This is a genomic window from Marisediminicola sp. LYQ85, assembly GCF_046600695.1.
Classification (GTDB): domain Bacteria; phylum Actinomycetota; class Actinomycetes; order Actinomycetales; family Microbacteriaceae; genus Marisediminicola.
The window spans coordinates 618,101-673,811 of record NZ_JBKIWO010000002.1 but is presented as its reverse complement, the minus strand read 5'-3'; the positions used below and the strand labels follow the sequence as shown (position 1 = coordinate 673,811).

Sequence of the window (55,711 nt, the reverse complement as noted above, 5' to 3'; positions counted from 1 at the left end):
CGCGCACGCCCTCGCGAGCGTTGGCGGGGTCGAGCTGGTAGCTCTTGCGGTCACCGACAAGCGACGACTGCACGGCCTCCCGGAACGGGCCGTAGAAGGCCGACGCGTACTTGCCCGAGTAGGCCAGCACGGCGGTGTCGATGAACCCGGCGTCGTCGAGTTCGGCGCGGACCGCGGCGACCTGGCCGTCCATCATCCCGCTGAGCCCGAGAAGCTGGGAACCGGACGCCGCTTGCACGAGAGCCATCTCGCGATAGCGCTCGAGTGTCGCGTCGTTGTCGACGCGTCCACTCGCGTCGAGCACACCGCAGTGGCCGTGATCGGTGAACTCGTCGAGGCACAGGTCCGTCTGCACGACGAGGGCGTCGCCGATCTCGGCAGCGGCCACGCGCGTCGCGCTGTTGAGGATGCCGTCGGGGTCGGTCGCCCCCGAGCCCACGGCGTCTTTGTGCTCGGGAACGCCGAAGAGCATGACGCCGCCGATTCCCGCCGCCGCGGCATCCGCGAGGGCACGGCGGAACGAATCGAGGGTGTGCTGCTCGACACCGGGCATCGACGAGATCGCGACGGGTTCGCCCCCGCCCTCGCGCACGAACATCGGCAGGATGAGCTCGGCGGGCTGCACGCGGGTCTCGGCCACGAGGCGCCTCATCGCGGGTGTCGAACGCAATCGGCGCGGGCGCACGGTCGGCGCATCGGCACGCAGCAAGCGCGGGGCGTCGGTCGACGACGGGTCGAGCGGGGTGGTGTCGGTCATGATCGGGCGACCTTCGGGATGGGGCCGGTCGTGTCGCGCAGTTCGACCGCGTATTCGACGAGACCGTCGATGAGGGAGTCCGCCGACCGCGACTCCGCGATGATGTGCACCGCGAGCCCCGCCGCGCGCGCGTCGAAGGCGGTCCGGGGGCCGATGCATCCGATGATCGTCTCGTCGGGAACCGGGGAGAGTTGAGCGGCGACCTGGCGGGCGATGCTGCCCGAGGTCACGAGGATCGCGCGGATGCGACCCGACGCCACGTCGGCGGCGATCGACTCGGCCACGGGCACTCCGACGGTGCGGTAGGCGGCGACGAATTCGGCGTCGTAGCCGAGGCGCGAGAGACCGGCCACGAGGGTCGGCTCGGCGATCTCCGACTGCGGAACGAGCACGCGACCGCGGGCCTCCGTGCGCGGCCACTCGCGCACGAGCCCCCGCGCCGAGTTGTCGCCCTCGGGGATGAAGTCGACGCGGTAGCCCGCGAGGCTCAGCGCGGCGGCGGTCGTCTCGCCGACGGCGGCGATCTTGGTGTCGTCCGGCACGCTCGTGCGGTGGCTCATGAGCACGTCGACGGTCGTCGCGCTCGTGACGACGAGCCACTCGAACTGACCGCGCTCGAGTTCGTCGAGCGAAGTCGCGAGGGCGGAGGGGTCTTCGGTGCTTGCGAAGTTGATGAGGGGGGCGACGACGGGAACGGCGCCGTGGCTGCGCAGCGTCGCGGCGACCTGGTCGCCCCACTTGCCGCCGCGCGGCACGAGCACGCGCCAGCCGTCGAGGGCCCGATCGCTGCGGGGCGTCATGAGATCGCCCCATGCGGCACGAGATCGGCCGCGCCCGAGTCGAGCAGTTCGCGCGAGACGTTGGCCGCGACCGTGCCAGCAGGGTCGTCGTGGTCGGAGACGTGGAGGGCGTGAGCACTCGTGAGGTGGTCGGATCCGTCGGGGCGATACACGCGCGCCGAGAGGAAGATGAGGCCGTCGTCGATGATCGCGTGGGCTCCGATGGGAGCCGCGCACCCCGCCTCGAGGATGCGGAGCACCTCGCGCTCCGCCGTGACGGTGAGGCGCGTGGGTCGGTGGTCGATCGAGGCGACGGCTCGGCGGATCGCGGGGTCGCTCTCGACCCGGGTCTCGATCGCGAGGGAACCCTGCCCGGGCGCCGTCGGCCACCCGTCGAGGGAGCAGTACTCGGTCACCGCGTCGAGCCTCCCGAGTCGCGAGAGCCCCGCCGCCGCGAGGACGACCGCGTCGACGTCGCCGTTCTGCACCATCTTCAGCCGGGTGTCGACGTTGCCGCGGATGTCGACGACCTCGATGTCCGGCCGACGACGACGCACTTGCGCGGCCCGGCGGGGTGACCCCGTGCCGACCTTCGCGCCCTCGGGCAGCGTCTCGAGCGTCAGGCCGTCGCGCGCGCACACGGCGTCGCGCGGATCTTCGCGCCGCGGGGTCGCCGCGATGACGAGACCGTCGGCCGGCTCGGTCGGGAGGTCTTTGAGCGAGTGCACGACGACATCGCACCGGCCGTCACGCAGGGCCTCACGGAGTCCGATCGCGAACACCCCCGTGCCACCGAGGCTCGAGAGCGGTTTCGTCGAACGATCGCCCTCCGTCGTCACGGGAACGAGCTCGACGGGGAGTCCGGATGCCTTCGCGAGCGCGTCGGCCACCGTCCGGGTCTGCGCCATCGCGAGCGAGCTCGCGCGAGTGCCGACCCTGATCACCTCGAGGGTCACGGCTGCAACCCGGCGACGGTCGGTTTGAATCCGAGTCGCACGTTCTCACAGCACCCGGGGCGACACACGTCGTACCAGGGCCCGAGGGGCGTGAGCGACGGCCGCTCGTCTTTCGGGGTGGCGTCGCGGCGCTCGATCACGAGGTCGATGAGTCCCGACACGTAGGCCGCGTGCACTCCCGGAGTCGGCACTCGCACCGCGAGGATGCCGTGCTTCTGCGAGGTCTCCATGGCTTCGGTGTCGAGGTCCCACTTGACCTCCATGTGGTCGCTCACGAACCCGATCGGCACGATCACGACGGCGCGGATTCCCGCGACCGCGAGGTCGTCGATCGCATCGTTGATGTCGGGTTCGAGCCAGGGCTGCGTCGGCGGACCCGACCGCGACTGGTAGACGAGGCTCCACGCGATCGTGCCCGCGGTCGCTGCGAGAACGTCCTCGGCCGCGTCGGGCACCGAGGTGGCGCCGGGCAGTTGCGCGTTCGCGAGCGCGGTCGCTGCACCCTCTACGGGCTCGGATGCCGCGGCATCCGGTGTCTGGGCGGCGACGACGACCTCGGCCACCGCGAGGTGCTGTGCGGCGTATGCCCCACCCTCACCGAATCCCCGCGACTGGGGCCCGCTCTTGGCGGCATCCGTCGACGGGATCGAGTGGGTCGTGAAGAGCACGTGCGTCTGGTCGAGGGGGATGCCCGCGGCCGAGGTCTGGGCGAGGCCGTCACGCAGACCGTCGATGAACGGCTGCACGAAACCGGGGTGGTCGAAGAACTGGCGCACCTTGTCGATCTCGATGACACCCTCGAGCCCCGTGTCGGCGAGCGCCGCGGCGTAGTCCTCGCGGTACTGCCGGCAGCTCGAGTAGGAGCTGTAGGCACTCGTGCCCACCGCGATGAGCTTGCGGTAGCCGCGCTCGTTCGCCTCGACGAGAGCGTCTTTCAGATAGGGATCCCAGTTGCGGTTGCCCCACAAAACGGGGAGGTCGATTCCGCGGCGCTCGAGTTCGGCCTCGAGCGCGGCCTTGAGCTCGCGGTTCTGGTCGTTGATCGGGCTGACGCCGCCGAAGTGCCGATAGTGGTGCGCGACCTCCTCGAGTCTCTCGTCGGGGATGCCGCGACCGCGCGTGACGTTGCGGAGGAACGGGATGACGTCATCCTGACCCTCGGGCCCTCCGAAGCTCGCGAGGAGGATGGCGTCGTACGCCGTCGGCTCCGTGACGTGTTCGGGGCCCGCGGCGGCCGCGGGGGTCGCGGCGCGGACGAATTGCTCGGAGGGGGCGTGGTCGGGTGCGATGGTCATGACAGTACCTCGGGTATCTCGGTGGTCTCGATGCGGCGCCCGGTGTAGAAGGGCACCTCTTCTCTCACGTGCATGCGGGCGTCGGTCTGGCGGAGTCGCCTCATGAGGTCGACGAGGTCGACGAGTTCGGGGGCCTCGAGCGCGAGGATCCACTCGTAGTCTCCGAGCGCGAACGCGGCGACGGTGTTCGCGAGCACTTGGCGGTATTCGGAGCCTTTGCGGCCGTGATCGCCGAGCATCGCCCGGCGCTCCTCCTCGGGCAGCAAGTACCACTCGTACGACCTCACGAACGGGTAGACCGTGAGCCAGCGCTCCGCCTCCTTGCCGCGCATGAACGCCGGCAGGTGGTTGGACGAGAACTCGGCGTCGCGATGCACACCCATGGCGTTCCACACGGGGGCGAGGTGACGGAGCAGAGCGGCACGGCGCAATTCGCGCAAAGCCTTCTGCAACCCCTCGGGGCTCTCACCGTGCATCCAGATCATGAGGTCGGCGTCGGCGCGCATCGACGAGACGTCGTAGAACCCGCGCACCGTCACGCCTCGGTCGGCGAGCTCGGCGATCTGCGTGTCGAGCTTGTCGATGAGCGCACTCGCATCGCTTCCCACGAGAGGCGGAACGTCGCGTTCGCGGCGCAGGACAGCCCACAGGGTGTAGCCGAGGGGAGGGTCGGATGGCTGCGCTGGAGCGCTCATAGTCATAGCTTCCATTGTTCCCCGAGAACGGGGAACCGCCGAATCCGGCTGTGTGAATGCTGTGCTGGAATGCGCCTAGCTGCGGCGGACGAGGCTCCACACGACGAGGCCGCCGATCGCCGTGGCGACCCCGACCGCTGCCGCGATGAACGGCGTCGGGTCGTCTTCGTACTTGGCCTGCAGTTTGCGACCCGTGATGCCGATCTGCTTCGGCACGTTGAGCTTGTCCTCGATCTCGTCGAGGGTGCTCTCGAGCTGGGCGCGCGTCTGCGCGACCTTGCTGTGGATGTCTGACGTGTTCGTCGGTTCGCTCACTTCGCCATTCCCTTGATCGTGTCGATGTCGCGCTTGACGCTGTCGATGGTGTTGGTCGGCACCGGGGGGATTCCGCCCTTGAGCTTGCGGTAGCCGATGAGACCGATGATCGCCGCGATGACGAGGAGCACGAACGCGACGATGAGAGCCGCGAGCCACGCGGGCATCACGACGGCGAGCCCGAGGATCGCGGCCGTGAGGAGCACTCCGACCATATAGAGGAGCACGACTCCCGCGGCGGCGAGGAGCCCCCCGCCTATTCCGAGCGCCTTGAGCTTGCCGATCATCTCGGCCTTGAGCTGATCGATCTCACCCTTGACGAGGTCGGTGACGAGGGTCGGTATGTCGGCGATCAGCTGAAACAGCGACCGCTTCTCCCTGACGGGCTTAGGGGTGATCGGGTTGCTCATGACGTGCTCCTTCGGCGCCGCAGAGTCAGTTCGAGGTCGACGCGGTGGTCGACGACGACGAGCGCGACTTGGGCGACTTCGACTTGGAGACGACCTTCTTCACGTTGTCGCTCACGAAGTCGACGACCTCGGGAGCTTTGTCTTTGGCGAAGTCGCCCGCCGAGTGCACCTTGTTCTGCACGGGACCACTGCGCCAGAAGTTGCCGGCGGCCTTCTTGATCTGCTCGTAGCGTGCGCGGCCCGCGCGGCTTCCGAGTACGTATCCGACTGCCAAGCCCGATGCGAGCATGAGTTTTCCGCGCATGTCGATTCCCCTGCTGTTATGCCGTTGTGGCGTGAAGTTCTAGCGTTCGGACCAGCGTAACCCGGCATCTCCGGCGATAATCTTCAGCAAACTTTCAGACTGGCTCGTCGCGTGCCGGATTACCGCGGCGAGTCCGGTTCCCGCGACCCTCTCCCCGGTGTGGATGATGCGTTGCGGGGTTGACGCGACAGGTGGCGAGTCGACAGCATCCGCGGGACCGGCCCAGGCGACGCGGGCGAAGCCGACGACCGACGTCAGCGGAATGCTCACGCCGAGCAGGCGCTCGGCGTCGGTGCGCGCGAGCTCGCGCAGCTCCTCATCGTCGCGCGGTGCCCCGTCGTACGATAAGCGAACCACATGGCGACCCGAGGCGCTGTCGGCGAGCCACTGCCACTTCGCGGTCGCGTGAGTGAGCGCTTTCGCGGTGACACCCGGAGCACCGGCCGCGACGAGCACACCCGTTCCGCGCGGCGCCGCGTCGAGGGCGGGCTCGTCGACCACGAGAGTCGCGAGAGTGATGCTCGTCGCCTCGGGCGCGACGCGGGGTGCGCTGCCCGGGACGACCGAGTCGGGCAATCGGGTCGCGGCGACGACGTACTCGGCGCTGAGCGAAGTTTTGTCGTCGAGCTCGACGCGCACGGCGCCGGAAGACGGCGTGCCGCCCGCGGCGTCGGCCGTCGTTTCGGCCGACGTATCGAGGATCGCCGCGACGCGAGAGCGGAGGCGCACCTCGGCTCGGTCGCGCACCTCCGCGGCGAGGGCGTCGGCGATGCGGTGGATGCCCCCCGCGATCCCGAGCGCTGCGGAGCCCGCGGGCGCCGCCTCGCGCTGGGCCAGCACTGCGTGGGCGAGCGAGGACCGCTCGCGCACGCCGTCGCGGAGAGTCGGGGCGACGCGGTCGACGTCGAGGTCGTCGGGGTGCCGCGCGTGGATCGCGGTCGCGACCGGCGTGACGAGCAGGTCGAGCACGGCCGACCCCATGCGCTTGCGCACGAGAGCCCCGAGCGAGCGCTCCTTGGCGCCGATCTGACCGGGCAGCAGAGCGTCGAGCTGGGCGCGGATGGCGCCGGCGACGCCGACGACGGCGATCACGTCGCGCGCGAGCGGAACCGAGGGGATGCCGAGCAGACCCGCCTTCGGGAGGGGCACCGCTCGCCCTCTCGCCGGTTGCAACCACGCCCCCGCCGCCGAGGGCGTGACGATGTCGTCGGCGAGGCCGAGCTCCGTCGCGAGAGCCGCCACGGTGCCGCCGCGCGTCGCGAAACTCTCGGCGCCGGCATCCATCGTGATGCCCGCGACCGTGAGGGGGCGCAGTTTTCCCCCGAGCTCGTCGCCCGACTCGAGGAGCACCACGTCGACTCCGCCGCGCACGAGAGTGCGCGCGCTCACGAGCCCCGCGACACCGCCGCCGACGACGACGACGCGCGCGCGACGCCGCGGAGCGTGCGCTTCCGACTGCGCGTGATCGACGCCGCCGCCAACGCCGACGCCGTTCATGAGCTCGCGGCGGCGCTCTGCGCGTGGATCAGTTCGACCACGCGCGTGAGCACGGTGGGGTCGGTGTCGGGCGGAACCCCGTGGCCGAGGTTGACGACGTGGGCGGGCGCCGAACGCCCCCGCTCGATGACGTCGAGCACGTGCGCCTCGAGCGTCGGCCACGGCGCTCCGAGGAGCGCGGGGTTGATGTTGCCCTGCACGGGCACGCGGCCGCCGAGCCTCCGGATGCCCTCGTCGAGCGGGATGCGGTCGTCGATGCCGACGACATCGGCCCCGATGTCGCGCATCGCCGCGAGGAGCTCCCCCGTGCCGACCCCGAAGTGCACGATTGGAACGCTGAGGTCGGTGACGTGCGAGATCGCTCGGGCGGAGTACGGCGCGACGTAGGCCGAGTAGTCGGCGAGCGAGAGCGACCCGGCCCACGAGTCGAAGAGCTGTGCCGCGCTCGTTCCGGCGAGCACTTGCGCCCGCAGGAACGCGCCCGTGACGTCGGCGGCCCAGGTCATGAGGGCGTCCCACGTGGCCGGGTCGGAGTGCATGAGCGCGCGAGCGCGGAGGTGATCCTTCGACGGACCGCCCTCGACCATGTAGGCCGCGAGAGTGAAGGGAGCACCCGCGAAACCGATGAGCGGTGTCGACCCGAGCTCGGCGACAGTGCGGGCCACCCCCGCGGTGATGGGGGCGAGAGCGTCGGGTTCGAGTGCGGCGAGCGCCGCGACATCCGCTGCCGTGCGGATGGGGGCGCCGAGCACGGGGCCGCGCCCCGCGACGATGTCGACGTCGACACCCGCGAGCTTGAGGGGAACCACGATGTCGCTGAAGAAGATGCCCGCGTCGACACCGTGGCGGCGCACCGGTTGCAGGGTGATCTCGCTCGCGAGCTCGGGGTCGAGGCACGCGTCGAGCATCGCGGTGCCGACGCGCAACTGGCGGTACTCCGGAAGGGAGCGGCCCGCTTGCCTCATGAACCACACCGGGAGCGTCTCGGAGCGCTGCCCGCGGTAGGCCCTCACGAGGGTCGAGTCGGCCGTGCGGCCGTCGGAAAGCGGATGATCGGCTGGCAGAGTCACGCCACAAGTCTGCCATCGGCGCCTGGGCAGCCGTCTCGCCCTCACCTGTGCCCGGCTCACAGAGTGGGCGTTTAGTATTGGTCAGTGCTTCTTTGTCTGACCGCCAACCACCGGAATGCGAGCTTCGACCTACTCGAGAAGCTCTCGTTCGGTGCACACGCGGCAGCGGGCACCCTCGTCGAGTCGACCGAGTTCGTTTCGGGCGCCGTCGTTCTCGCGACCTGCAACCGGTTCGAGGCCTACCTCGAGATCGACGAGCCCCTCACCGCCGCGAGCGCGGTCGCCGTCGAAGCGACCGTCGTCGCGATGAGCGAGGCGAGCGGAGTCACCCCCGAGTCCGTGCGCGACTCGGTGTCGGTGCTCCACGGCGACGACGTCGTGCAGCACCTCTTCGCGGTGTCGTCGGGACTCGAATCCGTCGTCATCGGCGAAGACGAGATCTCGGGCCAGGTGCGCCGGGCCCTCGAGCAGGCCCGCGAGGCCGGAACGACCTCGAGCGGACTCGAGAAACTCTTCCAGCGCGCGTCCACGACCTCGCGCGCCGTGAAAGCCTCGACCGCCGTCGGCACCGCCGGGCGCTCGCTCGTGCGCCTCGCCCTCGAACTCGCGTCGAGCCGCATCGCCGACTGGTCTGGAGTGCGCGTGCTCATGATCGGCACCGGATCGTATGCCGGGGCATCGATGGCCGCCCTCCGTGACCACGGCGCCGACGACGTGACCGTGTTCTCCCCCTCGGGTCGCGCCGCGAAGTTCGCGCTCTCCCGCGGCGCCGCGTACACCACCGATCTCGTGAGCGCGATCGAGAACGCCGACGTCATCGTCACGTGCACGACCGTCGAGACGCCCGTCGTGACCCCCGACCTCATCACGGGCGAGTCGCCCAAACTCATCATCGACCTCGGTCTGCCGCGCAACGTCGACCCCGCGGTCGCCCGCGTCGATGGGGTCGACGTGCTCGACCTCGAGACGATCAGCCTGCACGCTCCCCTCGAAGAGCTGCGGGCCACCGACGACGCGCGCTCGCTCGTGGGCGAAGCGGCCCTCGCCTTCACGGCGGCGAAAGCGGAGCAGACGATCGCCCCCGCGGTCGTCGCACTGCGCGCCCACGTTTTCGGGATTCTCGACGCCGAGATCGAGCGGGCCCGTCACCGCGGCGACACGAGCCCCGAGACCGAGGCGGCGCTGCGCCACCTCGCGAGTGTGCTCGTGCACACCCCGTCGGTGCGCGCGCGGGAGCTCGCTCGCGCGGGAGACGCCGAGAGCTTCGTCGCCGGGCTCGACGCCGTGTTCGGTCTCGAGCCTGCCGAGCACACGGATGTCGCGGCCGACCGTCGCGGCCAGGCCACGGCCTCCTGACCCCCTCGGGTTCCGCCGCGATGACCGTCCTCTCGCCGTGACGGGTCTCGACGACGCGGCCGGGCTCGACGACGCGACGCTCGCGGCTCTGCGCGAGCGGTTGCTGCGATCGAAGGCCGAGCACGACACCGAGAGCGCGCGCCTCGAACGGTCGGTCGCCGACATCCGCGACGCCCGAAGCGACGGCACGGCCGACGACGAGCACGACCCCGACGGTCCGACCCTCTCGGCGGAGTGGTCGCACGCGACCGGTGTGCAGCGCGAGCAGCGGGAGAAGGGCGAGGCGATCGCCGACGCGCTCGAGAGAATGGATGCGGGCACCTACGGGTTGTGCGCCGTGTGCGGGGAGCCCATTCCGCTCGCGCGCCTCGAGGTGCGCCCGTTCGCGCGCACGTGCGTGGCGCACGCCGGCCGAGCGCGGGTCGGCTGAGCGCAGGCCGCGACGTGACTGCGGGAGTTCGCGCCTCCGAACGGCCACGACCTCCCGCGAGGGGAGCGGGTTCAACAGGGTCTCCTGCAAAACGGGCAGCGGGTTAGGCCACGAACTCCAGCAGTTCGGTGCCGAAGGTGCGCAGAACCCGGTGCACGGCGAGACGCGTCGCGAGCGACGTGTCGGCGAACTGCACCGTCGCGGCGTAGGCCACTTGCGTGCGTGGCCCGCTGAGCCACCCCGTCTCGCACCGCACCCCCGCGTCGATACCGACCGCGTTGACGATGCGGATGTCGTGCTCGGCGAAGCGGTGGCTCAGCGGATCCGCCCCGAAAGCGGCGCCCACGAGGGTCAGGTCGACACCCGACCGCAGCCACCGCACGACACGCCTGCTCGTGGCGCGGTCGACGGCGGTGCCTCGAGCGAGCGCGGTCATGAGCCACGTGAGCTCGGCGGCCGAACCCACGGTCGCGTGCGGGGCGTCGTCGGGCCCGCGCTCGTCGCGCACGAGGTCGAGCACGGCCGTGCGGGTGAGGCTGAGAGCATCCGCCCTCGCCCGCACCGCGTCGAGCCCCACGAGGTCGAGGAGCGCGTTGACCGCGAGGGCGTCGCGAGCGGATGCCGCGAGCATCGCGATATCGGCCACCGGGAGTGCCGGCGCCTGCATGTGCTGCCACAGTCCCGGTGCCGTGCGCCCGGCCGAACCCGGCTTGTCGACGATCGTGTGGCCCCACGTGTCGTCGGCGGTCATGCGGGCCGACACCTCGACGAGGAGCACGAGCACCCCGACGCCCGCGGTGGGGAGCACGACGCGCTCGTCGATCGCGAGCACATCGTCGCCCGTCGCCAGGTCGACGGCGTGAGCCGACACCGACGCGCCCTCGAGCGCGAGAGAACCGAACGCCGCGAAGCTGCGGTCGAATCGCGGCGGGGCGGGGTCGCGGTGGTGACCGGCGGCCTCCGCACTCATCCGCTCGCGCCGCTCGCGACCGCGGCTCACCAGATCGTCACCCGCTCCTCGGGTGCGAGCCACAGGGCGTCGCTCTCGGTCACGCCGAAGGCCTCGTAGAAGCCGTCGATGTTGCGCACGATCTGGTTGCAGCGGAACTCGTTGGGCGAGTGCGGGTCGATCGAGAGGAGTCGGATGACCTCCTCGTCGCGCGCTTTGAGCTGCCAGGCCTGGGCCCAGGAGAGGAAGAAGCGCTCCGCCCCCGTGAGTCCGTCGACGACGGGAGGCTCCGCCCCCTCGAGGCTCAGGAGGTAGGCCTTCCACGCGATGCCGAGCCCCCCGAGGTCGCCGATGTTCTCGCCGATGGTCAACGCGCCATTGACGGTGTGACCGGGCACTTGCGCCGGCGACAACGCGTCGTACTGCGCGATGAGCGAGCTCGTGAGCTTCTCGAACGACGCGCGGTCGGCCTCCGTCCACCAGTCGGTGAGGAGGCCGTCGCCGTCGTACTTCGAGCCCTGGTCGTCGAAGCCGTGACCGATCTCGTGCCCGATGACGGCGCCGATCGCACCGAAGTTGGCTGCGGCGTCCCTCGACTCGTCGAAGAACGGGAACTGGAGGATGGCGGCGGGGAAGACGATCTCGTTGAACCCGGGGTTGTAGTAGGCGTTGATCGTCTGCGGCGTCATGAACCACTCGTCGCGATCGAGCGGCTTGCCGATCTTGCCGAGCTCGCGCTGGAACTCGAACTCCCCCGTCGCCCGCACGTTGCCGAGCAGGTCGGCGGCGTCGATCTCGAGCGAGCTGTAGTCGCGCCAGGTCACCGGGTAGCCGATCTTCGGCGTGAACTTCTCGAGCTTGTCGAGGGCGCGGGCCCGGGTCTCCTCGGTCATCCACTCGAGGGTCGAGATGCTCTGGCGGTAGGCCTCGACGAGATGCTCGACGAGGACGTCCATGCTCTGCTTGGCCGTCTCGGAGAAGTGGCGCGCGACGTAGGTGCGGCCGACGGCCTCGCCGAGCGAGCCCTCGACGAGCGAGACGCCACGCTTCCAGCGCGCCCGCATCTCGGGGGTGCCCGTGAGGGTGCGGCCGTAGAAGTCGAAGTTCGCCTCGACGAAGGGGTCGGAGAGGTAGGCCGCGTTCGAGCGGATCACCTGCCACGAGAGCCAGTCCTTCCAGGCGTCGAGGGTGCCGGCACCGGCACCCTCGGGGGAATCAGCGGAGGCGAGCAGCTCGGCGGCTCCCGTCATGAAGCTCGGTTCGCGCACCACGACCTCGGCGAACGCGTCGGCGGGGGCATCGAGCGCGTCGAGCCACACGTCGAGGTCGGCGCCCGCGGCGAGCGCCGCGGCATCCGCCCACGTCATCGGGTTGTAGGTCGCCTGGCTGTCTCGCGTGCGCACGTTGTCCCAGTGCGCGGCGGCGAGCGCGGTCTCGAGGGCGACGACGCGCTCGGCACGGGCCGCGGCATCGTCGAGGCCCGCGAGACCGAACATCGTCTCGAGGAACGCGCGGTACTTCGTGCGCACCTCGGCGAACTTCTCCTCGCGGTAGTACGACTCGTCGGGCAGCCCGAGACCACCCTGCTCGACGAAGACGAGGTAGCGCTCGGGGTCGCCCGGGTCGTTGTCGACGAAGAGCTGGAAGAGCCCCGCGGTGCCCTTGCGCTCGAGCCTGCCGAGCGTCCGGAGGAACGACGTCACCGAGTCGACTTCGGCGACCTCGGCGAGCAACGGTTCGAGCGGCGAGGCGCCGAGCTTCTGGATGCGGTCGTGGTCCATGAAGCTCGCGTAGAGGTCGCCGAACTTGCGCTCCTCGGTGCCCGCCTCGGCGTCTTGAGCCTCGACGATGATGTCTTGCACGGCTTTCTCGGCGGCCTCGGCGAGCACGTAGAACGAGCCGTAGCGTGCCTTGTCCGACGGGATCTCGGTGCGGGAGATCCACTTGCCGTTGACGTGACGGAAGAGGTCGTCTTGCGGCCGCACCTCGGGGTCGAGCTCGTCGCGGTCGATACCTGAACTGAGGGGGGTGTCTGCGCTCATGACCGAAAGCCTATGCCCGGCCCGTGACACGATTCCTGGCCGTGCGGGGCCGTCGGGAGCCTCCCGCGCCTCGTCCGTCACCGCTGCGCAGTAGCGTGGTCGGATGCCGCGTCGCGCCCGCAATCCGCTCGACCGCGACATCCGCAGGCTCGCGCTCCCGGCCCTCGGCGCTCTCATCGCCGAACCACTGTTCCTCCTCACCGACACGGCTCTCGTCGGACGCCTCGGCGCCGTTCCGCTCGCCGGGCTCGGCATCGCGAGCGCCATCCTGCAGACCGTCGTCGGGCTGCTCGTGTTCCTCGCCTACGCGACGACGCCGGTGGTCGCTCGCCGGCTCGGCGCGGGCGATCGCCCGGGTGCGATCCGTGCGGGCATCGACGGGCTGTGGCTCGCGGCTCTCGTGGGTGTCGTGCTCGTCGCGGTCGGCCTGCCCACGGCCGCGCCTCTCGTTGACGCGTTCGGAGCGAGTGCCGAGGTCGCGACCGCGGCGACGACCTACTTGACCATCTCGGTGTGGGGGCTCCCGGCGATGCTCCTCGTGCTCGCCGCGACGGGGTTGCTGCGCGGCCTGCAGAACACGGTGACCCCGCTCGTGATCGCGGGGGCGGGTTTCGCGGCCAATGCCGTGCTCAACGCCGTGCTCATCTACGGTTTCGGGCTCGGCATCGCGGGCTCGGCGATCGGCACGATCATCGCGCAGTGGGGCATGGCCGCCGTCTACCTCGCGATCGCCGTGCGTGCCGCGCGATCGGTGGGTGTGGGCCTCGGGCCCGGACTCGGCGGCGTCACCTCGGCCGCGGCATCCGGGGGCTGGCTGCTCGTGCGCACCGCGAGCTTGCGCGCAGCCCTTCTCGCGACCGTCGTCGTCGGCACGGGCCTCGGCGTCACGTCGCTCGCGACGCTACAGATCGCCATGACCCTCTTCTCGACGCTCGCGTTCGCTCTCGACGCCCTCGCGATCGCCGGGCAGGCGATGATCGGGCACGGGCTCGGGGCGTCGGATGTCGCGCGCGTGAAAGCCGTGACGCGACGACTCGTGGTGCTCGGGCTGTGGTGGGGGGCCGGTCTCGGGCTCGCCGTCGCCGCCCTCGCCCCCCTCGCCGGTTTCGTGTTCACGACCGACCCCGGTGTGCTCGCGGCCCTCCCGCCCGTGATGCTCGTGATGGGGGTCGGTGTGCCGATCGCGGGCATCGTGTTCGTGCTCGACGGGGTGCTCATCGGCGCGGGTGACGCGAAGTACCTCGCGATCACGGGCGTCGCGAACCTCGCGGTCTACCTCCCCCTCCTCGCTCTCGCCGCGGCGACCGGCAGCATCACGGCCGTGTGGGCGGCGTTCGGCATCGGCTACATCGCGGCACGCGCCGTGACCCTCGGGTGGCGGGCACGCTCCGAGCGCTGGATCGTCGCGGGCGCGGGCTAGCGTTGACCCCGTGACGCTCCCCGCCCCGCCCCCCGCTCTCAGCTCCCGCGATGTGAGGGCATGGCGCAACTCGCTCTTCGTCGTCTTCGCGCTGTGCGGACTCGGTCTCGCGAGCTGGGCCGCGCGCATCCCCGCCGTGAGTTCGTCGCTCGACCTGTCGACCGCGGATGTGGGCGTGCTGCTGTTCGGGCTCGCGATCGGGTCGATCGTGGGGATCCTCGCATCCGGCCACCTCGTCGCCCTCTTCGGGGCGCGCGCCGTCATGAGGTGGACACTCCTCCTCGCTCCCCTCGGTCTCGCGATCGCGGCCGTCGGAGCCACGACCCTCACGAGCTTCGCTGTCACCTTCGCGGGGCTCGCGATCTACGGCGCCGGCATGGGCACGTGCGATGTCGCGATGAACGTGTCGGGCGCCGCCAACGAGCGGGTCATCGACCGCACGATGATGCCGATCTACCACGCCTTCTTCAGCTTCGGCACGATGGGCGGCGCCGCCCTCGCCGCTCTCGCCGAGCTACTCGCGATCCCGCTGACCGTGCACATCGGAGCCGTCGCCGTGCTCATGATCGTCGCGTCGATCATCGTCATCCCCGCGGTGCAGTCGGAGACGATCCTCCATGGCGCGGATGCCGCGACCGCGGCGGCCGCTGCCGAACAACCCGCCGTCGACTGGCGCGCGCGCCTCGCCATCTGGCGCGACCCCCGCACGATCTTCATCGGGCTCATCGTGCTCGGCATGGCGTTCGCCGAGGGCTCGGCCAACGACTGGCTCGCCTACGCGATGGTCGAGGGGCACGACACCGACGAGCCGACGGGCGCGTTCGTGTTCTGGGTGTTCGTCACCGCGATGACGGCGGGCCGATTGCTCGGCGTGCGCGTGCTCGACAGATTCGGCCGCGTGCCGGTGCTGCGCGTGTCTGCGGTGCTCGCCGCGATCGGCCTCCTCGTGCTCATCTTCTCGCCGATCACGTGGGTCGCGATCGTCGGTGTCGTGCTGTGGGGCCTCGGCGCCTCACTCGGTTTTCCGGTCGGGATGTCGGCGGCCGCCGACGACGCGCGCACCGCCGCCGCGCGCGTGAGTGCCGTCGCGACGATCGGATACATCGCGTTCCTCGTCGGTCCGCCCGTCATCGGGCTCATCGGCGAGCAGGTCGGCATCCTCGGGGCGCTCCTGCTCGTTCTCGTGCTCGTCGCCGTCGCGGGGGTCGTGTCGGGGGCCGCGCGCGAACCCCGCGCGCCGGTGACCCTTCGGCCGTGACCTCGGGCCGAGCGGCGTCAACTACCCTCGAGGGGTGCGTCTTGTCATAGCCCGGTGTTCCGTCGACTACGCGGGTCGCTTGAGCGCTCATCTGCCTCTCGCCACCCGCCTGCTCCTGCTCAAAGCCGACGGCAGCGTGCTCGTGCACAGCGACTCCCTGAGCTACAAGCCGCTCAACTGGATGAGCCCGCCGTGCTCACTCGCGATCGTCGAGCCCGACGAGGCACAGACCGAAGCCGGGGTCGTCGAAACCTGGCGCGTGACCCAGGCGAAGACCGCAGACATCCTCGTCATCTCCATTCACGAGGTTCTGCACGACTCGTCGCACGAGCTCGGCATCGACCCGGGGCTGCAGAAAGACGGCGTCGAGGCCCACCTGCAGAAGCTCCTCGCCGACAACATCGACATCCTCGGCGACGACTATCGCCTCGTGCGCCGCGAATACATGACCGCGATCGGCCCCGTCGACATCCTCGCGACGGATGCCACGGGCGCCTCGGTCGCGGTCGAGATCAAACGACGCGGCGACATCGACGGTGTCGAACAGCTCACGCGCTACCTCGAGCTCATGAATCGCGACCCTCTGCTCGCGCCGGTGACCGGGGTCTTCGCCGCGCAGGAGATCAAACCGCAGGCGCGCACCCTCGCAACCGACCGGGGCATCCGCTGCGTGACCCTCGACTACGACGCGATGCGCGGACTCGACGACAGCCACTCCCGCCTGTTCTGACGCCGGCGCCCTGCGAAATCGGGGCGATCCGGCCCGCCAGTGAGACACCGGTCGACGCTTCGGTGAACAGCAAGCGAACTTGCCGCACTTGCCTGAAACGCAAGTGATTTTGCGAATAGCGTCCGAGCGTGTTCATCAAACAGATCGTCGAAGCGAAAGCTCACGAGCTCACGCCGACCGACCGGCGGCTGCTCGACGTGCTCTTCGTGCACCCCGCCGAAGCGGCGTTCTGGCGCGCGCAAGACCTCACCCACCCGCTCGGCCTGCACGAAGCGTCGGCCACCCGCCTCGCTCAGCGACTCGGTTTCGCCGGCTATCCGGCCTTCCGGGAGGCCCTGCGCCAGGACTACCTCGACAACGAGGGTCCGTCGCAGCGCGTGAAGGGCCGACTCGACCGCACTGACGACGGCGACCTCGTCTCACGATTCGTCGACGACGAGACCGCGGCTCTCGCGAGCCTCCCGACCCACCTCGACCAGGCCGCCCTCGATTCGACGGCCGAACGCATCCTGCTCGCCCGAACGGTCTACCTGTTCGGGCAGGGCAACGCGAGCATCCTCGTCGACCTCCTCGCTCGCCGACTGCAGCGATTCGGGGTCGACGTCGTCTCGCTCGTGGGGTCGAACCGCGACCTCGCCGAGGGTGCTCTCACTCTCGCGAGCGACGACCTCGTGCTCGCCTTCGCCTTCCGGCGCTCCCCGCAGCCGCTCGTTCCGCTCTTGACCCTCGCTGCGGATGTCGGCGCGCCGACCGTGCTCGTGACCGACACCCTCCTCGGCATCCTCCCCGCACCCACGACCGTGCTCGCGGCACCTCGCGGACCGGCGGGCGAGTTCCTCTCGCTCATCGTGCCCATGACGATCGTCAACGCCCTCGTTCTCACGATCGCGCGGAGCGCCCCCGAGTCATCCCTCCGCTCGCTCGATCGGCTCGCCCACCTCTTCGACCACTTCGACGTGTAGTCACCTCCGCCCACTCGACCCTCCCTACCCCGCCAGACCCTCCGACCAGAGAAGGATCCGCCATGCCCCGATCAACCGCTCGACTCGCGCCCCTCGCGCTCGTTCCCCTCGTCCTCGTCCTCGCCGCGTGCGGCGGGGGCACTCCGACCGCGGCCGGCCCCGCCGCGGCAGACACCTCCGCCCTCGACGAGATGAGCATCGAGGAGCTGACAGAACTCGCCGAGGAGGAGGGCGAGGTCGTCGTCTACTCGTTCACGAGCCGCATCGCCTCGGTCGAGGGCGCGTTCGAGGAGCAGTACCCCGGCATCGACCTCGTCGCCACAGACCTCAGCGCGACGGAGCAGATCTCGAGGCTCACCGCCGAGAGCCAAGCGGGCAGCTCCACGGCCGACGTCGCCTACATCTCCGACGCCCCCGTCGTGTTCACCGAACTCGTCGAGTCGGGCATCCTCACCCCCTACGTGCCCGAGCGAGTGCGTGAGTCACTCCCCGAGGAGTACACGACGCCCCTCGTGGCGAACCGTCTCTCGACCAAGGTGCTCATGTACAACGAGGAGGCGAACCCCGACGGCCCGCCCGTCACGAACCTGTGGGAGCTCACCGAGCCCGAGTGGCAGGGCCGCGTCATCATGGTCGACCCGACCGTGCGCGGCGACTACCTCGACCTCATGACCGAGATGTCGCTTCGCGCCGACGAGATGGCCGACGCGCACGAGTCGCTCTTCGGCACCGAGATCGAGCTCGATGCGGGTATCGCCGACGCCGGCCAGCAGTGGATCGCCGACCTCTATGCCAACGACGTGATCCTCGTCGACGACACCGACACCGTGAACGCGTCGATCGGCGCGACCGGACAGACAGACCCGCCCGTGGGCTTCACGTCGTACTCCGACCGTCGAGACAACGACGACGAGGGCTGGGCCCTGCAGGTCGCGACCGACGTCGAGCCCGCACCCGGAATCGTCTTCCCCGCTCTTCTCGGCATCACGGCCGAGGCCGAGAACCCCGCCGCCGCCCGCCTCTTCATCGACTTCCTCATGGGAGACGACAGCCCGACGGGAGGCACCGCATACGAGCCGTTCTATGTGGGAGGCGACTATCCGACGCGCACCGACATGGAGGCGCCGTCCGACGCCGTGAGCCTCGACGAACTCGGCGGCTGGATCATCGAGCCCGAGCGCACCGCTGCCGCTCGCGACGCGATCTCCGACCTCCTCCTCACGATCGAATAGTCGATGAGACTGCCTCGCCCGCTCGCGTGGGTACGCCAACCCACCGCTCTGCTCGCCGTCGCAGTCTTCGGCATCCTCGCGGTGCTCGTGATCAGTCCGCTCAGCGGACTGGTCGCGAGCACCCTCGCGCCGGGGGCGTCGTCGACGTGGCCCGAAGTCGTCGCGAGCCCCCTCTCCCGCAACCTGCTCTGGACCCCGCTCGGCAACTCCGTGCTCGTCGGGCTCGGCACCGCCGTGTTCTCGAGCGTCGTCGGGGGCCTCCTCGCCTGGATCGTCGTGCTCACCGACGTTCCGGGGCGCCGCACCATCGGCGCCCTCGCGACCATCCCGTTCGCGCTCCCCAGTTTCGCGATTGCCCTCTCGTGGGAGACCGTCTTCCGTAACGACCGCCTCGGCGGCACGAGCGGACTGCTCACCTCGTTCGGCATCGCCGTGCCCGACGCGCTCTCGTGGGGCACGCTGCCGATCATCCTCACCCTCGGGGCGCACTACTACTCGCTCTCGTTCGTGCTCATCGCGGCATCCCTCGCCTCCGTCGGCGGCGACCTCATCGCGGCGGCGGAGATGACGGGGGCATCCCGGTCGCGCATCGCCTTGCGCATCGCGCTCCCCGTCGTGGCTCCCGCGATCATCTCGGGAGCCCTCCTCGCCTTCGCCGAGGGGGTCAGCAACTTCGCGGTGCCCGCGCTGCTCGGCCTGCCCGTGCGATTCCAGACCCTGAGCACGCGCCTCTACGGAGCGATCGCCACGGGCGACACCGTGCGGGGCTACGTGCTCTCGATCGTGCTCGTCGCGGTCGCCGCCCTCGTGCTGTGGGCGGGCACCTCGGTCACCCGCAAGCGATCGTTCGAGACCATCACCGGCAAGAGTTCCCGCGGGCGCCGATTCGACTCCGGACCGTGGAAATGGCCGCTCTTCGCGATCGCGTCGGCGATCGTCGGCGCGACGACGATCGTGCCCGCGATCGTGCTCGTCGTGAGCACTTTCACGCGGCGAACCAACTCCTTCGCGGGAGGCCTCACGACCCACTTCTGGGTGGGCGAATCCGACCCCTCGATCGCGCAGGGCCAGAGCGGTGTTCTCGCCAACCCCGTGGTGGTGGATGCCACGATCTCGACGATCGCGCTCGGCGCGGGCGTCGCGGTGTGCGCGATCCTCGTCGGCCTCGCGGCGAGCTACGTGACGACGCGATTGCGGGGAGCCCCCGTCATCACGGGAACGATCGGCTTCTTGAGCTTCGTGCCCTTCCTCATCCCGGGCATCGCCCTCGGGGCCGCGTTCATCGCGCAGTTCGGCGCACCGATCGGACCGTTCCCGTCGCTCTACGGCACGCTCGGCATCCTGCTCGTCGCCGGAACCGCCGCGAGCCTCCCGTTCGCCTACCAGACCTCGCGCGTAGCCCTCGGGCAGATCTCGGCCGACCTCGAGGAGGCGGCCGTGATGACCGGCGCGACCATGCTGCAGCGAGCGAGGAGGGTGCTGCTCCCGCTCGCTGCTCCCGGCATCGTCGGGGGCGCCATCCTCGTGTTCGTCACGATGGTGCGCGACCTCTCCCTCGTCGTGTTGCTCGCGACCCCCGCGACGCCGCTGCTCTCGGTGCTGACCTACCGCTACGCCTCCGACGGCTTCACCCAGTTCGCGAACGCGATCACGGTCATCATCGCCGTGATCTCGGTGCTCGCGACCCTTCTCGCCCGGCGACTGCAAGGCGCCTCCCAACCCTGGATGGAACGATGACCGACACGACCCTGACCCTCGCCGGTATCGGCAAGACCTTCGGCGATGCGACCGCCGTGAGCGACGTCGACCTCGACATCCCCGCGGGCTCTTTCGTCGTTCTGCTCGGGCCCTCGGGGTGCGGAAAGACGACGACCCTGCGCATGCTCGCGGGGCTCGAGAACCCGACCACGGGAAGCATCCGTTTCGGCGAGCGCACCGTCGCCGACGGTGACGCGGGCACGTTCATGCCCCCGGGCCGCCGCGGAGCCGGTCTCGTCTTTCAGAGTTACGCGCTGTGGCCCCACATGAGCGTGCGCGCCAACGTGGAGTGGCCCCTGCAGGTCGCGAAGTGGTCGAAAGCCGACCGTGCCGCGAGGGTCGACGAGGTGCTCGCCCTGCTCGAGATCTCCGACCTCGCCGACCGGTCGCCGTCGTCGATCAGCGGGGGCCAGCAGCAGCGCGTCGCGATCGCGCGCACGATCGCGCCTCGCCCACCCGTTCTGCTCTTCGACGAGCCCCTCTCCAACCTCGACGCGCGCCTGCGGGTCGAGATGCGCGCGGAGCTCGTGAGGGTGCACCGGGCCACCGGCGCCACGAGCGTCTACGTCACCCACGACCAGATCGAGGCTCTCGCGATGGCCACGCACGTCGCGGTCATGAACAACGGGAGGGTCGAGCAGTTCGACACTCCCGAGGCTCTCGTCGAGCACCCGCGCACGGCGTTCGTCGCCTCGTTCGTCGGCACCCCGCCCGCCGTGCTGCTCGAGTGCACGGTGCGCGCAGGTTCGCTCGACCGCGACGGGTTCGTCGTCGGCCCGGCCCCGGCCTCCGCGGCCGAGGGGTCTCCGGTCACGGCGATGTATCGTCCCGACTCGATCCGCGTGGCTGCACCCGGCGCATCCGGCATCCCGTTCGAGGTCGTCGAGTCGACGCCTCTCGCCGGACGCCACCTCGTCTCCGGGGTCTCAGGGCGCCAGACGCTCGCGATCGTTCTCGAGGAGCGGATGACTGCGGGCGAGCGCGTGACTCTCGAACTCCCCTCGGCTCCGGTCGCCCTCTTCGACGGGTCGGGCGCGCGCGTCGAGCGGGTGGGAGCGTGACACGGCTCATCCTCGTGCGTCACGGATCCACCGAGTGGACGGACGAGGGCCGCTTGCAGGGGTCGATCGACATCGACCTCTCGCCCTCGGGCTTCGCCGAGACCCGCGCGCTGGCGCCCGCCGTCGAGGCCCTCTCTCCCGGAACGGTCGTCTGCTCCCCTCAGGCACGCGCGGTCACGACGGCGGCGACCCTCGGTTTCCACTCCCCCGACGTCGACCCCCGGTGGGCCGAAGCGGGTCTCGGTGACTGGGAGGGCTGCCTGCCCGGCGACCTCGGCGACGACTACGTGCAGTGGCGCCGCGGGCGCACCTTTCCTCCCGGAGGGGAGGAGCGTGACTCCGTGCACACGCGCGTGCTCTCCGCCCTCGAGGCCCTCTCGCGTGCCCGACAGCCGGTTCTCGTCGTGACGCACGGCGGCGTCATCCGCAGCGTGCTCGACCTCGTGGTCGGGCTCGACACGGGGTCGCTCGTCGCCGTGTCGCCCGCGAGCGTGACGGTCGTCGACCTGGACTCCCCGAGGTCCGGCCGGCTCGCTCTCTACAACTGGACGCCGCACATCGCATTGCCCATAAGCTCGACGCGATGACTTCTCCATACTCGTGCGTGCTCTTCGACCTCGACGGCACCATCACCGATTCGGCGCCCGGCATCACCTCGAGCCTCGCGTGGATGTTCGAGCAGCTCGCGCTTCCGGTGCCCTCGCCTGCCGACCTGCTGCGCTACGTCGGCCCGCCGATGCTCGACTCGTTCCGCGATTTCGCGGGGTTCGACGAACAGCAGTCGCGCCACGCCCTCTCGGTCTACCGCACGCACTACGTCGCGACGGGTCTCTACGACAGCCGCGTGTACGACGGCATGCCCGCGGTGCTCGAAGCCGTGGCGTCGAGCCCACTCCCGGTGTCGCTCGCGACGTCGAAACCCGAGAGTGCGGCGACGCTCATCCTCGACCACTTCGCCCTGGCGCATCACTTCGACTTCCTCACCGGGGCGTCGGACGACGAGGTGCGCAGCGCGAAGAAAGACGTCGTCGCCGAGGCCCTCGCGCGACTGTCAGCCTCCGGTGCGGATGTCTCCAACCCGATCATGGTCGGAGACCGCGAGCACGACGTCAACGGTGCCGCCGCGCACGGGGTTCCGACGCTCTTCGTGTCGTGGGGCTACGGATCCCCCGCCGAAGCCGCGGGCTCGGTCGGCGTCGTCGACACCCCCGACGAGCTGCGCGCCGCGATCCTCGGGGGCTAACGGGCCAGACGGCTAGCGGGCCAGTCGCTCGACGATCGCGCCGAACGCTCTCGGCACGGCGGCTGAGACGGGCACGATCGCCCCGCGCGCGGGCGACGTCGCGAGCGCGACGAGTCCGCTCGTGAGCACGCGGAAGTCGCGTGTCGCCTCACGCCACGCCCTCTCGTAATGGCCCGGCCTGCCCTCGGCGATGCTCGCGATCGCGGCTCGCCCCTGAGCGAGCCCGATGCGGATGCCTTCACCCGTGATGGCGTCGACATAACCGGATGCGTCGCCCACGAGCATCACGCGACCCCACGAGCGTCTCGTGGTGCGCTGCTGGAACGGCCCGGCGCCGCGCAGGGTCGAAGCGGGTTGCGCGTCGGCGATGCGGTCGGCGACCTCCGGAACACTCGCAACGGCGGCGGCGAAGTCGGTGCCGGCGGGCCCGAGCACGGCGATGCCCACGAGGTCGTCGGCGACGGGGGTCACGTAGACCTCGACGTCTCGCGTGAAGTGCACCTCGATGAGGTCGCTCCACGGGGCGACGGCGAAGTGGCGGCGGAATCCGAACCGGCGAGTGTCGGTCGGTTGCCGAGACGGGCTCGGCACCTCCACCCCGATGAGGCTGCGGATCGTCGAATGGAGTCCGTCGGCCCCGAGAAGGTATCGGCCACGCACCCCGCCCGCCGAGACCCCCGCGCGGTCCTGCTCGAGCGAATCGACGCGAGCGGTGACGCGGTGCACGCCCAGACGCTCTGCTCGCTCGGCGAGCGCCGCACTCAAGACCGTGCGCCGCACGCCGAGACCGCCCGGCCCACGGAACCTGTGGTCGACCCGGGCACGAGGGGAGCGGTAGCCGACGCCGCGCAAAGGGTGTCCCGACGGCACGACACCGAGCCGCGCGAGGGCGGGAACCGCGCCGGGCATGATCCCCTCGCCGCACGCCTTGTCGATGGCATCCGCGCGCGGTTCGACGACGGCGACCGTGAGCCCGCCGAGGCGCGCTTCGATCGCGGCCGCGAGCCCGACCGGCCCACCGCCGACGACGATCACGTCGACGTCGACATCCGCGTTCCGGCTCATGTCGGGGTGGACCCCGAAGACGCCCTGTCGAGGGCGGCGAGGGCGCGGTTCTCGGTGGGGATGCGGAAGCCGAGGAGCAGAATCGCGTTGAGCACGGTGAAGACGATCGCCGTGATCCACGCCGAGTGCACGAGGGGGAGGGCGATGCCCTCGACCGCCACGATGATGTAGTTCGGATGCCGCATCCACGAGAAGCGGTAGGGCCCGCGGGTCACGCGACCGAGCCCGGGCACGACGATGACGCGCGTGTTCCACTGCGGGCCGAGGGCCGTGATCACCCAGTAGCGCCCCACCTGGCAGAGCAGGGCGATGACGAGCATGGGCCAGCCGAGCCCGGGGATGAACGGCCGGTCGAGCAGCACGACCTCGGCGATGCACGCGAGGAGGAGGCCCGTGTGCAGCACGACCATCGACGGAAAGTGCCCGCGGCCGTGCTCGACACCACCGCGCTCGAACGCCCACGCCGCGTTGCGCTTCGAGATCACGAGTTCGACGATGCGTTCGACACCCGTGGCGAGAACGAGGGCGATGTAGGCGATCATGCGGGCCACTCCAGAAGAACGAGTTCGGCCGAGATCCCCGGGCCGAGGGCGAAGAGCACGGTGCGATCACCGGGCGACGGGTCGAGCTCGTCGATGCTATCGGCGAGGATGTGCAGCACCGACGCCGACGACAGGTTGCCCACCCTCGCGAGCGACCGCCAACTGATGGCGAGCTCGTCGTCGGTGAGGTCGAGGGCGCTCGCGAACGTCTCGAGCACGCGCGGGCCGCCCGGGTGCGCGATCCACCCGGCCACCTCGTCGACGGTGCTGCCGTTGTCGGCGAGAAAGGCGCGCACGTCGTGGCCGAAATGCTCCTCCACGACCTCGCTCACGCGGGGAGTCAGGATGATGCGAAACCCTGTCTCGCTCGCATTGAACCCGATGACCTCCTCGGTGTCGGGATAGATGCGGCTGCGCGTGTCGACGACTTCGGGGCCGGCCGCAGACATCCGCTCGGCGCGGTCCGAGCCGACCATGACGACGGATGCCGCGCCGTCGCCGAACAGCCCCGTGGCCACGAGGTTGGCGGTCGACTCGTCGTCGCGCTGGAACGTGAGCGAGCACAGCTCGACCGAGACGAGAACACCGACGTCGTCGGGGTGGCCGACGAGGTAGTCGGCGACACGAGCGATGCCTGCCGCCCCCGCGACGCACCCGAGGCCGTACATCGGCACGCGTTTCACGTCGGAGCGCAATCCGAGCCGCGCGACGAGAAGCGCGTCGATCGACGGCGCCGAGATGCCCGTGACCGAGGTGAACATGACGTAGTCGACGTCGGCCGGTTCGAGCCCCGCGGTCGCGAGAGCCTCTCGCAGCGACCGCTCGGCGAGATCGGCGGCGATCTTGATGAACATGTCGTTCGACTGGGTGAACGTCTGCGGGTCGAGATAGCGCTCGAGCGGCATGACCAGGTGCCGCGTGTCGACCCGACTGGACTGGTGCAAGCGGTCGAGCACGGCGCGCTTCGAGCGGTCTCGAGTGACGATCGACCCGATCGTCTCGGTGATCTCCGCCTGCGGGTACACGTGCTCGGGGAGTGCCGTTGCAACCGCCGCGATTCGAGCCATTCGAGACGGTAACACGCGGTTCCGAGCGCTTCGGCACCACCCCTCGGCCCTGGGTAGAGCTGCCCATTGAGCGGGCCGCCACACTGGTCCACACTGGTGGCTGCGCCGCGAGGTCATCGCCGGCCCACACACTCACAATCGGGGGAACCATGAGCGACTTCCAGATCGCCTTCATCGGCGTCGGCATCATCATCATCATCATCACCTTGAACGTGCTCAAGCGAGTGGCGCGCAGAAAGACGCGGGAGTACGGCGTGGCCCGCAAGGCCAGCGTGACCCCCGATCTGATCAAGGAGTTCAGCACCTCGGTCATCCTCGACGCCGATGCCGATCGCGTGACCGCCCTCATCGAAGGCATCCCCAAGAAGCGCACGATCAAGACACTGCGCCCGGGGGTGTGGGGCATCAACTTCGCCGCCAAAGACGACGTGGTCATCGAGGTGCGCCCCACCGGAACGTCGTGCGAGGTCGTCGTGACCTCGGTGACGCAGTACATGGGCCTCCCGCAGGGGCTTCCCGAGTGGCAGCGCTTCGTCGCACAAATCGAGGAGGCGGCGAAGGCCGAGGGCCTCACGGTGCAGCGCGGGTCACGCCCGTTGACGTTCGACCCCGCCGACCCGAACACGTTCGACAACTCGAAGTGGCTGCTCGCCCCGGTGTCGCCCGCCTAGTAGCCACCGACGTCACCCCGTGCCTGAGCGCACGGGGTGTTGTCATGTCGGGCGTCGCCGGTCGCGCCTCGCGCGACGAGCCGATCGGCCACGGGCCGCGGTAGCTCGCTTCGGGCGAGCTCGGGGGTGAAGAGCACGGCGCGATCCGCCGTGTCGAGGTCGGGAAAGTACCCGACGAGTTCGCGGTCACTCGACTGCGCCGCCCATCGCACCACGCGATAGAAGAGTTCGTTTCTGGGCCCCAATCGGAGAGCCCGCACGACGGCGGCCGGTTCGCGAGCTGAGTCGCGCATGATGATCCACTCGTCGCCACCGAGGTAGATGGGTGGCCAGGGTGGCCGCCACTCCCGTACGTGCATTCGCGCTCCTGATGCATCCGGAGCAGCCGGCCCTGCTGTGCCGATCATAAATCCTCGGTCGGACACTTGACACGGTCGACTCTGGTCAATAGGTTCATTAGTGAAGTAACCAACCAACGAGGTGACATGTTCAACGACGAGAGTCCGATCTTCCAGCAGCTCGCTGCGCGGATCGCCGACGACATCGTCGCCGGCACCTACGCCGAAGAGGCGGCGGTGCCGTCGACCAACGAATTCGCGGTCTTCTATCGCATCAACCCGGCGACCGCAGGAAAAGGAGTCAACGTGCTCGTGGAACAACAGGTTCTCTATAAGAAACGCGGGGTCGGGATGTTCGTCGCGACCGGCGCTCGAGAGCGGCTCAGGCAACTGCGCCGCACCGAATTCCGCACCCAGTTCGTCGCGCCGCTCGTGCGCGAAGCGAGCGTTCTCGGCATCACGCCGAGCGAAGTCGCCGACATGATCACCCGCGAGGCCGCGACCCCCGTGGCCGCGACATCCGAACCCACGACCCCGGAGGAGGCGCGCTCATGACGAACGCCATCGACATCCGGAGCATCTCCCGACGCTTCGGTCGCACCACCGCTCTCGACGACGTGAGTTTCACCGTTCCCCAGGGCTCCATCTGCGGGCTCCTCGGGCGCAACGGTGCCGGCAAGACCACGATCATGTCGATCATCGCGGGGCAGGACCGCCCCACCTCCGGCTCGGTCGAGGTGCTCGGTCACGCTCCGTTCGAACACGGACCGACCCTCGAGAACATCAGCTACGTGCGCGACAACCAGCGCTATCCCGACGACTACCGCTTGCGCCACGTGCTGCGCATCGCCCCGCACTTCGCGCCCCACTGGAGTGACGAGGTCGCCGGCTCGCTGCTCGACACCTTGCGCATCCCCGAGAAGACGGCGATCAAGAAGTTCTCCCGAGGGCAGCTCTCGGCCGTCGCGATCGTGCTCGGTCTCGCGTCGAGGGCGCCCGTCACGCTTCTCGACGAGCCCTACCTGGGCCTGGATGTGACGGCCCGCGGCATCTTCTACGACGCCCTCCTCCGCGACCTCGACGAGCACCCGCGCACCGTACTGCTCTCGACCCACCTCATCGAGGAGTCGGAGAACCTCCTCGATCGCGTCGTCATCATCGATCGCGGAAAGGTCGTGGTCGAGAGCGCCTACGACGAGTCGCACCGTTTGGCCGTGCAGGTGAGCGGGGTGACCGAGGCGGTCGAGAGGTTCGCCGCGACCCGCACCGTCCTGCGCACGCAGCGCGTCGGGGGCCTCGCCTCCGTCACCGTCGCCGGAGCCCTCGACGCCGTGATGCGCGACGACGCCGACCACCTCGGCGTGCAGCTCGCGCCCGCATCCCTCTCCGAGATCGTCGCCGCCTACGGCGCGAACGACGCCGCGCCCACCGAGTCACGAACAGGAGTCAGCGCATGAGCACCGTCGCATCCACCACCCGCTTGCACCTCAACAAGCGCGAGATCACCTTCGCGGTGCCCCTCTACATCACCGCCATCGTGGCTGTGGTGTCGGTGCTCATCGCCCTCATGTTCTGGCGGGCGGGGAGCATTCCCGGCACCGGCGAGTGGATCGAGGGCTCGCGCAACAACCCCGGCATCGCCAACGCCCTCGCGGGCTTCATCGGCTACCTCGGAGTGCAGTCGGTCGCCACGACCTTCCCCTTCGCCCTCGGCATGGGGTCGACCCGCAAGGCGTTCGTCACGGGTCAGCTGCTCTGGACCGTCATCGTGTCGGCCTACCTCACGGTGATCTTCGCCGCCCTGCTGCTCATCGAGCTCGCCACCGGGCACTGGTTCTCCGACTTCTACATCTTCGACGTCAACGTGCTCGGCGCCGGAGACCTGTCGAAGCTCATCCCGATCGTGTTCCTCGGATCGCTCGCGCTCCTCACGGCGGGCGGAGCGTTCGGCGCCGTGTGGGTGCGCTACGGACCGCGAGGGCCGGTCGTGCTCGGCGCCGCGGTGGCCATCGCCGTGATCGCCGCACTCATCGTCGTGATCCCGTCGGCCGAGCAGATCTTCGCCTCGTTCGAACTGTGGTGGCTCGCAATCGCGGCGCTCGGCGTCGCTGCGGCGGCATCCGTCGGCACGTGGCTCTTCCTGCGATCGGCGATCGTGCGCTGATCGCCGCTACGGCACACCGAGGCGTCGTCCCCACCCGGGGGCGGCGCCTCACGGCGATGCTGGCTGGCCGCCGATGCGCCGGGGCCGGGGCCGGAACCGGCTGAGCGGCGCCCTGCCGACGCCTACGATTGTCCGGTGCCGACCGCCTTCCGACGCTCACCCGCCGTGCGGATCGGCCTCTCTATCGCGGTCGCGACCGGTCTCTACGGCGTCTCGTTCGGAGCCCTCTCCGTCGCCTCGGGGCTCGACCTCTGGCAGACCGTCGCGCTCAGCGCCCTGCTCTTCTCCGGCGGGTCGCAATTCGCGTTCATCGGGGTGATCGCGGGGGGAGGGAGCCCCATCGCCGCGACAGGGGCGGCCGCTCTTCTCGGCATCCGCAACGCCGTCTACGGCATGCAACTCAATATGCTCGTGCATCCGCGCGGCTGGCGACGGTTCGTCGCGGCCCACGTGACGATCGACGAATCGCTCGCGACGAGCACCGGCCAGACCGACCCCGTCGAGCAGCGCCGCGGGTTCTGGGTGGCCGGTCTCGGCGTCTTCGCCCTGTGGAACGTGTTCACGATCGTCGGCGCGCTCGCGGGCGAAGCGATCGGCGACCCGAAGCAGTGGGGGCTCGACGGTGCCGCCGTCGCCGCCTTCCTCGCGCTCCTGTGGCCGAGGCTGCAATCGCGGGATGCCGCGGCGATCGCCGTCGTGTGCTCGGTCGTGACCGTCGTCGCGATCCCTCTCGTGCCCCCGGGGATCCCGATCCTCGTCGCGGCGGTGGTCGCGGGCATCCTCAGTTGGCGGGCCCGCCCGGGCGCCGGGACCCCCGCACCTCGAACCGCGGAGGAGACGTCGTGACCCTGTGGGTGTGGATCATCGTCGCGTGCGTCGCGGCCTACCTGACCAAACTGCTCGGCTACCTCGTGCCGCGCACGTGGCTCACGAACCGTCGGGTGGCCCGCGTCGCCGCCGCGCTCACGATCGGGTTGCTCGCCTCACTCACCGTCGCCAACACCGTCGCGACGGGCCAAGCGCTCGCCTTCGATGCGCGCCTCGGCGCCCTCGCGGCGGCCGCCGTCGCGCTGTGGCTCAAGGCACCGTTTCTCGTCGTGGTCATCGTCGGCGCTGCAGCGGCGGCGGCCCTGCGACTGCTCGGCGTTCCCTGACGGCTGCGGCTTGAGCTCGCCCCTCGCCGCGCCCCGTTCGCGCTATTGCACCGCCGCCGTGAGTCGCGCGACCGTGTCGAGCACTTGCACGGCCGCCGGCCGCGTCATCCACCGGTCGAGGGTCAATTCGCGCGACTTCGCGCGGTAGTCCTCCTCGACCTCCCGCAGGGCGTCGACGACCGACCGGCCGTGCACCATGAGCGACACCTCGAAGTTGAGGCTGAAGGAGCGCATGTCCATGTTGCTCGAGCCGATCACGGCCACGCTGTCGTCGACGGTGAAGTGCTTCGAGTGCAACACGGTCGGTTTCTCATAGAGGAAGATGCGCACGCCGGCCCGGAGGAGCGTCTCGTAGTACGACCTCTGCGCGTGGTAGACGACGAACTGGTCGGCGACCTCGCACGCGAAGAGCTGCACATCGACACCACGCTCGGCCGCCGTGGTGATCGCGTAGAGCATCGAGTCATCGGGAACGAAGTAGGGGCTCGCGATCACGAGCCGCTCCTGGGCGCTGTAGACGAGCGCGTTGAAGAGACGCAGATTGTTCTCACCCTCGAACCCCGGTCCGCTCGGAACCACCTGGCACTCGACGGCGTCGGCACCCGCGATCGGGGTCACCCGGCGGCCGTCACCATCGGTGTCGGTGTCGGTGCCGTTCGTCGGCAGCTCGTCGGTTTCGCTGTACCAGTCGGTCGCGAAGAGGGCATCGAGGCCGAGCGCGGCCGGTCCGTCGAGGCGCACCATGAGGTCTTTCCACCGCAGACCGCGACGGATGTTGCCCCACTTGTTGTACGTCGCATCCACCATGTTCTGCGAGCCCGTGAACGCGACGCTGCCGTCGACGACCACGATCTTGCGGTGGTTGCGCAGGTCGGGCCGCCGCCACATGCCCCGGAACGGGTGGAACGGCAGCATCTCGGCGAAAGGAACCTTCTGCTCGCGCAACCACCGACGGGTGGCCCGGCCGAGCGGGTTGCGCATCGTCGCCCAGTGGTCGTAGAGAACCCGCACCGTGACGCCGCGCGCCATCGCCCGCGTGAGTGCGTCGAAGAAGTCCGCGGTCGTGTCGTCGCGCACGAAGATGTAGAACTCGACGTGCACGTAGCTCTCGGCGTCGTCGATCGCCCGGGTCATCGTGGCGATCGACTCCTCGTAGTCGGGCAGCAACCGCACCGTGTTGCCTTCGACGAGCGGCATCGACCCGAGCTCGTGGTTGAGGTGCACGACAGACCCGAACCAGGGCGGGTCGTCGGATGTCTCGCGCGGCGCGACGAGCTCGGCGCTCGCTTTCTGGATGCGCCCGCTGATCTCCCGCTGCTTCGCCCGCCGGTCCCGGGGGAGCTTCGACGTGCCGAGCACCGCGTAGACGAGGCTCCCCGGAATCGGCGCGACGAAGATCGCGAGCAACCACGCCATCGCCGCGCTCGGCGCCCGATTGCGGGGCACCGTGACCACAGCGCCGACCCTGATGAGGATGTCCACCACGAGCACGACTGTCGGGAGGACCTTCGCGATGCGGCGCCAGTTCATGGTCCGATCATGTCAGGCGTCCCGCCCGCCCCGTAGCGGTGGGCTACCGCGGACGGGCAGTATCTGTGGAGAACCCCGCGCGGGCCTCGCGCTCCTCCACGGTCTCCAGCTCGTGAAAGAAAGTCACTTGCCAGCCCGCTGGTCCCTGAACTCGAGCGTTCAGGGAGCGAAACGGTGTCAGTACCGGGGGCGCGAGGACTCGGTGATGCGCTCATGATCACCACTCTCACCCCTCACGCGCACGTGAGGGGCAAGGCCCCATCGGCCCCGAAGAGTCGCGAGCATGTCCAGCTCCCGATCTATCGCCTGTTTCTCGCTCTCGAGACGACGCCGGGCCGCATCGAACGCGCGTTCCAGTTCATCGTCGGAAGCGGACCCGCCCACAACGCGAAGGAGGGTCGCGATGACGGAGCTGCAGAAGCCAGCGTCGAGGAGGTCCCGGATGGTCGCGATGACGGATTCGTGCTCAGCACTGTAGAGACGCTGCCCCGAAGCGTTCCGGCGCGGCGCGAGCAGCCCTTGGTCTTCGTAATAGCGAAGCGCCCGCACGCTCACTCCGGTTCTCGCAGAGAGCTCCCCGATGCGCATGGCTCGATTCTCGTCCGTTCCACCAATCGGCGCTTGGAACAATGGGTGGCCCGCAAACAGAAGCGGCTCCGATCCAGTGAATACCTGGTCAGAGCCGTTTCGGAGGTGGTGGTGTGTTCAGCTTTTGAGAAATGCCCGGTCAGGTAGCCCGCTATTTTGAGCGTCGCCGGGGCAATTCCACGGCAAGGGCTCGAGAATTCCACCGTCTTCCCCAGCAGAAGCCGACACCGTTAGTTCAAGCCGATCGACATGAGCTGGCTCGGTTCGCGAACGGGGTAGGACGCTAGTCGCTGGAGAACGTCACACTGTTCTTCGTCGAGGTCGTGGGATCTTTGAGGGGGCTCGACCGCGGTGAAGTCGCTGCGGTGAGTTGACTCGAAGAATGGCGGTCGAGTCCATGTCCTCGAGGTAGCTGCGCAACGCGATAACTAGTGACGAGCGCTCTACACGCTACATTTCCTTCATGCGTCTTACTGGTGTTCGCGTCAAGAATTTCAGGACGATCGGCGGACAAGAGCAGTTCGTGAATCTCACTAGGTCGCTGACCATCATTGGGCCGAACAACAGCGGCAAGACGAACTTGCTCCGATCCGTGCAGATGCTTTTCACGGGTCACGAAAACGAGCATCGCTACATGGTTTCCAATGACTCGCCTCGAGGCAAGGGTGCACGCACCAGCATTGTTGGGTACTTCGACGGGGACCCGGCCAGTGCTGATAAGTCGTTTTACGCCGAGCTCGATCGGTTGTACGCGATGTACGAGTTGGACCGGCCAGGGAACAGCGTCGCGCTTTACTTGACGTTCTCGCCTTCGGGCACCCCGACGTACAACTTCTTCCCGAACCAGAAGCGACCTCGCGACGGTGCCGTGCAAACCAGCATCAGCCGGTTACAGAAGCAGCTGGTTATGGATCTCCTAGGTGAATTCCGATGTCATTTCATTCCGTCCGAGAAGAGCATGCGTGAGCTGATTGAAGAGGTGCTCAATCCATTCATTCGAGGCGTAGTCGTTGATGTCCTCACGCCGCTGCTCGACACCATTGAGGGCGAGCTGACGAAAGTATCGACGAGCATCACCGAGGCTCTCATCGCGAGCGGCGTGGACGGCCTGACGGCCACGTTTGGCTTCCAAGGCGGCTCGATCGAGAATATGTTGAGCGGGTTCGACTTCTATCTGAGCGATCCTTACAAAACGCTGCTTGAGCGGAAGGGTCAAGGGACCCAAAGTCTCGCCTTCATGGCCGCGTTGCACTGGGTGTCCAGAAAGGAAGCCGAATCGGGAATAAGGTCGATTTGGCTCGTCGAGGAGCCCGAATCTTTCCTGCACCCGAAGCTTTCTCATAGCGCCACTCGACTTCTAGACACTTTGGGTGAGATCTCGACGCTAGTCGTAACCAGCCATTCCATGGCGTTCGTTCCACACGACCCCAAGGGCGTAGTCGGAACAGCGCTCGATGCGGATGGGAACACTGGCATCGAGACCTATAGCTCACACGAGAAAGCGACGGCGGCTTTACGAAAAGGTCTGGGGCTCCGGTTTGCTGATTACTTCTCACTCGGGACCTCGACTGTGCTCACTGAAGGCCAGTCCGATTCCGAGTACATGCGCTGGTTCTTACAGCTGACTGACGGGTGGGAGAAATGCGAGTGGCCTAAGTTGCGGGCAGCGACCTTCAGCGATCGCGGAGGCGCATCGCATCTAGCAGGATTTGTCCGAGCAAATTACGAGATTCTTCGGAAAGAACAACCGACCGTGAGCCTGTTTGACGGTGATAGCGCAGGTGTTAAGGCCGTGAGCGATTTGTCGGCCTACTTCAGCAATATCGGGGTTCCCTTCGACTCGAACCGCGAGTACGTCTACGTCCGGAATGGATTCGCAATCGAAGGGCTGTTTCCGGACGCCTGGATTGCCGAGGCCCACGATGTCAATCGGGGCAATTTTAATGAATTTCAAACAGATGCGGCGGGAGCGTTGATGCGTTTTCGTCTCAAGGACGGAGCTAAAGCATCGGTAGGCAACGCCTTGAAGCGCCGAGCGGAAGCGGAGTCAGACAAGTTATGGGCGTCGATGTGGTTGCCAGTGGCGGAGGCGCTGGACCGAGCGCTGGATCTACAAACAAGCGTTGACGCGTAGCTGGGCGATCGCACTGGGCGGTGTGCCTGCACCGTTTCAGCCCTCGATTTTTGCTGCCGGCACTGAGCCGACGCCACTCCGCGCGTTCAGCGCAGCCTCCGGCTCCGGCTCCGGCTCCGGCTCCGGCTCCGGCTCCGGCTCCGGCTCCGGCTCCGGCTCCGGCTCCGGCTCCGGCTCCGGCTCCGGCTCCGGCTCCGGCCCAAAGCTGCCATAGCGTCTCATCTCAGCAGGCCCGGCATGATCGATCATGCGAATTACAGGAGAGTAGGAGTAGATGGTGCTTACAGGCTTGCTGGCATCAGCTCGGGAATTGCGATTTCCGCTGACCGTCGGGTATTCCGCCTTGTTGTCGGTCTGGCTTTTGTTCGGTGAAGTCCTGGCCGCCGCGGCTCGCAAAGACGCGCTCGGGCGGCGCGTACTCACAGCGCTTGACTCACTGGGTGGCACGGCGGAGGTTGGCCTATACACCTTCGTTGCCGCGATGCTCGGATCGGTGCTCTGGCACGGCGGAGTTGCGCGGCTGGTCCGATACATTGCGGCCCGAGGCGGGCACCCAAATTGGGAAGAAATGATTGACCAGGCCAGAAGGGCGGCGCGACAGTACGGAGAATACCGCGTCACCACCAACAAAGGTGCGTCCGGTGGGCAACCGTCACCGTTCGATGCAACACACACGGTTCCATCTCCCGAATGGGGTGCTCACCTTCTGGAACGCGTGCAGGAGCGGGAGCGGAAAGCGGCCGAGATGTCATTCCGCGTGACGCTGGCGCTGGCATTAGTTCCGATCTCTCTAGCGCTCGGCCTGGAGGGCGGGGGCCTCTGGTGGTTGTCGCTCGTCGCCATTCCGGTGATCTGGCTCGACATCACGATGCTGAAGCACACGACGCTTCGTGTAGTCCATCGATACAAGCTCGAAGACTTGCAGGAACGACTGAGATCTTCCGAGCGGGAGCTGAACGAACTGGTCGCGAGAGTAGCTAGCGTCACCAACGAAACGGCCGACGGTTCCGCAACGAAATGGGAGCGCAACAGGATTCTTGAGCTTCAGAAGCAGTCCACGAAGCTCAACGCAGCGATCGACGAAATCAAAGCCCACACCAACCGGCGGGCATCCAGGATCTTTGCGCTCATCGAGGGAGAGCCCGCGGAGTACCGGTAGCCGACTAGTGGGCAGGTCGCGTGATCGCTTCTCCACAGGCCGGCCTGACCCCGTGTGGTCTTTTAGTGAGGTACATTCCGCGTTAGAGCCTGGAGGGGACAGAATGCCAGCGGATCGCGGAACGCTTGAGATGGTCGCCAGCGAGATGTGGCCGGGTGCGGCGGAGATCGTCCATCTGGGCACAGGCGGATTCGCATGCACGTTCAAGGTTGTGAATGACGGCGAGACGTTCGCGTTGAAGCTTCTGGATCCGGGGACGTTGGAGTCTGAACGGCTCGAGCGAGAACTGGCGGCACTCCAGCGGGTGGAACATCCCGGAGTCGTGCGGTTCCTGGGCTTCGGCACCTTCTCGTCGGCGGGAGTCAATTACAGCTGGATCAAGATGGAATTCATTGAAGGGCGCGCACTCGCTGACGACCTTGACGGCGGAGTGGTCTACACGCCACTCGAATCGCTTCAGCTGATGAGAGGCCTTGTTGCTGCGGCTTCGGCGATCTGGCTGCAGCGGACCGCCCACCGGGATCTCTCGCCGCGCAATGTCTTGATGACCCCCGACGGAGCGCCCGTTATCGTAGACCTAGGGCTCGCAAGGCACGTTGACGACGAAACAATCACTTTGCTCCCAACTCCGGGGACGCCAGGCTGGATGAGCCCCGAGCAAGTCAACGCTACGTCCCATGGCGATTGGCGAAGCGATCAGTTTGTCCTCGGCGCGTTGGCGTATCGGCTCCTCACGGCGAATAAGCCGTTCTGGGCGCCGAACGTCATGGACCGTTGGATGATGCCGGCCCTCCACGCGCAACCACCAGTACGAGCCGTCGACCCCGACGTGCCGAGTGTGGCTGCGGACATCGTCGATCGCATGCTTCAAAAGCTGCCTCATCGACGTTACCTTCGAGCTGAGGACTTGCTTTCGGATATCGATCGAGCGCTTGCTGCCCTTGAAGGGGAGCGAGGTACGGAGGATCGGCATCCGCACTTTTCAGTTCACATCGCTCAGATCAAGAACTGGGCTGAAGATGGATTCCTCAGCACCCTTGGTCCGCGCAACGCGATCGTCGACATTCAAGCCGGGGAGCGGATCGCGGAGTTCACGTCAGCAATGCACGACGCTGGCGGACATGCCGTGCTGGATCCTGCGACCCACTTCCTTCGGAGCGCGCTCGAGTTTCGCCCAGCACAGATCAAGTCGCTGCCCTGGGGCGAGGGTCCCAGACTGAACGCTGGATTCAACAGCTACGAGGATCGAGTCGCATGGTGCAGAACGGTGTTTGATCACCAGCTGTCATATTCTCCGGACGTCTTGATCGCGCCTTACTTCTACTCTGCGGAAGGCGAGTCGAACTGGGTCAGCGAAAGTCTGGCGTGCGCGAGCGTGTACACGGAGTTGATGGACGCAGCGGATCCACGCTTGCCGATTTGGACCGCGGTCGCAGTTCACCAGTCCTGGATTGCGGACACAGACTCGCGGGACCTCCTTCTCACGGCATTGACTGGTCAGCCGATGGATGGGTTGTACCTGCTTGTTGCAACGACGCAACCCGCCTTCGGGCCGATAGCCGACCGTGATTTGCTCGTGGGGCTCCGAGACGTGATCGGGGTGATGCGCGAAGCTGGAGTTCCGGTGATCGTGGGTAAGCGAGCAAGTAGTGGCTTGCTGCTGCTGGCCCTGGGCGCTGATTCATGGGCCAGCGGGGTGACAGCGAATCTGATGAATTCCGCGGCTCATCCAGAGGCGAAGTCCGGCGGAGGAAAGTCCGTCGACCGCGTCTATGTCCCGCAGCTGCTGAATCTATTGGCCGTGGACACCTTCATCCTTTGGTCCAGGCAGCATCCCGAGCTTCTGCGCTTGACGACGGATCAATCCCAGCGCCTGCTTGAAAGCAATCCCGACCTCGAGAGCCTGAGTACCGCAGAACGCATCCTGCTTCTCCGTCACAACCTGACAGCGCAGAAGTTACAAGTGGACGCCCTAGCTGCTCTCCCGGCTGGCCAACGGGTGGCACGAATGCGGTCTTGGGTGGACGAGGCCCAATCTGTTTACGCCCGCTTCCCGCAACCTCGGCTACCAAGCGAAGGCGCAGGTTTCCTGAACGCGTGGGCAGCTGTGCTCAGTTAGCCGTCCTGTTAGTAGGTGGAGCACCTGCTTGACGCGCGCCGCCCTCGAGAGCTGCGGCGAGAGTATGTTCAGAGGCCATCCGGCGGCGCCCACGAGAAGCTAGGGAAACTGCAGGCGGTTCAACTACTTCCTCTGCCATGAGCGTGTGGACTGCTAGTAGGCCGACTCCAACAGAACGCGCTCGGTTCATGGTTTCGAGCGAGACGCGGTGCGCCGGAAGAGCAAGATATGAGGCGTCGGCGAAACTTCGGTTCGCATGGGCTTGGGCGATGCCGCGCGTGAGATCTGCGAGTTTCAGTTCGACGGCGATCAGTCGTTGGAATGGATCTTTCGGATTTGCCCTGCTGCGGAACTGTCCGTTCTCGACGGAAAGCAGCTCGGTGGCGACAAGTGGCTGAATAGCGCGACGGTCGAGCTCGTAATAGGTTCCCGGTGCCCACTGTCGGAGTTGAAGACGCGTCTTCGCGGTCCTGCAGAAATCGAGCAACGCCAGCTGGAGCGCGGTCGCTATAGGCGGCGCCTGCCGCCTGCGATTTCGGAGAGCGCGCCTATCCCCTAGACCCGCCACGAGGTCCGGTACGCCGAATCCAACTTCTACCTCGCGTCCGATACAGGTGGCTCCCATCGACGATAGCCAAGCCTCGACGGGGGGTGCCATTGCTGACTCCACAGAGAAGTTGGGACGTTCTGCCACTCTGAACATGTCGATCACGCCGCCCAATCTCCTCTCCCGAGCCCTACGCAATCCGGTCACATTGGACTGCGCTTGTGCGGTGAAATCACCCTAGACCGGGCTCCTGACCGTAGGGGCCAAACACCCTGGTCCTGCGATTGATTGACCGACAATGGGCGAAACACCCGTCGCGCAAGCAAGGGTTGCCGACACCTCTGCCCGCCAGGGACACGCGGTTGGGCGCCGACCGCCTCAGTCACTCGAAGAGGGAGCGTGCTGACGGAACCATGCCCACGCTTCGTCGAGGGGATCCCACAAGTAGCGGTATCTAACGCGATCTCGATACCACTCCGATCGCTGCCGGAAAGCCCTCTGAGTGGATGAGTAGTCGGCCCACAGCCAGCCGCCACCGTAGGGGCCCATGCCATAGGGCAGGTCGCCGAAACCACCTCTCGTCGCGAACGTGACCAATTCATGTGTTCGACCGCCGCGCGCAAAAACCAGCGCTCCAGCCGCTTCACCGCGGCTTGCTCCGTACACCTCATCCTGACCTGCCGTCGATTCGATTCCCCGGGATGTGAATAGTGCTTCATGCAGGTCGTAAACGGCATGCAACCCGAAGTGAACCTCGATTGCTGCCGTATCGATGTCGTCACCCTCGCACGCGACCCTCACTCGTTGCGACGCGAGTTCGAGTGCACGCACTCCGAGCGCGAACGCACCGACTGCGCCGTCCACATTCTCAGTAGCAGGGTCGCCCATGCCGCCAGCGTGTCATGCCCGAAGCTATTTGAGCGGGAAGCACCGGCTGCGACAGCTACCTGGGTTCCGCCGAGGCATGCGCGACGTCTCCGTCAGCGCCCACGATGAAGACGCCGGACCGGCGTGTAGGCCTGCCTGCTCTGCCCAAGCTCAGTGGTTCGTAACCGATTAGTGGGTATCGGCGCGGACCCGACGCGAAGCACGAATCAGGCGGCATTCGCGAATGGCATGAACCGCCCCAGCGCAGAGAGGTTCCGCACGCCCGCCTGGTCAAGGAGGACAGCAGGCATGGTCGCGTTGTTCAGGTGACCGACAATCCAAGTGGCACGCATTCGCTGGCTGTTCGGGCCGGGGATGCTGCTGCGGGTGCGCGCGATGAAGTTGTTCACCAGGTTCTTGCTGGCCCCCTCTCGGTCCGCGCAGAACAGATACGCCGCAGGGTCCCGGTCGGTGATGCCCTTCGCGAGCAGGCGCGACCAAGCAGCGTCGACTACCACCCTGCGGGCACGCGACCCATGGACCGACACAGTGACCACCCCACCGTCGGCAGTGACGTCACCGACGCGAAGGTCCGCAATCTCACCGCCCGAGAGCCCAGCTCCGAAGCCCAGCGCAATGAGCACCCCGGCGTTGATGCGGCGGACGGCCTGAGCACAAGACGCCCATGCGCGGAAGGCTTTCATCTCGTCCGCCGCGTACGGGACGCTTGGGTCTGACGCCGACATCGGGGTGAGGTGAACGCGGGGGGCACGCTCCCCGAGGAGCACTTCGGACATTCGCAGAAGGATGGAACGCATGTTGCCGCAGGACGTGGGTGCCATGCCGGGCAAGGCAGTGGTGATGAACGTGTCAATCGTCCTCGGGTGAAACACGACCTTCAACGTGAGTACAGGGACTTTCGGCTGGGCGTAATCGACCAGCCGGGTGGTCGCCCACTTCAGGTCAGCCGCTGTGTAGGCGACCTTGGGGGCCGCTGCCGCGCAGGCCTTCCCGATGAAGCGAACTACATCGACGTCTGTCGCGGGCCGGGTGGTGGTGTCGGTCATGGTTGCTCCTTGTTCACATCAGGAGCGAGAGTCGCTTCCCACTGTGTACATGCGCGGACACCTCCCGCCAGTGTGGCCGAGACAGCAATGGCACCCCTCCGCCCCGCGCGTGGGCCGTTCGCATTCGCAGTTGAGGAGGCTTACTACGATTTGCGATATGACTGACGGTGAAGGTGCCACGGGTGACGGATACGCCGTCACTTGGCCGGACTTTGCGAAGGCGACTCATCCGCTCGGTGATTGGGTCTGGCCCGACTTGAATCTTGGCCTCGATTTTTCATCGTTCGCGCCGAAGATCGAATTGCCTTGGTCATCTACGCTGCCGCCAGCCTTTTCAGCTGATTTCTTTCGAATCGCCGGTCTCACCGAGGTCCATGACGGCGTGCGCGCCAGGATGGAAGCCGTCGTAAGTCCACTTCTCGAACCCATATTGAGCAGTATTCGCGCATCGATCGGTCAGATCGTTCTCCCGTCGATTCCGCTCTACCTCCAGTCGATACTGGGGGCGCTGCCGGACCACGACCTCCGAAGATCTGCGCTCCCGGCGAACATCGCTTCTTCCAGCTCTGCCCCGGAGTTCGAGTTGCTGCGGTTGTGGATGGACGAAGGACTTCCCGTCGCTCACGTCCCTCGAGCGGAAACGTTGGACTTGTTGGCGGCAGCCCAATCCGCAGCTGCGCGGCGCTCTATCTACGGCCAGCGCTGGCGCGGAATCCTCAACGACTGTGACGCACTTCTCGATGAGGCAACGACCACCAGGACGGCGGCGATTGTCGGCCAAACGAAGAAAGCAATCATTGGTATCCGCTCGGGGCACACCGATCTCGCGCAGGCGTTCGCCGGCAACGCTCTTGACACCGCGATCAGTCAGACCTTCCCAGCGAAGTACTACCGAGAGTGGATCTCGTCGAAGAGCGTCGGCGACCCGGAAAGCCAATCATTGCGAAGATTCTTCATGCTTGCTCAGTTACAGGCCGTGCACCGCAGGTATGTGCCGGGAGACAGCGTCCCTTCCACCTTCAATAGGCATGCGACGGTGCACGGGGTCGGGTTGGGGCGACAATATTCGCGCTTGAATGCAGTTCTCGCGATCGCCCACCTGACCAGCTTTGTAAGGTTCATCGAGATTGAGTTCAGCCGCCGCCCCGGTCAGTAGCAACGCGACACACGGCCCCCGACGCGGAGATATCAGACGGCCGCGTTCTTCTTCGCGTAAGTCCATCTCGTTCGGAAGGCAACCCAGTCGGCGCGGGTGCCCGAACGTATGCAGAGCGGAGCTACCCGACTCCCCCACGGCTCGCAGATGAATTGAGAACTGCGGCAAAGGGGCGTCGCCACCGCCGCGCTAGGAAGCTGACGTGTCTACAGACGAGGTAGGACTGTTCTTCAAACCTCACGTCAGCATCAGCAGATGGCCTACAGATTGCGCTTTCTCGAGGCCGCAACCTTGGCGCCGATGAGTTGTGGGGCGCAATGGTCACCTCGCGATTCGAGAACGCTTTCTCGGCATGGAAACTCAGAGCTTCATCGTCGTACAGCAAAGTGATTGACTCAACCGGTGACTCGAGAAGAGAGCTTGCCTGGACCATGGAGTGACGATGCACTCCAAGAAACGGATATCGCTGGCCGACGAGAGTTTGTGCAAGCGGTCGCGGCTCGGATTGACGAATGCGTCGACGGGCAAGGATCGACCGTATTTGGCCTAGTGGGACCTTGGGGTAGCGGCAAAACTACGTTGCTGAAGCATGTGGTCGCCGATCTCGACGACTGGGAAGTCGCTTGGTTCACTCCATGGTCCGCGTCAGACGTTGAGTCCATCACCGCCGAGTTCGTATCCGCGCTGGCGCAGGCCTTTCCCCCGAAAAGTCGTCTCAGAAAAAGGCTCCTGTCTTACGCCCGCTTCGGCGCACCGACGCTGAAGCTGATCCCGGTGATGGGCGACGTAGCCGCGTCCCTGGCAAAGGACGCGGTAGACGCCTTGGCGAAGAATCCTCCTTGGCATGCGGAGTTCACGTCACTGAGCGCTGAGATCGCCGATCAACACAAGCGCGTGCTTGTGATTGTCGACGATGTCGATCGGCTGGACGGTGAAGAACTCAGATCGCTCCTCCGTGTGGTGCGACTTTTGGGCCGCTTTGAGAACGTGCATTACCTCCTGGCGTATGACCAGGCGACCATCGAGCGCTCACTGGAGTTCGTCGGAGCTGCAGGTCAAAGTTCTGATTTCATGGAGAAGATCGTCCAATACCCATTCGAGGTACCCGCTCCACCGGCAGTCGTCCGTCGACGCTGGTCGCGCCAGATATTGGATACAGTCAGCCCGGGCGCGGCCTTCGGCACAGCCTTCCTCGAAGTACGCGAAACCTTCATTCGGCTGCTTGCAATGGCCCTAGAGACACCGCGATCCGCCCGAAGGCTTCAGGAGCAGTTACAGAGTCTCGGCAGACTCATCGACGCCGCTGAAGTCGACCCGCTCGACTTCGTTTGTCTGACCTGGCTGCGCATCACCCACCATGACGTCTGGGACTACATTCGCTCGAATCCCGAGCACATGACGGCATGGAGGGAAAGGGATACGAGAGAGGACAAGCAGGCCCGCGTGGACGAGATTGTCCGCCATGTCCGCAGCGGAAACCCACATCCGGTTCGGGAACTAGTGGGCTTCGTGTTCGAGCGCGGCGGTCTTGAGGACCTGCTAGCCGGTAGACGGTGGCGAGCGCAAGACCGCCGGTACTTTGATCGCTACTTTCAGATTGCAATCGCTGACGACGACGTGAGCGAGCTAGCTATCGAGAGAACGGTCAATCAGCTCGCGGCTGACGAAGAGGCTGCAGCGGACGTGTCGGCGCTTCGGGAAATCATCCTCGGAGACGATGAAGAGAGATCAGTGCTTGCGCTTGACGTTGGGCTGTCCGCGCGGCGCCAAGAATTCCAGACGTCGGTCTCGCTCCTGCGGTTTCTGAGCGACATCAACTCCGAACTCGAGGCGCAATCGAAGGTTCATCCCGCTCGGCTTTCGTCGGCATCCCAGTGGCTGACGCGGGAACTGTTCACCTCCCTCGAGAGCAAGCTCATGCCTCACGCCAACCTCATTGAGACGTTCGGCTACTCCCGACTCGCGGATAGTGCTTTCTCAGCTAGGCGAGCTCGCGGTCACGAGGAAGACAAGATGAAGGTTCTGTACGCACCGGTAGTTGATCAGTGGCTGGATGCAATCAGAGACGAGGAGCTCGGCTCTGTTTTAGCTCGACCGGAGCTACTTTCCATGACAGTCCTGTCTATTTGGACTGACCGCCCCTCAGGGCGGGGTTTCCTGGCCGAGCGACTTTCCAGCAGCTTGTCGTTGGTGCAAATCGCGAGCGCCTACGTGTCCTATAACGAGTGGGTGGGTCGCGGCGTTCACTACGATGCCGTGTTCCGTGAGCAGGAGTTCAGGTACGCGATCGGTGAGGAAGTTCCCGCACCGGTCGCCGAGGGGGTGCCGATGCCAAGTGATTCGCCAGTGGAGGAGGTGACCGACCTGGCTTCGCGGAGCCTCACCGAGCAACAGAAGCACGAGTTCGCCATTCGCGCTCTCCATCAGACTGACTTGATCTGACCGACCCAGACTCCGACGCTTCCCCCGTCCCCCTCCCGCGCGCAGACCACGCCCGCCGTTGAGCCTTGATTGCAATCAGCGTCAAACATGTTTGCGGCGAGATTTCATCCTCGGCCGACTTGATCTCAATGCTTCATCTGCATGGCGGGCCGCGCGAATGACCTCCGACTCAGCAATCAAAGACCGACATAAGACGACGGCGATATGCGCATCCGCTTCGGGTCTCTCTGAACGCCGCGATGCCGCTACAGAAGGCCTTGCTAGGGAACAGTAGGACAGAGTCGGGATCGCGATCGTCTTCTCACGCGGCAGGCAGCTGCTTTCGCTGAAAGTCTTCCGGCTCGTCAGTCGCCTCGCGCAACGAACCGTCCTCCTTCGCCCCCACCCGCCCAGCCAGTCCTCGTCACCGCTGAACCGGATATCAGCCTGCGACTACGTCGTCACCCGCAGGCCAGCCATCGTCTTGTCGAGGAGTTCGATCGTCTCGGCGCGGTAGTCCGGCAGCTGTTCCACGGGCGTGACCGCGAGCGATAGCAGTCGAATCTCGGCAACCTCGAGGGCCTCGAACTGCACCCGGCCGACAACTACGTGGGCATTGGCAGCCTTTCCCAGCGCATCGACCAGCGCTGAATCCGGCCCGCGCGCGACCGATGCGGCTTCCACAAGACGACGATTCAAAGCGCGGAGAGTTGCCTTCGCGCGTCGGAGGCGTCGGCGGCGGAAGACACCGAGTGGACCAACAGGTCTCATCGCCCGCAATGCCTGGGCATGCTCGCGGAAGAGGTAAGAGATCTCGCCCCATTCCCTTCGCATCGTTGCGCTTTGCTCGGACTTTTGCTTCTCTTCGTCGCGGCCCTTCAGCTGCAGCGCAAATAGCCACGCTACGAACGCACTGAACGCGCCACCAGCAAGCGCACCCCACATCGTTGCCCAGAACGATTGCCAGAAGTCCACGAGCGAAGACTACTGTCCTGGAAAATCTAGCCCTGCCTTAGTAACCGGACAGTCGCAACGCTGGTTCCCTACCAGGTGCGAAAGCCGCCGGCCTCGGTCAATTTTGACCGGGGTGTCCCACGTTGGATGGATTCGGCGTCGGTGACGCTCCGCACGATGGACCTGCGTCGCCTGGGAGTTCGTCACTGCCACGATGCACAGCAGGTGGATCGTTGCAGGCGACCGACAGCGGCGGCCGATGTCCGGGCGCCTCACGATTCAGACGTCGATCGCCAATGCCCGGCTGAGCGCGGCGATGTTCTCCTCGTCGCGCTGATAGTGCGAGAACTGCCCAACCCGGGTGCACGCGACCAGCCCTGCGCGCTGAAGAACCGCCATGAACTGTGACGCTGTGGATTGCGAAACATCGGCCCGTGCCTGAATGTGCTTCAAGCAGACGCCTACCTCGGCCGCTGGCCTGTCCTGGGAGGGAAAGGACTCCGGGTCCTTCAGCCAGCCAAGGATCGCGAGGCGCGTCGGATGTCCCAGTGCTTTGAACGCCGCGGCGAGGTCGAGTCCCGTTGTGGTCTCCATGCATTCAGCATATCGCAGTATCGCGATTTACCGATATGCGATAGAAATGCATCGGTAGATCACGATTTGACGATGGGACGCATATGAATGAGAAGACCGCATTGGTCATCGGAGCCCGAGGGGTGATCGGGGGAAACCTCGTCACCCACCTCGAGGCGATAGGGGGCTGGGATGTGATCGGCGTGTCCCGCCGAGGCGGAGAGAGTTCCGGGGCTGTCCGGCACACTGCCGTCGACCTCCTCGACGCTGAGCAGACGCATCGCGCATTCGCGGATCTCGACGCAGTGACCCACGTGTTTTACGCGGCCTACCAGGACCGGCCGTCATGGTCGGAGCTCGTTGAGCCGAACCTGCGGATGTTGACCAACGTCATCGATGCCGTCGAGCCCGTCGCCCCTGGACTCGAGCACGTGAACCTCATGCAGGGATACAAGGTCTATGGAGCGCACCTCGGTCCGTTCTCCACGCCCGCCCGGGAAGACGACCCGCCACACATGCCACCGGAGTTCAACGTCGACCAGCAGCAGTTCCTCGAGAAGCGCCAGGCCGGAGCGTCCTGGACATGGTCGGCGCTGCGCCCCTCGGTCGTCGCCGGAGTCGGCCTCGGCAATCCCATGAACCTCGCGATCGTCATCGCCGCGTACGCGTCCATCAGCCGTGAGCTCGGCATTCCGCTACGTTTTCCCGGCTCCCCCGGTGCCTATACGAGCCTGATCGAGATGACTGACGCGGGCTTGCTCGCGAAGGCGGCCGTGTTCGCGGCGACGACCCCGTGCGCCGAGAATCAGGCGTTCAACATCACCAACGGGGACATCTTCCGCTGGTCCTCGATGTGGCCGAAGATTGCCGCGTACTTCGACCTCGAGGTCGCTCCGCCTCTCCCGATGCGCCTCGCCGACGTAATGGCCGACAAGTCCGCAGTCTGGGTCGAGATGGTCCACCGGCACGGGCTCACCCCCACTCCATACTCCGACGTCTCCTCATGGGCGTTCGGGGACTTCGTATTCAGCTGGGACTACGACGTCATTGCGGATACCTCGAAATCCCGCCGAGCAGGTTTCCACGAGTACGTCGAAACTGAGGCCATGTTCCTGCGAATCTTCGACCAGCTCCGAACCGCACGCATCATCCCGTAGTCGCTCACCCCGTTTTCGTTCAACGGGTCCGCTACCGGTCACGGTCCACGTCCGTCATGAAGCCCACCCTGGTTTGGCGTTCCTCCACGGTCTCGAGTTCCTGGAAGAACGTGACCTGCCACCCGGCGGGACCTTGCACGCGGGCGTTCAACGACCGGAAGGGTGTTTGAGTCGGCGGCGCGAGGACTTCGGCGCCAGCGCTCTCGGCATTGGTCACGGCTGCGGTGGTGTCGTCGACTTCCAGTGCGATCCGAAGGGATGCTGGCAGGGTTGGAGGGACGCCTTCGACCTGATCGATATTCCTGGTGTGGGTCGGGGTCGCAAGCTCGATCGTCGCTATTCCTGCGTGCAGGATGGCGACGCGGTCGTCGCCGTCCGTGGCGAAGGCGGCCTGCTCGCGCATTCCGAGTGTGTCACGGTAGAAGCGGAGTGCTGCGTCGAAGTCTTCGGTCTCGATGATCAGCCGAAGCTGTTTCGGGGTGGTGGGGTTCGTCATGAGCGTCAGTCTCTTCCCTGACGTGCACGTGAGACGCAAGACCCCATCGGTGGCGAAGCGCGGCGAGGGCCTCGAGTTCTTGCTCGATCGCGCGCTTCTCGCTGGTGAGCCGATGTTCGGCAGCCTCGACGACATCCCGCAATTCGTCGGCCGACGCCTCCGGCTCACGAAGAGCAGGAAGCAGGGCGGCGATGACCGAGCTGCAGAATCCTGCGCCAAGAAGGTCACGGATGATCGCAACGATGCCCTCATCCTCAGGACCGTAGAGCCGCTGCCCTGCCGCAGTCCGTTGCGGCGCGAGCAGCGCTTGCTCCTCGTAGTAGCGGAGGGCCCTCACGCTCACGCCTGTCCTGCTCGCGAGCTCACCGATGCGCATGGGGCGATCCTCCTTCATCAGCGCGATCGACCTGAGGTCCGCCTCAGCGGATCTCGTTGCCGGGGTTTTCCTCGTCGTAACGATGACGTGCCTCAGCAACAGCAGAACGCTGCTCAAGTGACCAGTCAGCAAGGGCTTTGACAAGGTGGGTCAGGCTGCTGCCCGACGGGGTGAGCGCGTAGGAGACCTGCGCCGGCACGGTCGGAAAGACCGTGCGGTCGACTAGCCCGTCGCGTTCGAGCCGCCGGAGGGTCAGGGTCAGCATGCGCTGGGAGATCCCGTCGATTGCGCGCTGCAGTTCACGGAACCGACGCTCGCCGGACGCGAGCTCGACGACTACGAGCACCGACCACTTGTCGCCGACGCGGTCGAGGACATCCCTAATCCCACAGTCCGGGTGTTCATCCAGCCCGCAGGGTGCGAGGCCTGCGGTTACTTCGGTGTGCGTGAGTGACACGAAGGTGCCTCCTTGTGGGCGCTGACGGGACGCAGCACGATCAGTGTAGTTACTGAACAGAACCACGAAAGGTGGGGCTTTGATCCTCGTTACCGGCGCAACTGGCCAACTCGGCTCCGCGATCCTGACTGCCCTCCGCAGACGAGGAGTCGACGCGATCGGCAGCAGCCGCCAGGCGCTGCCCGATATGAGGAGAATCGACTTCGACGACCCATCGACGATCTCGTTCGACGGCGTCGACACGGTCGTTCTCATCTCCGCAGGAGAGGCGGAGGACGACATCGTCATCGCCCGGCACGAAGCAGCGGTTACCGCCGCAGAGCGCGATGGCGTCAAACACATCGTCTATACGAGCGTCACTACCGCCGGGGACCACCTTGCCTTCGCGGCCGCGCATCGCTGGACCGAGCGGCGCCTCGAGCGCGGGACCGCAACGTGGACGATCCTCCGCAACGGCCTCTATGCCGATCTCTTCGGATCCCTCCTGACCTGGAACGGCGCGCGACTTACCTCAGCCTTCGGCGAAGGTGCGCTGGCGGCGGTAACGCGTGAGGACCTCGCCGACGCGGCCGCGGTCGTCGCGATGACCCCCTCCGACCATGTTCACCGCACCTACGAACTGGTTGGACCGCCGATCACTGCTGCAGACATCGCACATCACCTAAATGTCTCGCTCGATGGAACATCCCTCGCGGCACGTCGGGCAGCGCTCGACCAGTCCGGATTGAAACCATTTCAGCCGGCGATGCTGATGTCGATCTATACCGCCGTTCGCCACGGATTCCTAGCCCAAACGGGTGACGAGCTCACGAGGCTGCTCGGGCGCACCCCCGCCGACGCTGTAAGCGTGGCAGCAGCGGTCGCATCATCCAGGCGGCTCACCTAGCGGTGGCACCGAAGCGCCCGTGGGCGATCGTGCAGCGGGCGCGCCATCATCGAACACGCGGTGCATCACACGCGACTAGTTGTAGTGATGCTGACCGTTGCCGCCTCAGGCCCAATGCTTGCGATGAGGCAGATCGGAGGTCAGCCCGGGATCCTCGCCTCGCGCGAGGTAGCGGTGCGAGCCTTCACCTGGCGCGTGATGGCTACGAGAAGCAACCCGGCAACGAAGATCGAAATGCCGATGTAAAGGGGAATCGTTCCGCTCCAGTCAGGGAGCGCGGTCACGAATCCGTTCCCGTCTGCCCGCTCCCAGTCGCACGCTCGCCCCAGGGGCCACCAAGAAAAGTACCCGCGGACTTGAACTGCTTCGGAAACGAGCGCGTAGGGAGCTGACTCCCGGAAGGGGCCTTCTACGAGACATCGATACTGCACGCCCGTATAGGAAGCTATGACCTGCTGGAAACCGATCCACGCGATGCTGAAAACGGCACTGGCCCAAGCCATAGTCCAACCCGTGATCTTGAGGGTTCGGCGGGTCGTCATCGGCCAACCCTACTCACGACACAATTTCGGACCCGACTGCAGGCAGTCCCATGCGCGAACTACCTACCGCCACGCCGGTACCCGTGCAAACCAGGGATGACGATCGCCTTGCGAGTGCTCTGCGCCCGTCCGTTCAATAGAGGATCGCCTACCGCACCGAGGCAGAGGCTCTTACTCATTCACCAGGTTCTTGCACCAGGTTGAGACTGAAGAGCTCTGAGGGCGTCGTGTCGAGGGCTTCGCAAATCAGGGTCCAAGTTGTGAAGCGTATGGCTTTGGCGTGGTTGTTCTTCAAAATAGAGAGGTTTGCCATGGTGATCCCGGTCCGGGCGGATAGCTCGGTGAGGGTCATTCCACGTTCCGCGAGCACACGGTCGAGATGGCAGATGATGCGGTGCCCTGAACCCGAGCCGCCATCGCCATCGTCGACGTTAGACGACACCGTCGACGTCTCGTTCAAGTTTCGCTCCGGAGCGGAACGCGGTCATAAGGGCTAGGGCGACGAAGCCAGCAACGATGGTCGTAACGGGCCACTGAGGAAGGTTGGTTCCGATAGCGACGTAGTCGCCGCCGAGGAACTCGTTCCTCTGCGCGGGGTCAAACTGCGCCGTGACGCTGATGTGGGTGAAGAGATAGGCTCCGGCAGCCGTATCGGCTAGCCCCTGCAGAATTCCCCCACCGATCAGGATGCTGGCGAGAAGTTTCCAATGCCGCAACACCATCGGGTGAAAAGGTTCCGAGGAAGCAATGCGGCGGAGTGCCCGTAACAGGAACACGGTCGCTGCGACGATAATCATCGTTTCGATGAGTGCGGGTGTGGCGGAGAGAATCCGTAAAAGCAGGTCTGCGTCCGCGAGGGTTCCACTAGATCCTTGGCGCAGATCAGCCTGCAGAAGCTGGGGAAGGTGCTCAAGCGGCAAACGCCCGTCAGCTCCCCCGAACGTCAAAAGAGTTCGGCCGGTGAGGATCGTGACCATCCTCACTGTCACAGCAAGAGCACCCAGCGTCGCGACGACGATCAGTATCGGAACCATAGCTCGGTACAGGCCCCTGACAGGGGGAGCGGGAACAGTCAGTGCACCTACTCTTCGCAGTCTCATCAGGCTCCTTATCGATATTCAATAGTATTGAATATCAATATAGGCAGGACTCCGCCACTATGTCCACCATTCATGCCGTCGACAGGTAGACCCGTCATCGGATGCGTGCTGACCAAAACGAATTGCCGAAGAAGCGGTCGGAATTCATCGCCTGTGATTCGCAGCGATAAGGGGCGGTGTTTTTGCAGCCACTTAAGCCGCGCGTAAGAGGATCGGTGATCGAACGGGCAGCAGCACAGCGTGCGCCCCTGACAATCACGAGTTAGCCAGATGCCCGGTAGCGTGCTCGAATGCTTCCCGATTCCACCGCACGATTGCGATTCCGGCCGATGACCCCGCCCGACCTCGACGACATCGCGGACCTCCTCAGTGATCCAGACGTCATGCATTTCTACCCGGCCCCCAAGAGCCGGGCCGACGCGACAGCATGGATCACCTGGAACGAGGACAACTACGCCGCTCACGGATACGGGCTCTGGATCATCGAGACGCTCGATGGCGAGTTCGTCGGAGACTGCGGCCTCACGTCGCAGGACGTGAACGGCATTCCTCTACTCGAGGTTGGCTACCACGTGCGGGTTGCATTCCAAGGCCGAGGGCTCGCGACAGAGGCAGCGGCAGCCTGTCGCGACTTCGCGCGCGACCACACCGATGCTGCGGAATTGGCGGCGATCACCCATCCCGAAAACCGGGCATCCCAACGCGTGGCCGAGAAGATCGGAATGCACCGGATCGACGACGACCTCGGTGGCAACATCGCCCTTCGCTTCGTGTTCAGCATGACCCTCGACACCGTCCGGTGACCGATCGGCCCACGGAGCGTAGTCATTCAAGCGATATGAGTTCCGAGTGCAGATCGCTGGGAACGCCGGTTGTGTTGTGCGACCATCGCACGTGACCATGCGATGGAGAATCATCTTGATCGGCCTCGCGGCATTTTGCGCCGTGGGCTGTGTTCTCTCACTGCGTGCCGGTTCAGGCACAGCACCGCTGTGGGTTCTGCTGTTGTGTCTCACCGCTGTCGTTGGTTTCGGACTGCGTAAGCGCGACACGTCTGAGTCCCCCCGAACCAAAACAGCGGCGATCGTGGCCACGATTTTGATCGTCGCAGGCTCGGTGGCTCTTGTGATCGTTGACGACATGCATGTGATCGACAACATCAGGTGAACCAGCTCACCGGCCTCGCCGCACCTACGCCAGCATCTGGGCAGGGATGCTCTACCGGACCCTGCGCCGCCCTGTGTTTCAGCGCTACCGCGGTTGCCTTACTGGATCGTCTGCCGGGCGTGCAACGCATTCCGTCTGTTTCCGTAGGCTCGCGTCTATGGAATCACGCACTTTACGGCTCGGCGAGACCGTCCGTACTCGCGATGGCGAGGTAGGCCGAATCATCAAGCCGACCGGGAACGGGTTATTTACCTGGCGCGAGTATCGCCTTTTCGATTTAGAGGGGAAGGCCGACCTCGTTGTTTACACCTTGCTTCTGCAAAGCGGCGAGGTTCGTCAATTCAGTTTCGACGCCATCGACGTAGCCCGCTGAATCAGTGCCCTCCGCATCGAGCGACGGCGCGATGGGGGATCCCGTTCTGGGATTCGTCGCCGGCATGAAGTAATAAAACTTCGTGCGGGTGGCGTGAGACTGCCCCTCCGTTCTCTCGATCGTTAGATCGCCATACTGAGGTTGTGCCAATTCCGCCGCGTCACGAAGCCGCATTCCTGCGGCTGACCGACGCCGCTCGACGTGTGTTCGGGACGCACCAGGTCTCGGTGACCTTGCTCGATCCCGACGCATCTCGCCTGCCGCTTCTGGAGGTCCCCGGCCTCTCGATCATCGGCGAACAATGGATCGTTGTCGACTTCGCTGGCGGCCGGCGACTCGAGCTCGATTGGGACGAACTCGGCATCGAACGGGCGCTAAGTCTGCTCGAACGACGGCAGCGGAGGATCGCTCTCGACAAGTCCGCTCCAGTCGGCCTACCAGGCTGGATCGAATCGCTTGTCGGTACTCGCGGCCAGGTGACCGTCCACGCTCCCGTCGCTGAGTTCGATCTGGAGGTTCGGGTCAAGCCCAATCGGGGTTCGGCTCTGCCGTTCTGCGCTCGTTTGCGCCATGACGGCAACGTCGTGGTTGAAGGTGATCGGCTTGAATGGTGGACGTTCGGCGGCGACCTCAACGACGACGGCGAGGCAGCAGCACAGGACCTGATCGAGCAAATAGTGCTCTACGGCGGCAGCATCAGACGCACCTGGCGCGGCGTCACCCTGCTCGACGAACACGGTGACTACTTCGCCGGGCCCACTTCAGGGCAAAAGCTGCCGCTCCGGCCTCAACGAATTCACTTCCACGCCTACAGCTAGCTCCATCCCGCCTCCCGCAGAAGGTATTGATGACCAGTGCGAAAAGGGTCTGGGTTCCTGATCATCGAAGTGAGGCCCGGTGGCCGGTCGGCCATCGGGCAGTGGTGCGTAACCTCCGAGACGCCAGCCCCCGTCATTACTGGATGCCCGTTTACCCCGCCCGGTGAAATTGCGCGCAGGGGTGCCCTATCTGCAACAAGCTTTGCCCTGCACCGACGCTGAGGAAGAAGGTGTCAAAACCCTCAACGAACGCGGCGTGCCCAGAACTGATCGATTTCGAGCGGTCTCCGGCTGCGAGTATTAGCCGGGTGAGAACCTATCCAGCTCTGGAAGCGCTTCGGGTGCGTCCGTGGCGACTGCTCTTCACATCGAGCCCATGGGCGGCAATCCTCTACCTCGCCTCAGGCGTGATTTTGGCGTTCCCCACGATCTTCGTGGTCATCATATTTCCGCTACTGCCTGCTTGGGCGAGGACGCTGTCTGCGATCGAACGCCGCCGCGTCACCATCGTGGGACTACCCATAATCTCAGAGCCGCGGAATGAGGCGGTGGTGTGGTCCTGGACGGGATTGCTCTCACAACTCCGCGAGTTGCGAACGTGGCGCGAGATAGGCGCCACGCTTGTTCATTTCCTCTTCGCCGCTCTCAATTCGCTAGTCCTATTGGTGGGGACATCGTTCATTAGCGCCTCGTTTGCAGCCCCTGTGCTGAGCGCCTTGGGTAACGCCTTTCAGGTGGGTGATTGGCGGGCAGAAACGCCGTTATCCCTGGTTCTGCTGGTGGTTCTAGCCATGCTGCTCCTCCTTGTGTTCGGATACTTGTGTGTCCTGATCTCCGGCGTTCAGGCCGTTGCAATAACCCTTCTACTGGGCAATGACACGGAACCCTTAGAACGACAGGTTGGGATGCTTGCTGATGCTCAGGTGTCTTTGATTGATGCGTTCGAGGCGGAACGGCATCGTATTGAGCGAGACCTTCATGACGGGCCGCAGCAACATCTCGCTGGCGCCGCGATGCTGATCGGACTGGGACGCGCAGAGCTGGAGGAGGCACAGTCGTCGCGCGGGGTCGACCTGCGGATACCTCTGAAGAAGCTTGACTTGGCACAGGACGAAATAGACCAGTCGTTTGATGCCCTGCGTGCCGCGGTTTCCGGGTTACGTCCGCGTGTTCTCGTCGAGCAAGGACTCGGTGGCGCCTTGCAATCGCTGGCTACCAGCTCCGCCATCAACATCACGGTCACCAGTAATCTGCGGCGACGTCTTGCGTTCCCGATCGAAGCCTCGCTGTACTCGGTTGCAACTGAATTCGTCGCCAATGCGATCAAGCATGCTGAGGCCGCCATTGTGACTATCCAGATAGAAAGTGATGAGACGGGCTTGCAGTACTCGCTCACAGATGATGGCCGGGGAGGTGCCGATCCACATATCGGCACCGGTCTCATCGGCATCCAGCACCGGGTCTCCTTGCTTCACGGCAGGTGCACCCTTTCCAGCCCCGACGGCGGTCCGACGGCGCTGCACATCGTGATGCCCACGAGCGCCCTTGCGATCGACACCGCGTGAGGATCGGGGTAGCTGAAGACGTCACCCTCCTTCGGGAAGGCATTCGGTCGATCCTTCAGGATGCCGGACACGACGTCTTGTGGACAGTTTCGGATGCCACAGAGCTCCGGTTCCGGTTCGAGAATCACCCGGCACCCGAGACCCGCCCGGAGTTGCTCATAGTGGATGTGAGGATGCCGCCCGGCCACACCGACGACGGGTTACGCGCCGCGATCGCCATTCGCAGCGGCTATCCACAGATTGGGATTCTTGTGGTTTCCCAGTACCTAGGTAACGAGTACGCGAAAGAGCTACTGGGCTCCGCCCCCGAATCTAACGGCGGAACCGGTTATTTGCTCAAAGAACGAATTGGTCGCATTGGCGACTTTCTAGAAGCGGTGGAGACAGTGGGAGCGGGGGGCACCACAATCGATCCAAAAGTGGTCGCTCACCTTCTCGCCCTTCCGAAGCGAGCCGTCCCTTTGTCTGGGCTCACCGACCGTGAATCCGAGGTTCTCCGCTTCGTGGCGGCCGGGCGCACCAACTCACAGATCGAGGCGGCGCTCCATCTGAGTGCGCCGACAGTGGAGAAGCATGTCAGCAGCATCTTCATGAAGCTGGGCCTGCACTCGGGGGACGGCAACCGTCGCATTCTCGCGGTGCTGCACTACCTCAACGCTTGAGGTAGCACGCGGGCCTAGGCAGCGAGCGACTCCCTCACGGAGCTTCGAAGACTATGCAGGGTCGGCAGCACCGTCGCCGCAAGCAGGCCAGCGAAACCAATCGCAAACATGACCGCCAGAGGCGCAAGGTCGACGATGAAAGCGGTCCCCGGCACCGAAGCCGTAAGCGCCGACCACACAATGGTTGAAGTGATCAGGACGATGATCAGGGCTAGTAATAAAGCGGTCACTGCATAGATCAGCGCTTCATAAATGGCTGAGCGGACGATCATGCGAGGGGTACCACCGGCCGCGTTGATCAGAGCGAACTCGCGTTCGCGAGCTCGACCCGACATGAAAACCGTGACAGCGGCCGCGACAATCGCTAGAACGAGCGGAGCACCAAAGATGACGAGGTTCGCTTCACCGTCCATGGCCGTCTGGTGAGGAACACCGCTGACCCGTTGAGCGTCTACGAACATGCTGAACACGCTCGTGAACGATCCGACGAGCACCAGCCCGACCGTGAGGGGAACGACCGCGGATGTGGATTGCGCAATGCGGTATCGACAAGCATTCCGGGCCAAGAACCACGCAGCGGAAACCCTGAGGGGGACGGCGCGTGTGCACATTGTCAAGAACGGAGACAATACAAGGGGCGCCAATGCGGCGAGCAGCGTTGACAGGGCGAGACCGACGAAGAGCCCGTTTTGGCCTATCCCCAGTATGCCGACGTCGCGTAAACCTGCACTGAGCCCTACCGTTGCGGAGAGCCCTGCTGCTGACAGGACCCACCGGGCGACACTCATCCCAGTCTTGGGATCAACGGGTGCACTGAGAACTTCGACTGCCGGCACCTTCCCCGCTCGGCGGGCCGCCCGGTGACCACCCAGCACCATGAGACTGGTCGTCACTACTAGAACGATCGCCGCACCCAAAAAGCTCTGACCAACCGACACACCGATGAGGGACGGGGCCCGCGAGGCAAGCCAGTCGAACACTGGCTGCGCCGCCGGCAAGGCAATCAGCACTCCAACCACCGATGCGACCATTCCGAAGAAGGCCAACTGAAGGAGCACAACCCCCGTGATCCGCTTCGGTAAAACACCACCGATTTGCCAGCGCGCGTATGTCTGCCGCTGAGCATCCACAGTCAGGTTCGCCACCCCGGTGACCACGATGATCGTCGTGACCGCGCTGAGGAAAGCAGGCATCGAGACGAATCCGATGATCCCCTCGAAATCCGCCGCGCTGATCTCCTGCGCTTGATTGAGAGAAACAGCACTCACCGTTAGGGCAGTCAAAACCGCGAGGATGACACTCGCTGTCACTGCGATCGCAAATGCTCCCACCCACAAGCGCGCTTCGTGACGCAGTTCAGCAAGAAGAAGTCGCAGCAACGTGGGCCTATCCCTCAGGGATCTGGTTGTTCAACGGCACAGGGAGCTTCGCTCTCTCTATTGCGGCGAGGACGAGCTCAGGAGTCGGGTGGGCCAAT

At 66.1% G+C, this 55,711-nt stretch carries 59 protein-coding genes (2 of these 59 cut by a window edge); 30 read left to right on the top strand and 29 right to left on the bottom strand.

The features are described from left to right. From hemB to hemE, 10 genes are all read right to left on the bottom strand, one after another. Positions 1–652: the 5' portion of a porphobilinogen synthase gene (gene hemB, locus ACLHG5_RS11605; RefSeq protein ID WP_411318999.1), read on the bottom strand. It extends 284 nt beyond the left edge of the window; only the first 652 of its 936 coding nucleotides appear in the window; it begins with the start codon at positions 650–652; its stop codon lies beyond the left edge, outside the window. A 101-nt stretch (positions 653–753) separates the two neighbouring features. Beyond that, positions 754–1,557, bottom strand: coding sequence for a uroporphyrinogen-III synthase (locus ACLHG5_RS11600; RefSeq protein WP_411316584.1), 804 nt, complete (start codon positions 1,555–1,557; stop codon positions 754–756). Then, on the bottom strand, positions 1,554–2,492 hold the full coding sequence (hemC, locus tag ACLHG5_RS11595) for a hydroxymethylbilane synthase (protein ID WP_411318931.1): 939 nt from the start codon (positions 2,490–2,492) through the stop codon (positions 1,554–1,556). The genes ACLHG5_RS11600 and hemC overlap by 4 nt, the downstream gene beginning before the upstream one ends. Next, positions 2,489–3,787, bottom strand: coding sequence for a ferrochelatase (locus ACLHG5_RS11590; RefSeq protein ID WP_411316586.1), 1,299 nt, complete (start codon positions 3,785–3,787; stop codon positions 2,489–2,491). The genes hemC and ACLHG5_RS11590 overlap by 4 nt, the downstream gene beginning before the upstream one ends. Next, positions 3,784–4,482: a hydrogen peroxide-dependent heme synthase gene (gene hemQ / locus ACLHG5_RS11585; RefSeq protein ID WP_411316587.1), complete on the bottom strand. Its 699-nt coding sequence runs from the start codon at positions 4,480–4,482 to the stop codon at positions 3,784–3,786. The genes ACLHG5_RS11590 and hemQ overlap by 4 nt, the downstream gene beginning before the upstream one ends. 75 nt (positions 4,483–4,557) lie before the next feature. After that, positions 4,558–4,797, bottom strand: coding sequence for a DUF3618 domain-containing protein (locus ACLHG5_RS11580; protein ID WP_411316588.1), 240 nt, complete (start codon positions 4,795–4,797; stop codon positions 4,558–4,560). Continuing rightward, positions 4,794–5,207, bottom strand: coding sequence for a phage holin family protein (locus ACLHG5_RS11575; RefSeq protein ID WP_411316589.1), 414 nt, complete (start codon positions 5,205–5,207; stop codon positions 4,794–4,796). The genes ACLHG5_RS11580 and ACLHG5_RS11575 overlap by 4 nt, the downstream gene beginning before the upstream one ends. Positions 5,208–5,232: 25 nt before the next feature. Continuing rightward, positions 5,233–5,511 (bottom strand): hypothetical protein, encoded by a 279-nt coding sequence (locus tag ACLHG5_RS11570; protein WP_411316590.1) that lies wholly within the window; start codon positions 5,509–5,511, stop codon positions 5,233–5,235. Between the two features lie 39 nt (positions 5,512–5,550). Next, complete coding sequence (locus ACLHG5_RS11565) at positions 5,551–7,008, bottom strand: protoporphyrinogen/coproporphyrinogen oxidase (protein ID WP_411318930.1); 1,458 nt, start codon at positions 7,006–7,008, stop codon at positions 5,551–5,553. Next, complete coding sequence (gene hemE, locus ACLHG5_RS11560) at positions 7,005–8,078, bottom strand: uroporphyrinogen decarboxylase (protein WP_411318929.1); 1,074 nt, start codon at positions 8,076–8,078, stop codon at positions 7,005–7,007. The genes ACLHG5_RS11565 and hemE overlap by 4 nt, the downstream gene beginning before the upstream one ends. 84 nt (positions 8,079–8,162) lie before the next feature. Here hemE and ACLHG5_RS11555 point away from each other — a divergent pair, with 84 nt between their 5' ends. Together ACLHG5_RS11555 and ACLHG5_RS11550 are read left to right on the top strand one after the other, a co-directional pair. Further along, a complete protein-coding gene (locus ACLHG5_RS11555; RefSeq protein WP_411318928.1) occupies positions 8,163–9,434 on the top strand; it encodes a glutamyl-tRNA reductase in 1,272 nt (423 codons plus the stop codon). A gap of 37 nt (positions 9,435–9,471) precedes the next feature. Next, a complete protein-coding gene (locus tag ACLHG5_RS11550; protein WP_411318927.1) occupies positions 9,472–9,864 on the top strand; it encodes a TraR/DksA family transcriptional regulator in 393 nt (130 codons plus the stop codon). 103 nt (positions 9,865–9,967) lie between these two features. On the opposite strand, the gene ACLHG5_RS11545 is transcribed toward ACLHG5_RS11550, so the two are convergent. Together ACLHG5_RS11545 and ACLHG5_RS11540 are read right to left on the bottom strand one after the other, a co-directional pair. Then, on the bottom strand, positions 9,968–10,897 hold the full coding sequence (locus tag ACLHG5_RS11545) for a serine hydrolase (protein WP_411318926.1): 930 nt from the start codon (positions 10,895–10,897) through the stop codon (positions 9,968–9,970). After that, positions 10,861–12,855, bottom strand: a complete 1,995-nt coding sequence (locus ACLHG5_RS11540) for a M13 family metallopeptidase (protein WP_411318925.1) — start codon at positions 12,853–12,855, stop codon at positions 10,861–10,863. Before ACLHG5_RS11540 ends, ACLHG5_RS11545 begins: the two co-directional genes overlap by 37 nt. Before the next feature lie 103 nt (positions 12,856–12,958). On the opposite strand from ACLHG5_RS11540, the gene ACLHG5_RS11535 reads away from it, so the two are divergent. From ACLHG5_RS11535 to ACLHG5_RS11495, 9 genes are all read left to right on the top strand, one after another. After that, the gene (locus tag ACLHG5_RS11535) at positions 12,959–14,275 is read left to right on the top strand and encodes an MATE family efflux transporter (protein ID WP_411318924.1); all 1,317 of its coding nucleotides are present in this window, start codon (positions 12,959–12,961) and stop codon (positions 14,273–14,275) included. A 10-nt stretch (positions 14,276–14,285) separates the two neighbouring features. After that, positions 14,286–15,533: an MFS transporter gene (locus ACLHG5_RS11530; protein ID WP_411318923.1), complete on the top strand. Its 1,248-nt coding sequence runs from the start codon at positions 14,286–14,288 to the stop codon at positions 15,531–15,533. A gap of 34 nt (positions 15,534–15,567) precedes the next feature. Continuing rightward, positions 15,568–16,263 (top strand): endonuclease NucS, encoded by a 696-nt coding sequence (gene nucS / locus ACLHG5_RS11525; RefSeq protein ID WP_411316599.1) that lies wholly within the window; start codon positions 15,568–15,570, stop codon positions 16,261–16,263. Positions 16,264–16,391: 128 nt separating this feature from the next. Beyond that, positions 16,392–17,225: a MurR/RpiR family transcriptional regulator gene (locus ACLHG5_RS11520; protein ID WP_411316601.1), complete on the top strand. Its 834-nt coding sequence runs from the start codon at positions 16,392–16,394 to the stop codon at positions 17,223–17,225. Positions 17,226–17,287: 62 nt separating this feature from the next. After that, positions 17,288–18,457, top strand: a complete 1,170-nt coding sequence (locus tag ACLHG5_RS11515) for an ABC transporter substrate-binding protein (protein WP_411316602.1) — start codon at positions 17,288–17,290, stop codon at positions 18,455–18,457. 3 nt (positions 18,458–18,460) lie between these two features. Beyond that, a complete protein-coding gene (locus ACLHG5_RS11510; protein ID WP_411316603.1) occupies positions 18,461–20,194 on the top strand; it encodes an ABC transporter permease in 1,734 nt (577 codons plus the stop codon). Then, complete coding sequence (locus tag ACLHG5_RS11505) at positions 20,191–21,276, top strand: ABC transporter ATP-binding protein (RefSeq protein ID WP_411318922.1); 1,086 nt, start codon at positions 20,191–20,193, stop codon at positions 21,274–21,276. The genes ACLHG5_RS11510 and ACLHG5_RS11505 overlap by 4 nt, the downstream gene beginning before the upstream one ends. Continuing rightward, complete coding sequence (locus tag ACLHG5_RS11500; RefSeq protein ID WP_411316606.1) at positions 21,273–21,863, top strand: histidine phosphatase family protein; 591 nt, start codon at positions 21,273–21,275, stop codon at positions 21,861–21,863. Before ACLHG5_RS11505 ends, ACLHG5_RS11500 begins: the two co-directional genes overlap by 4 nt. Beyond that, positions 21,860–22,519 (top strand): HAD hydrolase-like protein, encoded by a 660-nt coding sequence (locus tag ACLHG5_RS11495; RefSeq protein ID WP_411316607.1) that lies wholly within the window; start codon positions 21,860–21,862, stop codon positions 22,517–22,519. The genes ACLHG5_RS11500 and ACLHG5_RS11495 overlap by 4 nt, the downstream gene beginning before the upstream one ends. A 12-nt stretch (positions 22,520–22,531) precedes the next feature. Here ACLHG5_RS11495 and ACLHG5_RS11490 read toward each other — a convergent pair whose 3' ends face one another. The 3 genes from ACLHG5_RS11490 to ACLHG5_RS11480 are packed head-to-tail and all read right to left on the bottom strand — an operon-like array spanning position 22,532 to position 25,310. Next, positions 22,532–23,584 (bottom strand): NAD(P)/FAD-dependent oxidoreductase, encoded by a 1,053-nt coding sequence (locus ACLHG5_RS11490; RefSeq protein ID WP_411318921.1) that lies wholly within the window; start codon positions 23,582–23,584, stop codon positions 22,532–22,534. Further along, a complete protein-coding gene (locus ACLHG5_RS11485; RefSeq protein ID WP_411318920.1) occupies positions 23,581–24,126 on the bottom strand; it encodes an isoprenylcysteine carboxyl methyltransferase family protein in 546 nt (181 codons plus the stop codon). Before ACLHG5_RS11485 ends, ACLHG5_RS11490 begins: the two co-directional genes overlap by 4 nt. Then, positions 24,123–25,310 carry a type III polyketide synthase gene (locus ACLHG5_RS11480; protein ID WP_411318919.1) on the bottom strand — a complete coding sequence of 396 codons (1,188 nt, stop codon included), beginning with the start codon at positions 25,308–25,310 and terminating at the stop codon, positions 24,123–24,125. Before ACLHG5_RS11480 ends, ACLHG5_RS11485 begins: the two co-directional genes overlap by 4 nt. 32 nt (positions 25,311–25,342) lie before the next feature. Here ACLHG5_RS11480 and ACLHG5_RS11475 point away from each other — a divergent pair, with 32 nt between their 5' ends. Then, complete coding sequence (locus ACLHG5_RS11475; RefSeq protein ID WP_411316611.1) at positions 25,343–25,864, top strand: hypothetical protein; 522 nt, start codon at positions 25,343–25,345, stop codon at positions 25,862–25,864. Here ACLHG5_RS11475 and ACLHG5_RS11470 read toward each other — a convergent pair. Then, entirely contained in the window at positions 25,861–26,223 is a 363-nt protein-coding gene (locus ACLHG5_RS11470) for a hypothetical protein (protein WP_411318918.1), read from the bottom strand. The genes ACLHG5_RS11475 and ACLHG5_RS11470 overlap by 4 nt on opposite strands. Positions 26,224–26,349: 126 nt before the next feature. Here ACLHG5_RS11470 and ACLHG5_RS11465 point away from each other — a divergent pair, with 126 nt between their 5' ends. The 5 genes from ACLHG5_RS11465 (at position 26,350) to ACLHG5_RS11445 (ending at position 29,520) form a co-directional block, all read left to right on the top strand. After that, a complete protein-coding gene (locus tag ACLHG5_RS11465) occupies positions 26,350–26,757 on the top strand; it encodes a GntR family transcriptional regulator (RefSeq protein WP_411316613.1) in 408 nt (135 codons plus the stop codon). Beyond that, positions 26,754–27,659, top strand: coding sequence for an ABC transporter ATP-binding protein (locus ACLHG5_RS11460; protein ID WP_411318917.1), 906 nt, complete (start codon positions 26,754–26,756; stop codon positions 27,657–27,659). Before ACLHG5_RS11465 ends, ACLHG5_RS11460 begins: the two co-directional genes overlap by 4 nt. Beyond that, the gene (locus ACLHG5_RS11455) at positions 27,656–28,366 is read left to right on the top strand and encodes a hypothetical protein (RefSeq protein WP_411318916.1); all 711 of its coding nucleotides are present in this window, start codon (positions 27,656–27,658) and stop codon (positions 28,364–28,366) included. Before ACLHG5_RS11460 ends, ACLHG5_RS11455 begins: the two co-directional genes overlap by 4 nt. 135 nt (positions 28,367–28,501) lie before the next feature. Further along, positions 28,502–29,212 (top strand): AzlC family ABC transporter permease, encoded by a 711-nt coding sequence (locus ACLHG5_RS11450; protein WP_411318915.1) that lies wholly within the window; start codon positions 28,502–28,504, stop codon positions 29,210–29,212. After that, the gene (locus ACLHG5_RS11445) at positions 29,209–29,520 is read left to right on the top strand and encodes an AzlD domain-containing protein (protein ID WP_411318914.1); all 312 of its coding nucleotides are present in this window, start codon (positions 29,209–29,211) and stop codon (positions 29,518–29,520) included. The genes ACLHG5_RS11450 and ACLHG5_RS11445 overlap by 4 nt, the downstream gene beginning before the upstream one ends. A gap of 42 nt (positions 29,521–29,562) precedes the next feature. Here ACLHG5_RS11445 and cls read toward each other — a convergent pair whose 3' ends face one another. After that, entirely contained in the window at positions 29,563–31,050 is a 1,488-nt protein-coding gene (gene cls / locus ACLHG5_RS11440; protein WP_411316618.1) for a cardiolipin synthase, read from the bottom strand. 177 nt (positions 31,051–31,227) lie between these two features. Further along, entirely contained in the window at positions 31,228–31,638 is a 411-nt protein-coding gene (locus ACLHG5_RS11435; protein WP_411318913.1) for a MerR family transcriptional regulator, read from the bottom strand. A 463-nt stretch (positions 31,639–32,101) separates the two neighbouring features. Here ACLHG5_RS11435 and ACLHG5_RS11430 point away from each other — a divergent pair, with 463 nt between their 5' ends. The 3 genes from ACLHG5_RS11430 (at position 32,102) to ACLHG5_RS11420 (ending at position 37,050) form a co-directional block, all read left to right on the top strand. Beyond that, a complete protein-coding gene (locus ACLHG5_RS11430) occupies positions 32,102–33,772 on the top strand; it encodes an AAA family ATPase (protein WP_411318912.1) in 1,671 nt (556 codons plus the stop codon). A 274-nt stretch (positions 33,773–34,046) separates the two neighbouring features. Further along, positions 34,047–34,931, top strand: coding sequence for a hypothetical protein (locus ACLHG5_RS11425; RefSeq protein ID WP_411318911.1), 885 nt, complete (start codon positions 34,047–34,049; stop codon positions 34,929–34,931). 103 nt (positions 34,932–35,034) lie between these two features. Continuing rightward, positions 35,035–37,050: a serine/threonine protein kinase gene (locus tag ACLHG5_RS11420; protein ID WP_411318910.1), complete on the top strand. Its 2,016-nt coding sequence runs from the start codon at positions 35,035–35,037 to the stop codon at positions 37,048–37,050. A 925-nt stretch (positions 37,051–37,975) separates the two neighbouring features. Here ACLHG5_RS11420 and ACLHG5_RS11415 read toward each other — a convergent pair. Further along, positions 37,976–38,485, bottom strand: a complete 510-nt coding sequence (locus ACLHG5_RS11415; protein WP_411318909.1) for a hypothetical protein — start codon at positions 38,483–38,485, stop codon at positions 37,976–37,978. Between the two features lie 206 nt (positions 38,486–38,691). Continuing rightward, a complete protein-coding gene (locus ACLHG5_RS11410; protein WP_411318908.1) occupies positions 38,692–39,531 on the bottom strand; it encodes a hypothetical protein in 840 nt (279 codons plus the stop codon). A gap of 157 nt (positions 39,532–39,688) precedes the next feature. Here ACLHG5_RS11410 and ACLHG5_RS11405 point away from each other — a divergent pair, with 157 nt between their 5' ends. Beyond that, the gene (locus ACLHG5_RS11405; protein WP_411318907.1) at positions 39,689–40,687 is read left to right on the top strand and encodes a hypothetical protein; all 999 of its coding nucleotides are present in this window, start codon (positions 39,689–39,691) and stop codon (positions 40,685–40,687) included. Between the two features lie 402 nt (positions 40,688–41,089). Beyond that, the gene (locus tag ACLHG5_RS11400) at positions 41,090–43,129 is read left to right on the top strand and encodes a P-loop NTPase fold protein (RefSeq protein WP_411318906.1); all 2,040 of its coding nucleotides are present in this window, start codon (positions 41,090–41,092) and stop codon (positions 43,127–43,129) included. A 432-nt stretch (positions 43,130–43,561) separates the two neighbouring features. Here ACLHG5_RS11400 and ACLHG5_RS11395 read toward each other — a convergent pair whose 3' ends face one another. Next, a complete protein-coding gene (locus ACLHG5_RS11395; protein ID WP_411318905.1) occupies positions 43,562–44,083 on the bottom strand; it encodes a hypothetical protein in 522 nt (173 codons plus the stop codon). Between the two features lie 258 nt (positions 44,084–44,341). After that, complete coding sequence (locus ACLHG5_RS11390) at positions 44,342–44,656, bottom strand: ArsR/SmtB family transcription factor (RefSeq protein ID WP_411318904.1); 315 nt, start codon at positions 44,654–44,656, stop codon at positions 44,342–44,344. An 83-nt stretch (positions 44,657–44,739) separates the two neighbouring features. Between ACLHG5_RS11390 and ACLHG5_RS11385 the strand changes: the two genes are divergently transcribed. Beyond that, complete coding sequence (locus ACLHG5_RS11385) at positions 44,740–45,792, top strand: SDR family oxidoreductase (protein ID WP_411318903.1); 1,053 nt, start codon at positions 44,740–44,742, stop codon at positions 45,790–45,792. A gap of 31 nt (positions 45,793–45,823) precedes the next feature. Here ACLHG5_RS11385 and ACLHG5_RS11380 read toward each other — a convergent pair whose 3' ends face one another. Genes ACLHG5_RS11380 through ACLHG5_RS11370 form a run of 3 tightly spaced genes read right to left on the bottom strand, consistent with a single transcriptional unit; the run spans position 45,824 to position 47,121 of the window. Beyond that, complete coding sequence (locus tag ACLHG5_RS11380) at positions 45,824–46,288, bottom strand: VOC family protein (protein ID WP_411318902.1); 465 nt, start codon at positions 46,286–46,288, stop codon at positions 45,824–45,826. Then, positions 46,206–46,664: a MerR family transcriptional regulator gene (locus ACLHG5_RS11375; protein ID WP_411318901.1), complete on the bottom strand. Its 459-nt coding sequence runs from the start codon at positions 46,662–46,664 to the stop codon at positions 46,206–46,208. Before ACLHG5_RS11375 ends, ACLHG5_RS11380 begins: the two co-directional genes overlap by 83 nt. A gap of 43 nt (positions 46,665–46,707) precedes the next feature. Further along, positions 46,708–47,121, bottom strand: a complete 414-nt coding sequence (locus tag ACLHG5_RS11370; RefSeq protein ID WP_411318900.1) for a winged helix-turn-helix transcriptional regulator — start codon at positions 47,119–47,121, stop codon at positions 46,708–46,710. 79 nt (positions 47,122–47,200) lie between these two features. Between ACLHG5_RS11370 and ACLHG5_RS11365 the strand changes: the two genes are divergently transcribed. Then, the gene (locus ACLHG5_RS11365) at positions 47,201–48,007 is read left to right on the top strand and encodes an NAD(P)H-binding protein (protein ID WP_411318899.1); all 807 of its coding nucleotides are present in this window, start codon (positions 47,201–47,203) and stop codon (positions 48,005–48,007) included. 717 nt (positions 48,008–48,724) lie between these two features. On the opposite strand, the gene ACLHG5_RS11360 is transcribed toward ACLHG5_RS11365, so the two are convergent. Together ACLHG5_RS11360 and ACLHG5_RS11355 are read right to left on the bottom strand one after the other, a co-directional pair. Next, entirely contained in the window at positions 48,725–48,991 is a 267-nt protein-coding gene (locus ACLHG5_RS11360; RefSeq protein WP_411318898.1) for a helix-turn-helix domain-containing protein, read from the bottom strand. Beyond that, positions 48,981–49,526 (bottom strand): hypothetical protein, encoded by a 546-nt coding sequence (locus ACLHG5_RS11355; RefSeq protein ID WP_411318897.1) that lies wholly within the window; start codon positions 49,524–49,526, stop codon positions 48,981–48,983. Before ACLHG5_RS11355 ends, ACLHG5_RS11360 begins: the two co-directional genes overlap by 11 nt. Before the next feature lie 413 nt (positions 49,527–49,939). Here ACLHG5_RS11355 and ACLHG5_RS11350 point away from each other — a divergent pair, with 413 nt between their 5' ends. The 6 genes from ACLHG5_RS11350 to ACLHG5_RS11325 all read left to right on the top strand — a co-directional run bounded on the left by ACLHG5_RS11350 (position 49,940) and on the right by ACLHG5_RS11325 (position 54,234). Next, on the top strand, positions 49,940–50,452 hold the full coding sequence (locus ACLHG5_RS11350) for a GNAT family N-acetyltransferase (RefSeq protein WP_411318896.1): 513 nt from the start codon (positions 49,940–49,942) through the stop codon (positions 50,450–50,452). A gap of 91 nt (positions 50,453–50,543) precedes the next feature. Beyond that, positions 50,544–50,816: a hypothetical protein gene (locus tag ACLHG5_RS11345; protein WP_411318895.1), complete on the top strand. Its 273-nt coding sequence runs from the start codon at positions 50,544–50,546 to the stop codon at positions 50,814–50,816. 157 nt (positions 50,817–50,973) lie between these two features. Continuing rightward, positions 50,974–51,189 carry a hypothetical protein gene (locus tag ACLHG5_RS11340; RefSeq protein ID WP_411318894.1) on the top strand — a complete coding sequence of 72 codons (216 nt, stop codon included), beginning with the start codon at positions 50,974–50,976 and terminating at the stop codon, positions 51,187–51,189. A gap of 143 nt (positions 51,190–51,332) precedes the next feature. Continuing rightward, positions 51,333–52,007: a hypothetical protein gene (locus ACLHG5_RS11335; RefSeq protein ID WP_411318893.1), complete on the top strand. Its 675-nt coding sequence runs from the start codon at positions 51,333–51,335 to the stop codon at positions 52,005–52,007. Between the two features lie 230 nt (positions 52,008–52,237). Continuing rightward, positions 52,238–53,572 (top strand): histidine kinase, encoded by a 1,335-nt coding sequence (locus ACLHG5_RS11330; RefSeq protein ID WP_411318892.1) that lies wholly within the window; start codon positions 52,238–52,240, stop codon positions 53,570–53,572. Next, on the top strand, positions 53,569–54,234 hold the full coding sequence (locus ACLHG5_RS11325) for a response regulator transcription factor (protein WP_411318891.1): 666 nt from the start codon (positions 53,569–53,571) through the stop codon (positions 54,232–54,234). Before ACLHG5_RS11330 ends, ACLHG5_RS11325 begins: the two co-directional genes overlap by 4 nt. Before the next feature lie 14 nt (positions 54,235–54,248). Here ACLHG5_RS11325 and ACLHG5_RS11320 read toward each other — a convergent pair whose 3' ends face one another. After that, positions 54,249–55,502, bottom strand: coding sequence for an FtsX-like permease family protein (locus ACLHG5_RS11320; protein WP_411318890.1), 1,254 nt, complete (start codon positions 55,500–55,502; stop codon positions 54,249–54,251). Between the two features lie 118 nt (positions 55,503–55,620). Beyond that, on the bottom strand, positions 55,621–55,711 hold the final stretch of the coding sequence (locus tag ACLHG5_RS11315) for an ABC transporter ATP-binding protein (protein WP_411318889.1). It continues 677 nt past the right edge of the window; the window shows 91 of its 768 coding nt (coding positions 678–768); its start codon lies beyond the right edge, outside the window; it ends in the stop codon at positions 55,621–55,623.

What these genes read in the sequence shown, in the direction of transcription:
- ACLHG5_RS11600 (WP_411316584.1), bottom strand. Translation starts at nt 1,557, where the DNA reads ATGACGCCCCGCAGCGATCGGGCCCTCGACGGCTGGCGCGTGCTCGTG.
- ACLHG5_RS11590 (WP_411316586.1), bottom strand. Translation starts at nt 3,787, where the DNA reads ATGACCATCGCACCCGACCACGCCCCCTCCGAGCAATTCGTCCGCGCC.
- hemQ (WP_411316587.1), bottom strand. Translation starts at nt 4,482, where the DNA reads ATGAGCGCTCCAGCGCAGCCATCCGACCCTCCCCTCGGCTACACCCTG.
- ACLHG5_RS11575 (WP_411316589.1), bottom strand. Translation starts at nt 5,207, where the DNA reads ATGAGCAACCCGATCACCCCTAAGCCCGTCAGGGAGAAGCGGTCGCTG.
- ACLHG5_RS11570 (WP_411316590.1), bottom strand. Translation starts at nt 5,511, where the DNA reads ATGCGCGGAAAACTCATGCTCGCATCGGGCTTGGCAGTCGGATACGTA.
- ACLHG5_RS11565 (WP_411318930.1), bottom strand. Translation starts at nt 7,008, where the DNA reads ATGAACGGCGTCGGCGTTGGCGGCGGCGTCGATCACGCGCAGTCGGAA.
- ACLHG5_RS11540 (WP_411318925.1), bottom strand. Translation starts at nt 12,855, where the DNA reads ATGAGCGCAGACACCCCCCTCAGTTCAGGTATCGACCGCGACGAGCTC.
- ACLHG5_RS11535 (WP_411318924.1), top strand. Translation starts at nt 12,959, where the DNA reads ATGCCGCGTCGCGCCCGCAATCCGCTCGACCGCGACATCCGCAGGCTC.
- ACLHG5_RS11515 (WP_411316602.1), top strand. Translation starts at nt 17,288, where the DNA reads ATGCCCCGATCAACCGCTCGACTCGCGCCCCTCGCGCTCGTTCCCCTC.
- ACLHG5_RS11510 (WP_411316603.1), top strand. Translation starts at nt 18,461, where the DNA reads ATGAGACTGCCTCGCCCGCTCGCGTGGGTACGCCAACCCACCGCTCTG.
- ACLHG5_RS11505 (WP_411318922.1), top strand. Translation starts at nt 20,191, where the DNA reads ATGACCGACACGACCCTGACCCTCGCCGGTATCGGCAAGACCTTCGGC.
- ACLHG5_RS11495 (WP_411316607.1), top strand. Translation starts at nt 21,860, where the DNA reads ATGACTTCTCCATACTCGTGCGTGCTCTTCGACCTCGACGGCACCATC.
- ACLHG5_RS11490 (WP_411318921.1), bottom strand. Translation starts at nt 23,584, where the DNA reads ATGAGCCGGAACGCGGATGTCGACGTCGACGTGATCGTCGTCGGCGGT.
- ACLHG5_RS11485 (WP_411318920.1), bottom strand. Translation starts at nt 24,126, where the DNA reads ATGATCGCCTACATCGCCCTCGTTCTCGCCACGGGTGTCGAACGCATC.
- ACLHG5_RS11480 (WP_411318919.1), bottom strand. Translation starts at nt 25,310, where the DNA reads ATGACCTCGCGGCGCAGCCACCAGTGTGGACCAGTGTGGCGGCCCGCT.
- ACLHG5_RS11475 (WP_411316611.1), top strand. Translation starts at nt 25,343, where the DNA reads ATGAGCGACTTCCAGATCGCCTTCATCGGCGTCGGCATCATCATCATC.
- ACLHG5_RS11470 (WP_411318918.1), bottom strand. Translation starts at nt 26,223, where the DNA reads ATGCACGTACGGGAGTGGCGGCCACCCTGGCCACCCATCTACCTCGGT.
- ACLHG5_RS11465 (WP_411316613.1), top strand. Translation starts at nt 26,350, where the DNA reads ATGTTCAACGACGAGAGTCCGATCTTCCAGCAGCTCGCTGCGCGGATC.
- ACLHG5_RS11460 (WP_411318917.1), top strand. Translation starts at nt 26,754, where the DNA reads ATGACGAACGCCATCGACATCCGGAGCATCTCCCGACGCTTCGGTCGC.
- ACLHG5_RS11455 (WP_411318916.1), top strand. Translation starts at nt 27,656, where the DNA reads ATGAGCACCGTCGCATCCACCACCCGCTTGCACCTCAACAAGCGCGAG.
- cls (WP_411316618.1), bottom strand. Translation starts at nt 31,050, where the DNA reads ATGAACTGGCGCCGCATCGCGAAGGTCCTCCCGACAGTCGTGCTCGTG.
- ACLHG5_RS11435 (WP_411318913.1), bottom strand. Translation starts at nt 31,638, where the DNA reads ATGCGCATCGGGGAGCTCTCTGCGAGAACCGGAGTGAGCGTGCGGGCG.
- ACLHG5_RS11430 (WP_411318912.1), top strand. Translation starts at nt 32,102, where the DNA reads ATGCGTCTTACTGGTGTTCGCGTCAAGAATTTCAGGACGATCGGCGGA.
- ACLHG5_RS11425 (WP_411318911.1), top strand. Translation starts at nt 34,047, where the DNA reads ATGGTGCTTACAGGCTTGCTGGCATCAGCTCGGGAATTGCGATTTCCG.
- ACLHG5_RS11420 (WP_411318910.1), top strand. Translation starts at nt 35,035, where the DNA reads ATGCCAGCGGATCGCGGAACGCTTGAGATGGTCGCCAGCGAGATGTGG.
- ACLHG5_RS11415 (WP_411318909.1), bottom strand. Translation starts at nt 38,485, where the DNA reads ATGGGCGACCCTGCTACTGAGAATGTGGACGGCGCAGTCGGTGCGTTC.
- ACLHG5_RS11410 (WP_411318908.1), bottom strand. Translation starts at nt 39,531, where the DNA reads ATGACCGACACCACCACCCGGCCCGCGACAGACGTCGATGTAGTTCGC.
- ACLHG5_RS11405 (WP_411318907.1), top strand. Translation starts at nt 39,689, where the DNA reads ATGACTGACGGTGAAGGTGCCACGGGTGACGGATACGCCGTCACTTGG.
- ACLHG5_RS11390 (WP_411318904.1), bottom strand. Translation starts at nt 44,656, where the DNA reads ATGGAGACCACAACGGGACTCGACCTCGCCGCGGCGTTCAAAGCACTG.
- ACLHG5_RS11385 (WP_411318903.1), top strand. Translation starts at nt 44,740, where the DNA reads ATGAATGAGAAGACCGCATTGGTCATCGGAGCCCGAGGGGTGATCGGG.
- ACLHG5_RS11380 (WP_411318902.1), bottom strand. Translation starts at nt 46,288, where the DNA reads ATGACGAACCCCACCACCCCGAAACAGCTTCGGCTGATCATCGAGACC.
- ACLHG5_RS11375 (WP_411318901.1), bottom strand. Translation starts at nt 46,664, where the DNA reads ATGCGCATCGGTGAGCTCGCGAGCAGGACAGGCGTGAGCGTGAGGGCC.
- ACLHG5_RS11355 (WP_411318897.1), bottom strand. Translation starts at nt 49,526, where the DNA reads ATGGTCACGATCCTCACCGGCCGAACTCTTTTGACGTTCGGGGGAGCT.
- ACLHG5_RS11350 (WP_411318896.1), top strand. Translation starts at nt 49,940, where the DNA reads ATGCTTCCCGATTCCACCGCACGATTGCGATTCCGGCCGATGACCCCG.
- ACLHG5_RS11340 (WP_411318894.1), top strand. Translation starts at nt 50,974, where the DNA reads ATGGAATCACGCACTTTACGGCTCGGCGAGACCGTCCGTACTCGCGAT.